51 protein-coding genes (1 of these 51 running past the window's edge) are annotated in these 57,671 nt (G+C 45.5%); 31 read left to right on the top strand and 20 right to left on the bottom strand.

All coding sequences use genetic code 11. The features are described from left to right. Positions 1 to 2,268, bottom strand: partial view of a SusC/RagA family TonB-linked outer membrane protein gene (locus tag A37S_RS0110815; RefSeq protein WP_036602258.1) — the 5' portion only. 696 nt of this gene lie to the left of the window's left edge; 2,268 of the gene's 2,964 nt are visible here — the first part of the coding sequence; its start codon is at positions 2,266 to 2,268; the stop codon falls past the left edge of the window. 585 nt (positions 2,269 to 2,853) lie between these two features. Here A37S_RS0110815 and A37S_RS0110810 point away from each other — a divergent pair. From A37S_RS0110810 to A37S_RS24410, 8 genes are all read left to right on the top strand, one after another. Beyond that, the gene (locus A37S_RS0110810; protein WP_028296994.1) at positions 2,854 to 3,039 is read left to right on the top strand and encodes a CsbD family protein; all 186 of its coding nucleotides are present in this window, start codon (positions 2,854 to 2,856) and stop codon (positions 3,037 to 3,039) included. A gap of 84 nt (positions 3,040 to 3,123) precedes the next feature. Beyond that, positions 3,124 to 3,903 carry a 5'/3'-nucleotidase SurE gene (gene surE, locus A37S_RS0110805; protein ID WP_028296993.1) on the top strand — a complete coding sequence of 260 codons (780 nt, stop codon included), beginning with the start codon at positions 3,124 to 3,126 and terminating at the stop codon, positions 3,901 to 3,903. Position 3,904: 1 nt separating this feature from the next. Beyond that, entirely contained in the window at positions 3,905 to 4,174 is a 270-nt protein-coding gene (locus tag A37S_RS0110800; protein WP_051293024.1) for a hypothetical protein, read from the top strand. 83 nt (positions 4,175 to 4,257) lie between these two features. Next, complete coding sequence (gene lpxB, locus A37S_RS0110795; RefSeq protein ID WP_028296991.1) at positions 4,258 to 5,376, top strand: lipid-A-disaccharide synthase; 1,119 nt, start codon at positions 4,258 to 4,260, stop codon at positions 5,374 to 5,376. A gap of 115 nt (positions 5,377 to 5,491) precedes the next feature. Further along, positions 5,492 to 6,292 (top strand): DUF4198 domain-containing protein, encoded by an 801-nt coding sequence (locus A37S_RS0110790; RefSeq protein ID WP_028296990.1) that lies wholly within the window; start codon positions 5,492 to 5,494, stop codon positions 6,290 to 6,292. 107 nt (positions 6,293 to 6,399) lie between these two features. Next, on the top strand, positions 6,400 to 7,128 hold the full coding sequence (locus A37S_RS0110785) for a hypothetical protein (RefSeq protein ID WP_157278574.1): 729 nt from the start codon (positions 6,400 to 6,402) through the stop codon (positions 7,126 to 7,128). A gap of 22 nt (positions 7,129 to 7,150) precedes the next feature. Beyond that, complete coding sequence (locus A37S_RS0110780) at positions 7,151 to 7,447, top strand: hypothetical protein (RefSeq protein WP_157278572.1); 297 nt, start codon at positions 7,151 to 7,153, stop codon at positions 7,445 to 7,447. A gap of 48 nt (positions 7,448 to 7,495) precedes the next feature. Continuing rightward, positions 7,496 to 9,082 carry a hypothetical protein gene (locus A37S_RS24410; RefSeq protein ID WP_036602228.1) on the top strand — a complete coding sequence of 529 codons (1,587 nt, stop codon included), beginning with the start codon at positions 7,496 to 7,498 and terminating at the stop codon, positions 9,080 to 9,082. Between the two features lie 114 nt (positions 9,083 to 9,196). On the opposite strand, the gene A37S_RS0110770 is transcribed toward A37S_RS24410, so the two are convergent. From A37S_RS0110770 to A37S_RS0110730, 10 genes are all read right to left on the bottom strand, one after another. Next, the gene (locus A37S_RS0110770) at positions 9,197 to 10,780 is read right to left on the bottom strand and encodes a M28 family peptidase (RefSeq protein ID WP_028296987.1); all 1,584 of its coding nucleotides are present in this window, start codon (positions 10,778 to 10,780) and stop codon (positions 9,197 to 9,199) included. Positions 10,781 to 10,841: 61 nt separating this feature from the next. Continuing rightward, entirely contained in the window at positions 10,842 to 11,285 is a 444-nt protein-coding gene (gene rpiB / locus A37S_RS0110765) for a ribose 5-phosphate isomerase B (RefSeq protein WP_028296986.1), read from the bottom strand. A 79-nt stretch (positions 11,286 to 11,364) separates the two neighbouring features. Continuing rightward, positions 11,365 to 12,228: a twin-arginine translocase subunit TatC gene (tatC, locus tag A37S_RS0110760; protein WP_028296985.1), complete on the bottom strand. Its 864-nt coding sequence runs from the start codon at positions 12,226 to 12,228 to the stop codon at positions 11,365 to 11,367. 102 nt (positions 12,229 to 12,330) lie between these two features. After that, a complete protein-coding gene (gene accC / locus A37S_RS0110755) occupies positions 12,331 to 13,680 on the bottom strand; it encodes an acetyl-CoA carboxylase biotin carboxylase subunit (RefSeq protein WP_028296984.1) in 1,350 nt (449 codons plus the stop codon). Between the two features lie 182 nt (positions 13,681 to 13,862). Continuing rightward, positions 13,863 to 14,330 carry an acetyl-CoA carboxylase biotin carboxyl carrier protein gene (gene accB, locus A37S_RS0110750; protein WP_028296983.1) on the bottom strand — a complete coding sequence of 156 codons (468 nt, stop codon included), beginning with the start codon at positions 14,328 to 14,330 and terminating at the stop codon, positions 13,863 to 13,865. Between the two features lie 80 nt (positions 14,331 to 14,410). After that, a complete protein-coding gene (locus tag A37S_RS0110745) occupies positions 14,411 to 15,400 on the bottom strand; it encodes a beta-ketoacyl-ACP synthase III (protein WP_028296982.1) in 990 nt (329 codons plus the stop codon). After that, positions 15,393 to 16,349: a phosphate acyltransferase PlsX gene (gene plsX, locus A37S_RS0110740; RefSeq protein WP_028296981.1), complete on the bottom strand. Its 957-nt coding sequence runs from the start codon at positions 16,347 to 16,349 to the stop codon at positions 15,393 to 15,395. Before plsX ends, A37S_RS0110745 begins: the two co-directional genes overlap by 8 nt. A 108-nt stretch (positions 16,350 to 16,457) precedes the next feature. After that, positions 16,458 to 16,649: a 50S ribosomal protein L32 gene (gene rpmF / locus A37S_RS26640; RefSeq protein ID WP_084163859.1), complete on the bottom strand. Its 192-nt coding sequence runs from the start codon at positions 16,647 to 16,649 to the stop codon at positions 16,458 to 16,460. A 17-nt stretch (positions 16,650 to 16,666) separates the two neighbouring features. Further along, positions 16,667 to 17,194 (bottom strand): YceD family protein, encoded by a 528-nt coding sequence (locus A37S_RS0110735; protein WP_245586358.1) that lies wholly within the window; start codon positions 17,192 to 17,194, stop codon positions 16,667 to 16,669. 134 nt (positions 17,195 to 17,328) lie between these two features. Beyond that, on the bottom strand, positions 17,329 to 18,186 hold the full coding sequence (locus A37S_RS0110730) for a UDP-2,3-diacylglucosamine diphosphatase (RefSeq protein ID WP_028296979.1): 858 nt from the start codon (positions 18,184 to 18,186) through the stop codon (positions 17,329 to 17,331). A 202-nt stretch (positions 18,187 to 18,388) separates the two neighbouring features. On the opposite strand from A37S_RS0110730, the gene A37S_RS24405 reads away from it, so the two are divergent. The 4 genes from A37S_RS24405 to A37S_RS24395 all read left to right on the top strand — a co-directional run bounded on the left by A37S_RS24405 (position 18,389) and on the right by A37S_RS24395 (position 22,852). Continuing rightward, positions 18,389 to 19,378 (top strand): endonuclease/exonuclease/phosphatase family protein, encoded by a 990-nt coding sequence (locus A37S_RS24405; protein ID WP_051293022.1) that lies wholly within the window; start codon positions 18,389 to 18,391, stop codon positions 19,376 to 19,378. Positions 19,379 to 19,471: 93 nt separating this feature from the next. Beyond that, positions 19,472 to 20,659, top strand: coding sequence for a glycosyltransferase family 4 protein (locus tag A37S_RS24400; protein WP_036602226.1), 1,188 nt, complete (start codon positions 19,472 to 19,474; stop codon positions 20,657 to 20,659). Then, positions 20,659 to 21,663, top strand: a complete 1,005-nt coding sequence (locus tag A37S_RS0110715; protein ID WP_028296978.1) for a lysylphosphatidylglycerol synthase domain-containing protein — start codon at positions 20,659 to 20,661, stop codon at positions 21,661 to 21,663. Before A37S_RS24400 ends, A37S_RS0110715 begins: the two co-directional genes overlap by 1 nt. Beyond that, on the top strand, positions 21,644 to 22,852 hold the full coding sequence (locus A37S_RS24395; protein ID WP_051293020.1) for a glycosyltransferase family 4 protein: 1,209 nt from the start codon (positions 21,644 to 21,646) through the stop codon (positions 22,850 to 22,852). The genes A37S_RS0110715 and A37S_RS24395 overlap by 20 nt, the downstream gene beginning before the upstream one ends. 169 nt (positions 22,853 to 23,021) lie before the next feature. Here the strand turns inward: A37S_RS24395 and A37S_RS0110705 are convergent, their stop codons facing one another. Further along, the gene (locus A37S_RS0110705; protein ID WP_028296977.1) at positions 23,022 to 24,758 is read right to left on the bottom strand and encodes a bifunctional lysophospholipid acyltransferase family protein/GNAT family N-acetyltransferase; all 1,737 of its coding nucleotides are present in this window, start codon (positions 24,756 to 24,758) and stop codon (positions 23,022 to 23,024) included. A 172-nt stretch (positions 24,759 to 24,930) separates the two neighbouring features. Here A37S_RS0110705 and A37S_RS0110700 point away from each other — a divergent pair, with 172 nt between their 5' ends. Further along, positions 24,931 to 26,127 (top strand): metallophosphoesterase family protein, encoded by a 1,197-nt coding sequence (locus A37S_RS0110700; protein WP_245586357.1) that lies wholly within the window; start codon positions 24,931 to 24,933, stop codon positions 26,125 to 26,127. Positions 26,128 to 26,206: 79 nt separating this feature from the next. On the opposite strand, the gene A37S_RS24390 is transcribed toward A37S_RS0110700, so the two are convergent. Then, positions 26,207 to 27,508: an alkaline phosphatase family protein gene (locus tag A37S_RS24390; protein ID WP_036602223.1), complete on the bottom strand. Its 1,302-nt coding sequence runs from the start codon at positions 27,506 to 27,508 to the stop codon at positions 26,207 to 26,209. 175 nt (positions 27,509 to 27,683) lie between these two features. On the opposite strand from A37S_RS24390, the gene A37S_RS0110690 reads away from it, so the two are divergent. From A37S_RS0110690 to A37S_RS0110670, 5 genes are all read left to right on the top strand, one after another. Next, the gene (locus A37S_RS0110690) at positions 27,684 to 28,268 is read left to right on the top strand and encodes an RNA polymerase sigma factor (RefSeq protein WP_028296975.1); all 585 of its coding nucleotides are present in this window, start codon (positions 27,684 to 27,686) and stop codon (positions 28,266 to 28,268) included. Positions 28,269 to 28,380: 112 nt separating this feature from the next. Further along, positions 28,381 to 29,388, top strand: coding sequence for a FecR family protein (locus A37S_RS0110685; RefSeq protein ID WP_028296974.1), 1,008 nt, complete (start codon positions 28,381 to 28,383; stop codon positions 29,386 to 29,388). 193 nt (positions 29,389 to 29,581) lie between these two features. Continuing rightward, positions 29,582 to 33,097: a SusC/RagA family TonB-linked outer membrane protein gene (locus A37S_RS0110680; protein WP_211229769.1), complete on the top strand. Its 3,516-nt coding sequence runs from the start codon at positions 29,582 to 29,584 to the stop codon at positions 33,095 to 33,097. 12 nt (positions 33,098 to 33,109) lie between these two features. Beyond that, positions 33,110 to 34,876: a RagB/SusD family nutrient uptake outer membrane protein gene (locus A37S_RS0110675; protein WP_028296972.1), complete on the top strand. Its 1,767-nt coding sequence runs from the start codon at positions 33,110 to 33,112 to the stop codon at positions 34,874 to 34,876. Between the two features lie 28 nt (positions 34,877 to 34,904). Then, positions 34,905 to 35,765, top strand: coding sequence for an endonuclease/exonuclease/phosphatase family protein (locus A37S_RS0110670; protein ID WP_051293018.1), 861 nt, complete (start codon positions 34,905 to 34,907; stop codon positions 35,763 to 35,765). A 149-nt stretch (positions 35,766 to 35,914) separates the two neighbouring features. On the opposite strand, the gene A37S_RS0110665 is transcribed toward A37S_RS0110670, so the two are convergent. The 3 genes from A37S_RS0110665 to A37S_RS0110655 all read right to left on the bottom strand — a co-directional run bounded on the left by A37S_RS0110665 (position 35,915) and on the right by A37S_RS0110655 (position 39,739). Beyond that, complete coding sequence (locus tag A37S_RS0110665) at positions 35,915 to 37,927, bottom strand: M13 family metallopeptidase (protein WP_028296970.1); 2,013 nt, start codon at positions 37,925 to 37,927, stop codon at positions 35,915 to 35,917. A 194-nt stretch (positions 37,928 to 38,121) separates the two neighbouring features. Then, complete coding sequence (locus A37S_RS0110660) at positions 38,122 to 38,676, bottom strand: hypothetical protein (RefSeq protein ID WP_028296969.1); 555 nt, start codon at positions 38,674 to 38,676, stop codon at positions 38,122 to 38,124. Between the two features lie 466 nt (positions 38,677 to 39,142). Then, complete coding sequence (locus A37S_RS0110655) at positions 39,143 to 39,739, bottom strand: hypothetical protein (RefSeq protein ID WP_157278570.1); 597 nt, start codon at positions 39,737 to 39,739, stop codon at positions 39,143 to 39,145. A 301-nt stretch (positions 39,740 to 40,040) separates the two neighbouring features. Between A37S_RS0110655 and A37S_RS0110650 the strand changes: the two genes are divergently transcribed. Next, positions 40,041 to 40,331 (top strand): hypothetical protein, encoded by a 291-nt coding sequence (locus tag A37S_RS0110650; protein ID WP_157278568.1) that lies wholly within the window; start codon positions 40,041 to 40,043, stop codon positions 40,329 to 40,331. 185 nt (positions 40,332 to 40,516) lie between these two features. Here the strand turns inward: A37S_RS0110650 and A37S_RS0110645 are convergent, their stop codons facing one another. Together A37S_RS0110645 and A37S_RS27755 are read right to left on the bottom strand one after the other, a co-directional pair. Further along, positions 40,517 to 41,083, bottom strand: coding sequence for a DUF4256 domain-containing protein (locus tag A37S_RS0110645; RefSeq protein WP_028296966.1), 567 nt, complete (start codon positions 41,081 to 41,083; stop codon positions 40,517 to 40,519). Between the two features lie 93 nt (positions 41,084 to 41,176). After that, entirely contained in the window at positions 41,177 to 41,398 is a 222-nt protein-coding gene (locus tag A37S_RS27755; RefSeq protein ID WP_211229768.1) for a hypothetical protein, read from the bottom strand. Between the two features lie 21 nt (positions 41,399 to 41,419). Between A37S_RS27755 and A37S_RS26260 the strand changes: the two genes are divergently transcribed. The 8 genes from A37S_RS26260 (at position 41,420) to A37S_RS0110605 (ending at position 49,578) form a co-directional block, all read left to right on the top strand. Further along, positions 41,420 to 41,791, top strand: coding sequence for a hypothetical protein (locus tag A37S_RS26260; RefSeq protein ID WP_169719475.1), 372 nt, complete (start codon positions 41,420 to 41,422; stop codon positions 41,789 to 41,791). Between the two features lie 136 nt (positions 41,792 to 41,927). Then, positions 41,928 to 42,305 (top strand): hypothetical protein, encoded by a 378-nt coding sequence (locus tag A37S_RS24380; RefSeq protein WP_169719474.1) that lies wholly within the window; start codon positions 41,928 to 41,930, stop codon positions 42,303 to 42,305. Positions 42,306 to 42,413: 108 nt separating this feature from the next. Further along, complete coding sequence (locus tag A37S_RS0110630) at positions 42,414 to 43,340, top strand: hypothetical protein (RefSeq protein WP_028296965.1); 927 nt, start codon at positions 42,414 to 42,416, stop codon at positions 43,338 to 43,340. A 5-nt stretch (positions 43,341 to 43,345) separates the two neighbouring features. Further along, on the top strand, positions 43,346 to 45,334 hold the full coding sequence (locus A37S_RS0110625; RefSeq protein WP_028296964.1) for a TonB-dependent receptor plug domain-containing protein: 1,989 nt from the start codon (positions 43,346 to 43,348) through the stop codon (positions 45,332 to 45,334). A 21-nt stretch (positions 45,335 to 45,355) separates the two neighbouring features. Next, a complete protein-coding gene (locus tag A37S_RS0110620) occupies positions 45,356 to 46,210 on the top strand; it encodes an MbnP family protein (RefSeq protein ID WP_028296963.1) in 855 nt (284 codons plus the stop codon). A gap of 209 nt (positions 46,211 to 46,419) precedes the next feature. Continuing rightward, positions 46,420 to 47,376, top strand: coding sequence for a cytochrome-c peroxidase (locus A37S_RS0110615; protein ID WP_245586356.1), 957 nt, complete (start codon positions 46,420 to 46,422; stop codon positions 47,374 to 47,376). 233 nt (positions 47,377 to 47,609) lie between these two features. Beyond that, positions 47,610 to 48,389 (top strand): SDR family NAD(P)-dependent oxidoreductase, encoded by a 780-nt coding sequence (locus tag A37S_RS0110610; protein ID WP_028296961.1) that lies wholly within the window; start codon positions 47,610 to 47,612, stop codon positions 48,387 to 48,389. Between the two features lie 166 nt (positions 48,390 to 48,555). Beyond that, positions 48,556 to 49,578 carry an LLM class flavin-dependent oxidoreductase gene (locus A37S_RS0110605; RefSeq protein WP_028296960.1) on the top strand — a complete coding sequence of 341 codons (1,023 nt, stop codon included), beginning with the start codon at positions 48,556 to 48,558 and terminating at the stop codon, positions 49,576 to 49,578. 41 nt (positions 49,579 to 49,619) lie between these two features. Here the strand turns inward: A37S_RS0110605 and A37S_RS0110600 are convergent, their stop codons facing one another. Together A37S_RS0110600 and A37S_RS26255 are read right to left on the bottom strand one after the other, a co-directional pair. Then, positions 49,620 to 50,243, bottom strand: a complete 624-nt coding sequence (locus A37S_RS0110600) for a response regulator (RefSeq protein ID WP_028296959.1) — start codon at positions 50,241 to 50,243, stop codon at positions 49,620 to 49,622. Next, positions 50,236 to 52,194: an ATP-binding protein gene (locus tag A37S_RS26255; RefSeq protein ID WP_051293013.1), complete on the bottom strand. Its 1,959-nt coding sequence runs from the start codon at positions 52,192 to 52,194 to the stop codon at positions 50,236 to 50,238. The genes A37S_RS0110600 and A37S_RS26255 overlap by 8 nt, the downstream gene beginning before the upstream one ends. A gap of 145 nt (positions 52,195 to 52,339) precedes the next feature. Between A37S_RS26255 and A37S_RS0110590 the strand changes: the two genes are divergently transcribed. The 4 genes from A37S_RS0110590 to A37S_RS0110575 all read left to right on the top strand — a co-directional run bounded on the left by A37S_RS0110590 (position 52,340) and on the right by A37S_RS0110575 (position 57,452). Next, complete coding sequence (locus tag A37S_RS0110590) at positions 52,340 to 53,071, top strand: hypothetical protein (RefSeq protein WP_157278564.1); 732 nt, start codon at positions 52,340 to 52,342, stop codon at positions 53,069 to 53,071. 35 nt (positions 53,072 to 53,106) lie between these two features. Next, positions 53,107 to 54,540: a hypothetical protein gene (locus A37S_RS0110585; RefSeq protein WP_028296957.1), complete on the top strand. Its 1,434-nt coding sequence runs from the start codon at positions 53,107 to 53,109 to the stop codon at positions 54,538 to 54,540. A gap of 157 nt (positions 54,541 to 54,697) precedes the next feature. Continuing rightward, entirely contained in the window at positions 54,698 to 55,915 is a 1,218-nt protein-coding gene (locus A37S_RS0110580) for a hypothetical protein (protein ID WP_028296956.1), read from the top strand. Between the two features lie 64 nt (positions 55,916 to 55,979). After that, positions 55,980 to 57,452, top strand: a complete 1,473-nt coding sequence (locus tag A37S_RS0110575; RefSeq protein WP_028296955.1) for a hypothetical protein — start codon at positions 55,980 to 55,982, stop codon at positions 57,450 to 57,452. Positions 57,453 to 57,671 lie beyond the last annotated feature (219 nt).

Here is a 57,671-nt window from a genome sequence, read left to right as displayed (position 1 = left end):
GTTCTGCAAACTTCCGGTAAGGTCAACAGTCCAAGTGAAATTTTCTTTTTTGATCGGTTCACCGGTCAGAAAAACTTCCACACCATTGTTGGCAATGCTGCCCACATTGGTATAGATGAGATCACGTACAAAACCCGGTTGTTGGGCATTGTATTCATAGAGTAGATCGTTTGTCTTTCTGTTGTACACATCTATGGCTCCGGACAGCCTATTTTCAAATATGGCAAAGTCGAGCCCGAAGTTCCATTCGGCTTTACGCTCCCATTTTAGGTCGGGATTGGCATTCCGGGAGGGGCCATATGTCTGGTAGTACACGCCCTGCTGCGGGTATACACCGCCATAGCTGAGCGTGAGCAAGGATTGATAGTTGTCTATGTCCTGGTTGCCGGTAATACCGTAGCCGGCCCTGAATTTCAGGTTGTCGAAAAAGTTGAGATCCTGGATAAAGGATTCCTCGCTCAGCGTCCATCCAATGGATGCTGCTGGGAAATTGCCCCATTTATGGTTGGCACCAAACCGTGAGGAACCTTCGCGGCGCAAGATAACTTGTGCAGAATATTTGCCTAGATAAGCATAGTTGATACGACCAAAAAAAGCGATCAGGGTATTGTCGTCCTTGAAGCTGCCCATGCCCGGTCTTGGCAATAGGGGATTGTTGATGGCGCTACCTCCGCCTAGGTCCCAATCTTCTGTCACATCGCTGGTGAAACCATTGTTGTTTACGTCAAACCGTTCAAAAGTAGAATATTGATAACTGTAACCTGCCGTTGCGTTGAAGGAGTGATCTTCCGCAAAGATGGTGGTATAGTCTATGGTCGATTCAAAAGTTTTTGTCCAGGTGAGGTAGTTGGCCTTTGATGCCCATCCCATTCCTTGGTAATCCGAATTTTCCCTTTGATCCCAATCTTGCGACGAGCGATACCGGCGGTCGTTATATTGGTTTCTTATATAGGAGCCAAAGGCAGTGGCCTTCAGACCGTCCATGATGTCCAGCGTAAATGTTGCATCGCCGCTGAGGGTGGACTGGTCGCGTTCAAAAATGCGATTGGCCAATCGAGCGACGGGGTTATAGTTGTTGAAACCTTGGGTTTCCAGAAAGCTTCCGTCCGGATTGTACAGTGGAGCCGTGGGATTCCGCTGTACAGCCTGTTCAAAGTCGGCACCATTGGTCGTCCCATCGTCATTTACCCCTCCACCCAGTAGGTCGGCCTTGCTCATATTGGCGGCTAGGTTGAATTGCATGCTTAGGCGGTCTTGCAATCCCGTTTGATTGACATTGATACGTCCGCCAAATTGTTCACGGTCATTCCGCTTGGCAATGCCATAGGCATCGTTGTAATAGAGGGAAGCACGGTAATTTGTTTTCTCGCTTCCCCCAGAGGCAGCGAAGTTGTGGTACTGGCTCAAGTTGTTCTTGTTTACAAGTTCATCATAAAGATCGGTGGAGCCGCCCAGATCCAAGTTCGGATTTATCACGCCTTGACTGATGTAGTCCCTGAATTGCGAAGCAGATAGGAACTTTGGTTTCCGGTCTACCGCTTCATGTTGGAAATAGGTGGAGTAGTCGTAACGAGGGTCTCCGGCCTTGCCTTTTTTTGTGGTGATCAGAATGACCCCCGCATTACCGCGCGTTCCGTAAATGGCCGCAGCGGAGCCATCCTTCAATACCGAAAATGATTCGATGTCGTCCTGTTGGATTAGATCCAAGTTGCCGCCAGGTATACCATCTACCACGATCAGAGGCGCGGTTCCGCCTGTCAATGAATTGATGCCACGTAATTGAATGGACGCGCCGGAGTTTGGGTTATTCCCTTGCGTACGGGTAATATTTAAACCGGCTACCTTTCCTTGTATAAGGTCTACTGGAGAGCGAGCGCCACCGGCATTGAAATCTTCTTCGGTCACATTGGCCACTGCGGAATTGATCTCGCTACGCTTTTGTGTTCCGTATCCTACGACAACCACTTCCTCCAGTTTATTGTCTTCTCCCTGAAGGGCGACGTTGATAGAAGTGCGATCACCTACTAGCTCTTCCTTGGCAGTATAGCCTATAAATCTGAAAATTATAGTCTGATTGTTTGATGCTTCAATGGTATACCTGCCATTTTCGTCCGTGGTGGTGCCATGATCGGAACCTTTTATCATAACGGATACCCCGGGCAAGGGTAAGTTGTCGGGAGAACTGGTAACTGTTCCTGAAACTTTTTTGGGCTGTTGGTTGCCAGCAGTGTTCTCTTGCAAAGCCATTACCTGCTGATAGGGCCACATGGCGCTAAGCCATAAAAAAAATAAGAGCAAAAATCTAATTGCGCTTATTCCAAAAGATTTGTTTTCTTGGTTAAGCATACTATCGTCATTCATTGGTTAGATAAAATGTGTTTGTTATCATATTGTTTGATATTGGCTAAATCGCTTTAGCAAATTAGATTCAAGGGGGGAATAGGAGCTGAAATAATAGACGTCTCATAATAGATAGTTAAATTAAAATAACATGTGCTACGGGAAGAGCACATAAAAAAAGCGAAGCTTTAAATGGAAGTAATCTTACGAGTTATCTGGCTTTTTTATGGATCCGGTAAAATGTAAAATGTAAGATTTGAAATCATATAGTTTATTTTATGTCTAATAATCGGTTAGCAATCAATGCTTGTTGCTTGTTTAATATAACTCTTAAAAGACAAAAAAATTGCCCAAGTGTTTTAACTTGGTTCAATGCAACATTAAAATGGCATACTTTTTCTGGTCGAAATAACCGTTAATTTTCCGATCGCCAAACAATTTTTTGGGGTAGCTGTTGCATAAGTAAATAAACAAAAAACATTGTTTACCTATTTTAAAGCAAAATAAATTATTATGGCAGATTTGAAGTTAAAAGGTGCTTGGAACACCGTGAAAGGAAAAGTGAAAGAGAAATATGCTGAATTGACAGATGACGACTTGTTGTATGAAGAAGGCAAGGAGGATCAGTTGATAGGCAAATTGCAACAAAAAACTGGTAAAACACGCGATCAAGTAGTAGATTGGTTAAATAGTTTGTAATAGCTAACCAATTTTGAACTGATGAGGGTGAAAGCGTTTCGATCTACTATGGTCGAAACGCTTTCTTTTTGTTATTTTCGTCCCATGACAAAAAGCAAAATGCCACATATACTGGTTGTCAACGACGATGGCGTGGATGCCCCCGGCATTCGCGTGCTGATAGAGGAAATGCAGCATCTGGGCAAGGTGACGGTGGTAGCGCCAGATAAGCCGCAGTCTGGCATGGGGCATGCCATTACCTTTGGAGAACCCTTGCGCATAGACGCCATGGATCTCTATGAGGGAGTGGAAATGTATAAATGTACCGGCACGCCCGTAGATTGCGTGAAACTGGCCGTTCATAAGATCTTTGGTGACAAGAAGCCCGACTTATGCGTTTCGGGAATCAATCATGGCATCAACAATTCCATCAACGTGCTTTATAGTGGTACCATGTCTGCTGCGGTAGAAGGTGCCATTGAGGGTATACCCAGTATCGGGTTTTCCTATGACGACTTTTCCTATGACGCCGATTTCTCTACCTGCAGAAAATGGGCCTCGTCCATTGCCAGTCAGGTCATTCGCAATGGCATACAGATGGGCACATTGCTCAATGTGAACTTTCCCCGAGGAGAGATTAAGGGAGTGAAAATCTGCCGGCAGGCAGATGCGCGCTGGGCCGAAGGCTTTGACGAAAGGATGGATCCCTATAATCGTCCCTATTATTGGATGACAGGCAAGTTTGTGCTCAATGATAGGGGAGAGGATACCGACGTGTGGGCCATCGAACGGGGCTATGCGACCATCGTGCCCACCCAGTTTGATATGACGGCTCATCATGCCATTCCGCAATTGAACAGTTGGTCATTCGATGTCAGGAAATAACATGGTATTTTTGCGTTACAATCACATCTTGTTTGGCTGCCTGCTAGGCAGCGTGGCTCCCTTGATCGCTTTTTTCTTTACGGAATACCATCTCGTGGAAACTTTGACGCAAAGAAAGCCGCTCCTAGCGTATGTGTTGTCTGCTGCGGTCAATTTAATCTTGCTTCGCTATTTATATAAAAACGAGAAGGACGGGACTGCGAGGGGAGTAATATTGGTCACTTTTGCCTGCATGTTGCTATTGTTGTATTTGAAAGGATTTAAGGTTTGAGGTATGGGGAAGGCAAAGTGATGTCTCAATTCTCATATCTCATATCTTTTTTATTTTTACTTTTTTATTTTTACTTTTTCAGCATGAAATACTACCTGGTTGCTGGCGAGAGCTCGGGAGATCTGCATGGTTCCAATCTGATTAAGGCATTGCGCGAGCGCGACAAGGGAGCCGATTTTGAGATTGTAGGTGGCGATCTAATGGCAGCGGCGAGTGGCAAGAAGCCCCTGTTGCATACGTCTGAAATGTCTTTTATGGGCTTTGTGGAGGTGGTGGCCAATCTGGGCACCGTGCTATCCAACCTCAAAAAAGTAAAAGCCGATATTTTGCAGAAGAAACCCGATGCGCTCGTGCTCATTGACTTCCCAGGTTTCAATCTCAAACTGGCGGAGTTCGCCAAAAAGCACGATATCAAGGTCTTTTATTATATCTCACCTAAGGTGTGGGCTTGGAATACGGGACGTGTAAAAAAGATAAAGAAGATAGTGGATCACCTATTTTGCATCTTGCCTTTTGAAGTGGAGTTCTACGAGCAGTGGGGCATGAAGGTCGATTATGTGGGTAATCCCTTGTTGGATGCTATTGCTAGCTACCCTTATCGTGCTGATTTCCTGATGGAAAACCATTTGCGAGCAGACAGGCCAATCATCGCCCTATTGCCAGGAAGCCGAAAAATGGAAATCTCCAGACTATTGCCCGAGATGATGAAGCTTGTGGGGCTTTTTCCCATGCACCAGTTTGTGATAGCAGGGGCACCCAATTTTGATACAGCCTATTACAAACGCTACATGGACGAAATGGAAGTGCCTATTGTGTTCGGTCAAACTTACGACCTGTTGAAACATGCCGAGGCTGCAGTAGTGGCAAGCGGTACGGCCACTTTGGAAACGGCACTCCTGCACGTACCACAGGTGGTGGTCTATAAGGCCAATCCCATCAGTATTGCCATAGCACGCAAAGTTATCAAGGTAGCCTTTATCTCCCTGGTCAATCTCATACTGGACGATGAAGTGGTGAAGGAATTGATTCAGAAAGAAGCCAATCATGATACCATTGCCGATGAACTGGATCTATTGTTGAACAATAAGGAACGGCGCAGCTATGTGCTAGCCGAATACGATCGCCTGGACGAATTGATGGGCAAGCCTGGAGCATCAGATAGGGTGGCCGAGCTAGTGGTAGGTTACCTAAAAGGCGATTAGCGCCATGAAGCGATGGCTCGATAAGCAAAGAGCAACACATAAGTGTTAAAATCCATAGCAGTTTAGGTAGAGAGAAAATTTTTGATTAGGTTTGGACGAAAAAAAGAACGTTTGCATGCTTAGATCCTATATTAGTTGTTTGCTATTTCAATTGTTTTTTTCTTTTGGCCTCTATGCCCAAGACTACTCCTTAATTGCCGATAAATATTCAAACAATAAGGGTGATTCGGTCATGTATGTGCTTTACCAGGGACGGGGATTGGACAGCACAGCCATTGCTCCTGAAACGGTTGGTAATCTGTCTGTTTTTAGTTATTTGCAAGGAGGGAAAAAGATCCCCGATTTAAAAATAGACTCAACAGCTTTTGTCCGTTTTTCGGCACAGCAGCAAAATACCGGACAAAGCTTATTGACCGTCGAATTTAGCGGAGGGAAAGCGGAGCACGATCACCTTACCGTGGAAGAATTTGCCAACGCCGAAAATCTCACCGATTTGGCTTCTGTTATAGATTCATCTGGATTTACTACGGAATATACCGCCAATACGTTCTTTACTGCCAAAGCTTTGACTATGACCGATAAAAATAGTGGTGGATTGCACAGCAAAGTAGAGGGAAAGCAATTGGAGATCATATTGCAACAAAATCCATATAAACTTCTGTATGGCGATGATATCATTGCGGTAGCCTACCTGAACGGAAAGCCACAAAAGGGGGTCAGCATTGTGATCTACACAAAAGCCATGAACGGGCAAATTTTTGCTGCCAGGTATAGATCGAACGATGACGGACAGTTTTTCTTTAAGTTGAATCGCTCTGGCTTGTGGCTTGTGCAGGCAGTATATGCCAATCCCAGTGAAGAAGAAGGCGTGAATTACAATTTCTATCAAAGCTCTTATTCTTTCCGCTTTCAATAGGTTCGGCCAACACCATGCTGCCAGATGCTTGCACTAGCGTTCTGTCAAATCCCTGAAAACCATTATTCCAACTGAGGTCGTGCTGGCGTATCTTTGTTATGATGGATGTGAAGCACGCAATAGCAGATAAAGACAGTTTTGAAGCAGTACACGCAAGACCCAATTGGGTTTTGACCTGGCTGCTTCGACTTTTGCTATTCGGCCTTATGGGATTGTTGCTACTATGTCTCTTCATGATTCCTGTGGGGTTTGCTTTGGACGATTATTATGGCGCCAGTCGCATAACAAACGTGGTGGTCATTGTATTTTCCCATTCCCTGCTTCTCGGTTTGCTGTACCTGCTCATCCGCCATATCCGCTCCTTGCGGAGAAAATCAGTGGTAGCACTTTATGTGGACCGAGAGGGGATACACTACCGCTATGCAGACGGTCATTCGGATGCCATATTGTATAAAGACCTGCAATGCTCCAACGAACATCATACGCCCGATGTCTATGCCCAGACCCAAAGGCGTGGTCCCACTTTGTTCCGTATTTTTGTAAATGGTGGGCCCAGGACGGTAACCTTCATGACCGATATTGGTCGTAGCTACTATACTGGCAATCAAAGGGAACTGATAGGGCATTTCGTGCGGGGCATCCGAAGATTTCGACCCGATCTGCATGTAGGTAAGAACGTGTTCTCGGAGTTTTACATCCATCCCGATACTTTTGCCTTCGACGGGCGGGAATGGGTGAGGACCTGGGTGGCTGTTATACTGATCTTGATACTGGTATTGTTTCTGATTGATTGTTACATGAGCTATCGCTTTGGGGCCTCGCTCATCTTTGATTGAATATTTTTATGTACGCTTTAGCATGGAAGATAAAAGAACAATAAAGGCGCTATCCCTTGCCAAATGGGCCATGGTAGGCATAGCAGTATCCGTCTTGGCGATAGTTGTGGTGTTATATAGTGCTAGTACTTATGTCAATATCGATTGGCTCATTGTGGTCAGTTTCATTTCCGCCTTGGTTGCTTTGGTACTCTCCTTGGCCAGTATATGGGAACGGCCCAGCACGAGAGGCATCTTGTCGCTCATCCTATCGGGGCTAATGCTGCTGTTTTACCTCTTGGCCATTTATGCACTCAAGGATATGTGCGTTATTTGCTGATGAATGAAGAATATTCATCCCACTAGCTGTATAAGAAGTTGACGATGTATGCATAAATATTCCGATGACCCTATGTCTGGCGACGAAATGGATAATTTTCGTAAAGAACCGTTGACGCCCGACGCGGCGAAACGTATGTTGCGTGAGCAACGAAATGATATGGGCTGTCTGCTGCACTTTGCCGTGTTCTTTGCATTTGTCTTTGTCATCGTATACGTCAGTGTTGAACTTGCTGCGACAGATCGGGTGAGCTTGGAGCTATGGTGTTTTTTGGGCATTTTCTCCCTTTGCTTTGTCGCTTTTTTTGCTGCTATTGGCTATTATGAACAAAGTAAGCTTCGCCAGACGGTGAAAGGAGCACATCTCATTACGTTGAGGGGCAAGGTGAAAAGACTTGCCCGCATAGAGAACAGCGGACCTAACATGCGAGTAGGGCCAACGACAAATATGTATTCCCTGTCGATGGATGTAGATACGGAATGCGCGCATGAAAAGCAGTTCCTGGTCACCGCGGCGGTGAAGAGGGGCCTTTCCAGGGGGCAGCCCATTGAGCTCACCTATTTGGACAGCAATAAGCAGTATATCAGCCTGCAACCCATACGTGGTGTTCGCTCCCCTTTAACTGGCGATGAGCGTATGCGATTGGAACATTTTCACCAAAATGAAATGGACAATACAGGTCTTTTGAATAAGGCCTATAACCGCTATGTCTTGCTTCCTGCCTTGTTGTGGGGAGGGATATCCCTGTATTTCGATCTATGGACACGGTACCTTATTGTAGTTTCGCTGCTGATGCTGCTTCTATATTACCTCGAACAGTTGCTGCTGAAGGGCGGATCGGTAAACTCCTTGCCTATGCAGGATAGTAAGGTGACATTTGAGGCTGCCGTGAAGACATTTCGCTTACACCCCAATGGCCTAGGGGCCACCATGCAGGTAATGGACGAGTACGGCTCGCTACAGGAAATCGAGCTCGACAGAAACCAATATGATCGTTTGAAAGGGACAAAGGCGGTCAGCATCTGCTATAGGCCCTTAGAGACTCATCAAATAGAAATTGGGAGAGAACAAGTGTTGAATATTAGCTCCACGCATACCGACCTTAGCATGAAGACAGGGAAGGCCTTTGAGCATGCCTTGCAGCAGTTGTTGCATTGGTGTGAGGAAAGCAGAGGTGAGAAGCCTATCCAGATGAATGAGGGAGCATATTTGTTTGAAAAAGACAGCAAGGGAGATAGTCCAGCCTACTTGATCAAGCAGCATTTTGTTCGTGCCGTACCAGCGGCTTTTCTGCAATTTATCGAAGTGGTAGGGCCGTGCCGCTTATTTGCAGCAGAGAACGGAAGTGAAGCAATTCGCTTCTTCAACAAGGCCGAATGGCTGGCAGCACAAGAGCAAGTTGATAGGAATGCCGAACAGGAAAGCAGGACATCACGTGGAGAGTTCCTGCCAGTAGGATGCCACGAGCGATGGGGACACTGGCTGGGTTTTGACCTGTCCAAAAAGGACGATTTCAATTTTGCCTTCTTCCCTGCAGATACTTCCGTACACACCTATAGAGATGTAGTGACAGTCTTGGAAGAATGGTACCGGTTTGACGAATGGCTCATTTACGTGGTAGGCAACGAAGGGTAATCTTTGCGTTAGTATGGGAAAGGAAGGGTATAGGGATGAAAAACGGAAAGAAAAAAAAGCCGCCGTATATGAGAGCATATTACGGCGGCTAGCGGATTCCTCCGTTACTTTTTCTTACTTCTTATTGGAGTCAACAAGGGGTCTTTGATCTCTATTGGCCACGTCCCAAGCTGTATAAAACACGAGTTGAGTTCTTCTGGCAAGCAGATTGAAATCTATCTTATCCACGGTATCGCCCACATTGTGGTAGTCCGCATGTACACCATTGAAATAGAAGATAACTGGAATACCGTTCTTGGCAAAATTATAATGATCTGAACGGTAGTAAATGCGCTCGGGATCTTCGGGATCATTGTACTTATAATCCAGTTTGAACTTGGTATAGCGGTTATTTGCTTCTTCACTTATAGCATGCAACTGTGAGCTCAATTTGTCTGAACCTACCAGGTACACGTAATTGGTATCTGCCTCATGTGGCGGATCTATGCGGCCTATCATGTCGATATTAAGATTGGTCACGGTATTGGCCAATGGGAATACAGGGTGTCTCGTATAGTAATCCGAACCTAGTAGTCCTTTTTCCTCGCCAGTGACAGTCAGAAACAGAATACTTCTACGCGGTCCCTTGCCATCCGCTTTTGCTTTTGCAAAAGCTTGTGCCATTTCGATGACTCCTGTTGTTCCGGAACCATCGTCATCTGCTCCATTGTTTATTTGTCCATCTGGATTTACACCGATATGGTCGTAATGTCCGCTGATGACTAACAGCTCATCTTTTAGGTCGGTACCTTCTAGGTAGGCCAATACGTTCTGGCTTTTTACGTCGATGGTCTCTACGGCAAAGCTGGTTTCTACACTGCTCTTTAAGGCTTGGCTTTGAGCTTTACCCGAGTCATCAATCGCCTTCTTCAGACTTTCATAGGTATGTCCAGAATTTTGGAGTATCTTATTGGCCGCTTCGGTGGTCACATAAGCTACAGTAGGCCGATTAGCGTTCGGTCCCGTTGGTTCTTTTACGTCTTCTTTGATTTGCATCCTGCCGCCGCTACCCATCATGCGTACACGTTCTAGCATGTTTGCTACCTCGGGAGAGGTAGCGAGTACTAGCGCGGGGCTTTTGCTCATGACAGTTTGTATCCTTTTATTACGGCTTGTAGCCCAGTCAGATAGGGTTTTGCTTCCAGTGATATAGCTTGTGCCGTCGGCTTTTGTAGGCTCGCCGCTATTGATAAGTAGAACTACCTTTCCCTGTAGATCCAGACCAGCAAGGTCGGAATATTTTTCATCATCTATACCGTAGCCTATGAACCAAATCTCGTTGGTGGAAATGGTGTTTTGGGCGCCACTATTGGGCATGAAAAAATCGTTTCCGCTGATAAGCTCTTGGCCATTCGCCTTGAAATACTTCACATCAAAGCGAGACTCAGCCAATTCCACAGGCTGAAAATAGGAACCATTAACGGGAGCCTTTAAACCCATCTTTTTAAACTGTTCGGCAATGTACGCCGCTGCTTTGTCGTTACCGGGTTTGCCAGTTTCTCTACCTTCCATCTCGTCAGAAGCAATGATGTGCAGGTGTTTGCTGGCATCTGCTGCGGTTATTTCATTGGCATATCGCGTGGCTATGCTTTCTTGGGCTAGGCTAGGAGCTAGGCTGCAGCTTAGCGCTAGAAAAAGTAAAGAGAAATTTTTGTTCATATTTAATGATTTACAATGCTACAGTTGCAAGGCGTTGCGAACCTAACATTAAATTAATTAATTATTTGCAGGCTATCTTATTGACTCTATTACTATGTCTGCCCCCTTCGAATGGCGTTTCGAGAAAAGTTTTCACCATTTCCTTCGCCAAATCTAGACTTACGAAACGCGCTGGTATGCAGATGATATTGGCGTCATTGTGCTGCCTGGCCAGGCTGGCTATCTCTTTTTCCCAACAGATGGCAGCACGTATCCCCTGGTGCTTATTGGCAGTGATGGCCACACCGTTCGCACTGCCACAGATTAGAACACCCAAATCGCATTTCCCATCTTCAACAGCAGTTGCCGTTGGATGTGCAAAATCGGGATAATCTACCGAATCGGCACTGTCCGTTCCAAAATTGTGTACTTCATATCCAGCATCTTTCAAGAAAGATATGAGTTCTTTCTTGTACTGAAATCCTGCATGATCGCCACCTATGGCTATTTTCTTTATCTCTTTCATATGCTTTGTTTTTTATTGCTGTGGACTATCGGCCATTGGCAATTAGCTTGTTTGTCAACACGCTTTAGTCTCTAGTCTTTTACTTCATTTCCTTTTCCCTATTCTTTTCTACTCTTGCGGCAATGACAATACTTAGTTCATACAAAATGAACAAAGGAAAACTAACCGTAAGCATGGTAATAACGTCAGCCGAGGGCGTAATGACAGCGGCAATGATCAAAATGATGACGATGGCATACCTACGCGTACTGCGCATAAAAGTAGGGGTCATGATACCCATTCTGGAAAGGATATAAATAACAATAGGCAGCTCGAAAACAATCCCCGTTCCCATGGTGAGCGTAGCTACGGACGCTAGGTAGCTGTCTATGGTGATCTGGTTGGATATGTCTTCACTTACAGTATAGTTTGCCAAGAAGTTAACTGAAAGGGCCGTGACGATATAATAACCGAAAAGCACGCCTAGGACAAACAGAAAGGAAGCATAGAATACAAAACCATTGGCAGACTTTCTCTCATTGTCGGTTAGCGCTGGTTTGATAAATTTCCATATCTCAAACAGAAGGTAAGGAAAACCCAATATAATACCGATTAGAAGCGAGGAATTTATCTGAAGGGTAAACTGTCCCGCCATATCGGTATTGATGATATTCATGTTGATCTTTTTGACACAAAAGTCCTCACCTAAATGGAATTTTTCGCTTAAGAGGCACATCATTCTATAGGTCCAAAAATCAACCTTCTTGGGCCCCATTATAATTTTATCGAAGATGAAATCATAATAGGCAAAGGCTAGTCCCATAAAGACGATGATAGCAATTGCCGAGCGGATCAAATGCCACCTCAGCACCTCCAAATGATCAAAGAAAGACATTTCTGCCTCAATGCTTTTCCCTTTATCCTTGATTGCGTCTATTAACTTCTTGCTGTTCGTATCACTCATAGCGCTTATGGTCCAAATGTGTGTTTCTCATCATGCTAAAACAAAAATACCATTCTTGTTGAAAGGAATGGTATTTTTGGCGTAATATGCCATCATCTTTGTTTAAAGTACGGTCTCCTTGATCTCAAAGGTTTCCATAAATTTCGTGGTAAAGTTACCTGCTCTGAAGTTTGGATCCCGCATCAACTGGATATGTAGTGGGATGGTTGTTTTTATTCCTTCGATGACAAATTCACTCAGTGCACGTTCCATTGTGTTGATCGCCTCTTCGCGAGTCTGTGCATAGCAAATCAGCTTGGCTATCATGGAGTCGTAATTTGGCGGAATTTGATAGCCGGCATATACGTGAGTATCTACCCTTACGCCATGTCCTCCCGGAGAATGGAAAGTAGTGATCCTACCTGGTGATGGGCGGAAATTGTTGAAGGGATCTTCTGCATTTATGCGGCATTCAATTGCGTGGCGGATGGGCTCGTAATTTTTCCCCGAAAGAGGAACACCCGAAGCCACCTTGATTTGCTCTTTAATGAGATCAAAGTTGATGACCTCTTCCGTTACAGGGTGCTCCACCTGTATACGGGTGTTCATTTCCATGAAATAAAAATTGCGATACTTGTCCACTAGAAACTCAATGGTTCCAGCACCTTCATAATTTACCGCTTTCGCTCCTTCAATAGCTGCAGCTCCCATTTTCTGCCGCAGTTCGGGCGTCATGAAAGGAGAAGGGCACTCTTCCAGCAGTTTTTGATGCCGTCTTTGAATTGAGCAATCGCGCTCTGACAGGTGGCATACGGTGCCGTATTGATCGCCTATTACTTGAATCTCGATATGGCGTGGGTCTTCCACGAACTTCTCCAGATAGATGCCATCATTGCCAAAAGCGGCCCCAGCTTCTTGACGAGCCGAGTCCCAGGCAGGTTCAAACTCCCCGTCATTCCATACCACGCGCATGCCGCGGCCACCGCCACCTGCAGTAGCTTTCAGTATAACGGGATAGCCTATTTCATTTGCCAAGGCAATGCCTTGTTTGACGCTGGACAACAGTCCCTCTGAGCCTGGAATGGTGGGTACACCCGCCTTTTTCATTGTAGCCTTTGCCGAAGACTTGTCTCCCATGTCGCGGATCTGTTCAGGGGTGGCACCGATAAACTTGATGCCATAGTCGCGACAGATAGCAGAAAACTTCTCGTTTTCCGACAGAAAACCGTACCCTGGATGTATGGCATCGGCATTGGTGAGCTCCGCTGCGGATATAATGTTCGGTATATTCAGGTATGAGTCTTTACTGGGAGGAGGACCGATGCATACAGCTTCATCGGCAAAACGTACATGCAGGCTTTCACGGTCTGCGGTCGAGTATACGGCTACACTTTTTATACCCATTTCCTTACAGGTACGGATAATGCGGAGCGCTATCTCCCCTCGATTTGCAATAAGGATTTTTTTAAACATAATGCTTGTTTGATTCGCGACTTTATTATGTTGCTGAGCCAATATATATAAGCTCAGAAATCGTTGTCTTGCCACCATATCTCAATTAAATTGAAATATGTTAGGTGAAAATAATTGTATCTCAAAAAATAGCCCGGATTTTGGTCCAGGCTATACGTAGCTAATTTTGCAAAAAGCTGTTACTAACTTGGATCAATCAAAAACAACGGTTGATCATATTCCACCGGTTGGGCATTTTCAACCAATATCTTTACGATTTTACCGGATACTTCCGATTCTATTTCGTTAAATAGTTTCATCGCTTCCAAAATGCACACTATTTGGCCAGCCTGTATCTCGTCACCTACATTTACGTAAGATGGTTTTTCCGGACTTGCCGAACGGTAGAACGTACCTATCATTGGCGATTTTATGGTGATATATTTTGAATTATCACTCGCTTCCTTGGCCGGTGTTGCCACTTCAGCAGCCTGTATAGGCGCCGCCGCAGCTGCTTGTACTGGTGCCGGAAGAGTAGCCGTAACATAGGTTGGTTCTTGGTTGGTTTTTATAGTGATTTTGAAATCTTTCTCTTCGATAGAAACTTCATTGACACCTGATTTCGCAACGAATTTTATCAGGTCTTGGATCTGTTTAATATCCATGCTCATTTTGCTCGTTTTTTGTTGTTTTGCTTCCAAAAGTATAATCTTAGGCCTTAATTAGCAATTATTGTTTATAAATTTATTTATCAGTATGCCCATTTAAGGTAGGTGGCTCCCCAAGTGAAACCGCCTCCAAAAGCAGCTAGGATCAGCTTGTCCCCCTTTTTTAGTTGACTTTCCCACTCCCAAAGGCATAGCGGAATGGTGCCACTAGTGGTGTTGCCGTATCTTTGTATATTGACCATCACCTTCTCGTCTGCCAATCCCATGCGATGTGCCGTAGCATCTATGATGCGTTTATTTGCTTGATGCGGTACCAGCCAGGCTATATCATCGGCCGTAAGCTCATTGCGCTGCATAATTTCGGCAGCAACATCTGCCATATTGGATACGGCAAACTTGAATACCGTTTTGCCCTCCTGATAGGCGTAATGCAAGCGATTGTCGACAGTTTGGTGGCTGGCCGGCATTAAGGAGCCTCCAGCTTTCATGTGCAAGTGTTCGCGACCGGAACCATCGCTATGTAATACGCTGTCTATTATTCCAAAACCCTCGGTGTTGGGCTCGAGCAATACTGCGCCGCAGCCATCGCCAAAAATGATGCAAGTGGCGCGGTCTTGGTAGTCGATGATGGAAGACATCTTGTCTCCTCCTACCACCAATACTTTTTTGTGCCTGCCGCTTTCAATAAACTGGGCACCAGTGGTCAGTCCGTAAAGGAATCCAGAGCAGGCAGCCTGTAGATCGAAGCCCCAAGCGTTTACCGCTCCAATTTTGTCGCTCAGTATATTTGCCGTAGCAGGAAAAGGCATGTCGGGCGTGGTAGTACAAAAAATGACAAGTTCAATTTCCTCGGCGCCTATTCCTCTTTTTTCCAACAAGCCTTTTACCGCTGGAACGGCCATGTCCGAGGTAGCTAGCCCTTCGCCCTTTAGGATATGCCTCTCTTTGATTCCGGTACGAGAAACGATCCATTCGTCATTTGTGTCCACCATTTGCTCCAGCTCTTTGTTGGTGAGCACGTATTCAGGGACATATCCATTAACAGCCGTAATGGCAGCGTGAATTTTAGACATTTGTTTTTTCTTGATTAAAAGCAGCCTTAACTTTATCTATGAATTTGGATTCTTTCATGGTACGCGATAGCAATACCATGTTCTTGATTGCTTTCGGGTTGGATATGCCGTGGCCTATGACAACAGGTGCGTTGATGCCCAATATGGGGCTGCCACCGTAGTTCTCATAGTTAAACCGCTCGAAGAAATCGTCCGTCATTTTCTTTTTATGCGTTATCGTATAGAACGATTCGGCCAGTTTCAGTACCACATTGCCCGTGAATCCATCGCATACCACTACATCCACGTCGTCATTGAAGATATCCCTGCCCTCTATGTTCCCCTTGAAATGGATAAGTTTGTTATCTCTTAATAGTTGGTGAGCAGCAATGGTGAGCATATTGCCTTTTTCTTTCTCTTCACCTATGTTGAGTAAGCAAACATTTGGAGACTCGGTGCCAAAAATATGCTCTAGATACAGACTTCCCAAGATACCGAACTGCAATAAATGGTCTGGTTTGCAATCAGCGTTGGCGCCCACATCGAGCATGATACCATAACCTGCCTTCAGGTGAGGCACGTAGGTAGCAATAGCAGGTCTACTCACTCCTTGTATTGGCTTCACGCTGAACATGGCTCCCACCAGCATGGCTCCAGTATTGCCAGCAGACGAGAATGCGTCGATTTGCCCTTCTTTTAGGAGCTGAAATCCGACGCTGATACTAGAATTTGGTTTTTGAGTAATAGCTTTAGTGGGATGTTCTCCCATGCTTATTACTTCCGTTGTGTGCACGTATTCGAATAGGGAATTGTCAAAATTGGCTTCGGCAAGTAGCGTTTTTGCTTCCGTTTCGTCGCCTATTAATACCAGTTTGTCTTCCGAATCCAATTCACTATGAGCTTCGATGGCTCCTAAAACAGCTGCCTTAGGAGCATAGTCGCCACCCATAATATCTAAGCCTATCTTCATTCTTGTTAAAGCCTTTTGTTTCTACCGTTAACTAAAAAACATCCCAAAGTACCGCATTTAATTGAATAAATGCGAACATTGGGATGTTTTTAATAAACACTCAAGGTGTTAAGCAATCGTAGTGTTTTCAATAAGCAATTTGCCATTGTAATATAGATTGCCGTCAACATTGTAGGCTCTATGTGGCAAATGGATGGCGCCAGTAGTTGCGCAAGTAGTCAAAGTAGGCAACTCAGCCTTGTAATGTGTTCTTCTTTTATCCCTTCTAGATTTAGAGGTTTTACGTTTTGGATGTGCCATCTCTTTATTTAATTAATTTAATTGTTTTTTATGTTCTTTAATATATCCCAACGGGGATCTGTTTTTGTTTGTTCCGATTCTTCTTTTTCGCTCGAAAGGCTCCTTAGCTTTTCAATCATGTTGCTGTCGCAGCTGATGCCTTCGCCTTGTATGTCGCATTTTGCATAATGGGGTACCGAAAGATTGATGTATTCGTAAATCGTATCTGCCAGTTTCAGCTCGTGTTCATTTCGTGGCAATACCATGATTTCCTCCGTGCTTTCACCCATCTCCTCATCGCCAAAACGGACAATTAGCTGCTCCCTAATCTCTATCTTGCCCATGAAATCTGCCAAGCAAACGTCGCAAGTGAGTGCAATGCTGCCATATATATGGAATGATAGCTGCAATATGCTCTCTTGCTTATCTAGCAAAACATGTGCTTTTAGACTCCCGTCCTTCACAATAGAGTATTCAAACGCATCGAAAAAGTCCTTGTCGATGTCGAACTCAAACTCATGTTTTCCCGTCTTCAGCCCCACAAATGGGATGCGATATTGTTGCATAGTTTTCAAGGCACGGCAATTAAGCCTGCAAATTTATGGAAATAATTACAACAATGGAAAGATTTTGGACAATAGTTTTTACGAGATATTTTTTATACCTCGTTAACGCGCTAATAAATGGGGTTTTAACGCAATTATTGACCTACTATTACCTCAGCTTTCATTTGCGCCAGTAGGATTTTGACGTCCAGTCTGAGGCTCAAATCTTCCGCATCAAGCAAGTCGATTTCTTTTGATGTCAGGTCATCGTAATGTGAGGCAGAATAGGTATAGACATCCCATTGCCCTTTGTTGTATTCCAGTGCGGTCATGTTCTCCACCCAATCGCCGGAGTTGAGGTATAATACTTCTCCTTTTCCTGTGCTGATGTTCCGCTTTTCGGGTTGGTGAATGTGCCCGCATACTACATAATCATACCCCTTCTCGACAGCCAATTCGGCAGCCGTATATTCAAAGTCATTGATGAATTTGACGGCGTTTTTGAATTTGGACTTCACTTTTTTGGAAAAACTCATTTTTTCCCTGCCCATAAAAGTAAGACAGCGGTTTACAAAACTGTTGAGCAGGATCAAGGAATCGTACCCTATGGCACCCAATTTGGTCAACCACTTGCTATGCTGCATGGTCACGTCGAATATGTCGCCATGAAAGAACCAAGCCTTGGCATTTCCCAAAGTCAGCACCAGCTTGTCGGACAATTGGAAGTTGCCTAGTTGGAGATCACTAAACTTTCGTAGCGTTTCATCGTGATTGCCGGTCAGGTAATGGACGGAGACACCTTCGGTGACAAATTTCATAATCCTACGCAAGACCTTGGTATGCGACTCCGGCCAGTAGGATTTGCTGAACTGCCAGATGTCTATGATATCTCCATTAAGGATGATTCGCTTGGGGCGAATGCTCTTGAGATATTGTAGCAATTCGTTGGCGCGGCAACCATAAGTTCCCAGGTGAATATCCGAAATTACTACCAAATCGACTTCCCTTTTCATTCGAAATCAAATTTAAATCATTATTGCCCGAAGGTAAGTGTCCATTATGAAGTGTGTATTAACAAAGTATTAATTGTCTGTTTTATAATGTTTTGTTTGTTTTTTTTGAACGGGAAATGTTTAAAGAAAATTTAATATGAAGTAAGCGTTCTGCTTATTTACGTAAAATAATTTTGGGCTGTGAAACCAAGATGACACGATCATGACGTATACCATGCTCCCTAAATTGCCCAATAGAAGAAAGCGGTTTTTCGTCTTTCCGATATTGATTCTACTTTTTGGCTTATTGTCTTTCCGTCCCTGGGAACATCGCCCTTTGTTGAGGAGGAGCAAAGTGGTCACTTTGCCAGAGGAGCCAGCGCCTTTGCCCCTTGCAAGCGCGGGAGAATTTTCGGTCATTACCTACAATATCGCAGGACTACCGGAACCTATATCCAGTGCAAAGACAAGCCGTGCAAGCAGCATTGCCCGTATAGGCAACCTGTTGAACGGATACGATATAGCGAATGTACAGGAGGATTTCAATTACAACGACGAGCTGTACCATGGAGGCAACGGCCATCCCTATCGAACCACGACCAAAGGAAGCGTTTTGTTCGGAGATGGACTGAATACCCTATCTAAATTCCCCATTCACGATGTTCGAAGGGTTGCATGGAAAGACTGTACGGGTCCAGATTGTCTCACCCCGAAAGGATTCAGTTATAGCCGCATTCAACTTGCCCAAGACGTATGGATAGACTGTTATAATGTGCATGCCAATGCCGAGAACCACTTGAAGGCCGCTGCTGCTAGGAGAAACAATATGGAGCAGCTGTCCAATTATATCAAGGAACATTCCAAAGGAAAAGCAGTCATCGTGATGGGCGATTTCAATGCCTATTACGGTGCACAATGGGACAATATGCATCAATTCATTATGGAAAATGGGCTGAAAGATGGATGGACAACGCTCAGGCAGGACGATGTACATCCCGTTCCGAGCTCAAGTTTTAAAGTAATGGATAATTTGCTGGTGACGGATAGCTGCGAATCCATTGATAAGGTGCTTTTTCGCAACAGCAAGGATTTGCTGCTCGAGCCTGACGATTACTGGGTAGAAAATAAATTGTTCGTAGACGATCGGGGCAATCCCCTTTCCGATCATTGTGCGGTCAGCCTACGCTTTCGCTGGCAGCTTACAAAACCTTAATATACAGTGCTTAGGTATTAACAGTTAAATAATGTTCTGTTAGCGATAAAATCATACTTGATTGCCATTTTTGAATTATTACATGATGAGACTATGGATAAAGTGAAGATCGCTTTTTTTGCCGAAGTATTGATAGCCGATTTTGATGGTGCTGCCCGCACCATGTTTCAATTGATCGAACGCATTGATTCCACCCATTTTGAATTTCTGTTTATTTGTGCCAATGGGCCAGAACGCTTGCTGGGATTTGAATGCGTTAAGGTGCCTTCGTTCAATATTCCCCTGAACAAAAGGTATCCCTTGGCCATACCTTACCTAGCACAGAAACAGTTGAAATGTCGTTTGGATAGCTATACGCCAGATGTTATACATATTGCTACGCCCTCTCTGTTAGGTCATTTCGGATTGCATTACGCAAAGAGTAAGCATATCCCCGTCATCAGTATTTATCATACGCATTTTATCAGTTATCTGGCCTATTATTTCAGCAAGTTGCCGTTTTTGATCGGTCTTGCTACCAAAAAGATGATCCACCAACAGAATGATTTCTATAATAATTGCGATTTGATCTACGTTCCTTCGGAAAGCATTGCCTTGGAATTGCAGTCCAAAGGAATGGAGAATAACCGTATTCGCCTCTGGAAAAGGGGGATTGATCTCAACCTTTTCAATCCGATGAAGAAAGATAAGCGATTGACGGAACGCATAACCGGTAATAAAAGGCCCTGTATTCTCTTTGCTAGCCGTTTGGTATGGGAAAAGAATCTGAAAACGCTTATTGCCGTTTATGAACTGGCACAGCAGCGAGAACTTTCGTACAATTTTATCATAGTAGGAGATGGGGCAGCTATGAAGCAATGTAGACTACGTATGCCGCATGCTTTTTTTATGGGGCAGTTGAGCCACGAACAGCTGGCACCATTGTATGCTTCTGCAACGGTATTTCTTTTTCCGTCAATCACGGAGACGTTTGGAAATGTGGTGCTTGAAGCGATGGCCTCGGGCTTGCCTTGTGTCATTGCCGATGGGGGCGGCAGCAAGGATTTTATAACAGATGGAGAGAACGGTTATAAATGCGATGCAAGCGATGTAAGCAGTTTTTTAGATCGGATTGAACAGATTGCCACCGATCATAAATTGGCTCGTCAACTAGCGGCAAGTGCCCTGTCAGTTTGTCAAAATTATGATTGGCCAATGTTGGCCGATACTTATTTCAATGATCTTAACAAACTTGCCAAAAAAGAAACCAATCCTGTAGCGTTAAAGAAATTGGCCTCTTAGTGAAATACATCAAGGTTTTGCTTGTTCTTGCAGTGGCATGTTGCCTGTTCTTTTTCATCAGAGCAACAGACTTCCGCCAGACATGGGAGGTGCTTAGAAACGTGGGGGCGAGGTTTATATGGGTCATGGTGAGTACTGCTGTGGCCTATTTCTTGGGTACTTTAGGTTGGTATTATTGCTTTACGGAAAAGGGGAGATCTTCCCTGAACCTTTTCAGGCTATTTATGGTTAGGCAAATTGGCGAGACGGTAGGCCAATTGAACCCTACAGGTGTACTGGCTGGTGAATGGTCGAAGGTACAACTACTCAAAGCTCGGGGTATTGACCAGCAAGAACTCCATAACTCCGTCTACCTTTCGCGCATTATCATGATCTTTAGCCAGCTTAGCCTCTTGTTGCTGGCCATGGTATGGCTCGTCTTTTTCTCGGCTATGCAATTGACCCTCATTGCTAGGCTAACCTTATTGCTGATTCCTTTGTTTATTTTGTTGATTATCATTTCATTAGTTTTTTGTGATAGTAAAAATACACCATTCAATAAGCCACCTGTCAAAACCGAGGGTCTTTTGGGAAAACTGCTGGCGGAGTTACGAAAGGTAAGGGAGGCTATATATCATTACAGGACGCGACACCTACGATCGTTTCTTTGTTCCACATGCTTTTTTTCCCTGCACTGGCTGGTCGGTTCGTTGGAACTGGTACTCCTCCTATATTTCCTAGACCAACCGATCTTGTTAATACAAGGACTCTTAATGGATATGGGCATTGTTTTTGTCAAATCAACAGCTTCTTTCATTCCTGGACAGCTGGGTATCGAAGAGCTAGGCAATAAAATGGCATTGGATCTCGTGGGGATAAATTCTGCCGCTATTTGGCTGGCCGTTTCCATCCTCAGAAGAGCTAGGCAATTGTGTTGGATGGGCATCGTTGCCCTTTTCTATGCTGTTTTGCATATGTCAAAAAATACTTACCCGTCTATAAAAAATGGAAATTCTATTTGTTAGTCACAAGTATCCGCCAGCTATCGGCGGCATAGAAAAGTATAGTTTTGAGCTGATAAACGGTATGCGCAAATATGCCAAGGTGCATGCCATTGTATATGAGGGTAAGGAAAGCCTGCCCGTCTTTTTCCTCAAACTAAGGAAAAGAATACTGAAATGTATTGCGGAGAATCCCGCGATAGGCCTTGTCCATTTCGGCGATGGCCTGATGGCTTCCGTCTGCTCCTTTCACCGTGGCTATAAGCATCTTAGACGAACGGCCACCTTACACGGATTGGACGTGGTCTTCCCCAGTAAACTATATCACAGGTATATACTGCCACGCTTCAATTGCTACGACCATCTTTTTGCCGTGAGTGCCGCAACAGCAGAAAAGGCGGTCGCTTTTGGTCTGGATCGATCAAGAGTGTCGGTGATAGCCAATGGCGTTGACCGGAATATGGCCTTCCATACGCGCGCCTCCAGAAAGGAGGTAGAGCAGTGGTTAGCTCAGAAAGAGGACGGTATTCGGGTAGGCAACAGACGTATTTTTGTGCTGATGGGTCGCCCAGTGCTTCGCAAAGGTTTTTCATGGCTTATCCGTCATGTAGGTCCGCATTTGGGGGAAGATGCCATACTGCTCATTGTCGGACCGTTCAGCAAACGGAAAACCTTGCTCGAAAAGGTTTTGTATGCTATTCCAAAAAAATGGAGGCATAAACTGGTGCTGTTCTTGGGCTTTCCGTCCGATAGTCAGCATATCAGGGAGATATTGGCAGACAGTTCATTGGGTGCTCAGGTAAGGCATGTGGGGAAATTGCCGCAGGACAGAATACAACAGTTGCTGGCAGTTTCCGATGCGTTTCTGATGCCCAATATTGCTATAGAAGGGGATATGGAAGGTTTTGGATTGGTTTGCTTGGAAGCATCCGTCATGGGGACGGTTGTGCTCGCAGCCGATATAGATGGTATACCCGATGCTATTCGGCATGGCAGGAATGGTTTCCTATTGCCATCGGGCGATGCAGCGGCTTGGGTCGAACAGGTCAATCATATCATAGCGGATACGTCATTATATGACCCTTATAGAAAGAGTTTTCAGCGATATACGTTAAACCACTGCGGTTGGGATCTCATGGTTAAGGCCTATCATAAGGTATTTCGGGCATTGGTGGAAAACAATTGCCGTACTGCATACGGCGAAAAATCTTAACAGAAATAAAACAGTCCTTTAACTAGTGCATAATATGAATGATGCATCTTTGCATCAAGAAATCATACGAGATTTCATGTTAGGTTTGGATTGATTAAATTGAGGGATAGGGCCCGCTGTGAAGCGAGTCCTATTTTTTTGTCTATTGCAAGGAGATCTGATTGCCTTTTTATCTGTTGAAAGCATGCAAGGGAAGGTTCTTCAACTGGAGCACCATCAGTCCGTCCAAGCAGTCCTCAAACTTGGGGTCTATGTTGAAGCCAACGATGGTTGCATTCAGTTCCAGGTATCGCTTTAGCAAAACCGGAAACCGCAGGCCCCCACTTTCATTGAGCGCGATCAGCTTATCCAAAAATCGGATAGAGGCCGTTTTGTCCAATAGGGCATGTCCCCCGATTTCGGTAAGCTTGGGCTTGAATTTTTTCTTTGCCTTGACACTTTTTGCCAATTCTTCATCAAAATGATGTAAGCGGATATAGTCGACGATGAGACATCTCGAAAATTCCGAATATTGCTTACTGATACTGACCGGACCGATCAAAAATTCGTACTCTGGGTGCTGTTTAAGATGTTGTAATATGCCTTTCCATAACAGGTATAGGGGAAGGGCCTGCCGTTGGTATTCTTTTCGTACCCAGCTCCGTCCAAGCTCTAGGCCGTGCTGCAGTATGGGCATGAACCCCTTGCCTAACTTGAAAAGCTGTGAGATATAGAAGCCACGTTTGCCCAATATATGGAACAGTTCCTTACCTTTTCCCATGCGGTACGCCCCTACGATGCATCGTGCCTCCTTGTCCCAGAGAAAAAGGTGGAGGTAGTACACATCAAATAGGTCCGTATCGGTCGCTTTGTTTGTGCCCTCGCCCACATCTCTGTAGGTTATTTCCCGCAGTCGGCCTATTTCTTGCATGATTTGTGGAAGTACTTGCGCAGGCGCCAGGTATAGCTCGTATTTACCGCTTTTCAGTAGTTGAAATTCGCTTATTTTGGATATGTTTTCTTCCAACGCCATCTGTGGCACGGGAGGCGCGATGGCTTGCTGTTCTTTTCTGAAGTAAGGGATTGGGATTAATTTCTTCTTGTCGTATCCAAGTCCCATGGCCAGAGAGTAGGTATAGGCCCTCAGGTAAATTAGCATTTTCTCAGGATTGCCGTGGAATGGGATATCTTCATAGGGTTGAAGATGGCCGATATGGATAGGTACGCGATGACCCGACTTGTTGAACAGTTCTGCGGGGAGTCTTGCTGTCCGTAGCATGGGGTGGACCATGCCCATCAAGTTGAACAATAGGCTGTTATTTCCTTGAAAGTACACGGGCAGGATAGGTACTTTTACTTTGGCAATGAGCTTGCCGACTACGGGGTGCCACGGCCCGTCAGTGATGCGTTTCTTGGATAGGTGAAACGCGGAAACTTCTCCCGCGGGAAAGATGATGACAGGGTGCCCACATTGGAGGCTGTTTACTACCTGTTTTATACCCAAGATGTTCTTACTGCTTCCTTTGGTTTCAAAAGGATCTACTGCTATGAGGCAATCGTCCAATTGGCTGATGTTTTTCAGCAGGAAATTGGCCATAAGCTTTACATCTGGTCTGATCGCGCTGATCAGTCTAAGCAAGATAAGACCGTCTATGCCGCCATATGGATGATTGGCAAGGACGATAAACGCACCTTCTTTCGGTATGTTGTGTAGCATGGTTTCATCAACATCAACATCAACTTTCAACAAGCGCAGCACTCCGTCCATGAATGCCGTGCCCTGCATGTGCTGCACCTTTTTAAATTCCCGGTTTAGCTTGTGCAGTTTCATAATATGCATCAACAGGTTATTGATGCCGGCCATGTGTCGGCCACGGGTTCCTATGGCTTGTGAGAATTTCCTCTGATTGATGATTTCTTGATCCATCGCTTTGGTGCAGGGGTGATGAAGTACTCCCTATACAAAAATATAGTTTGTTTATTACCAGAAAGTTAAGTTATTGTGTGGCAATCGTTATGCTATTTGTTGCTACTATTTGGACCCGAATATCACCTTATCGTCATGAACTATAACATAAGGACAATTTAACATCAAGTTAATGATGGTACCTTACCTTTATGCCAAGAATGCACAAAAGCATTCCTGCTTCGTTATGGGAAATAAATATAGAAAGCCTATTTTCTTGAACCAAAAGATAGACGATTCGCATCGTTTGCAATTTGAGCCACAGCCTGTTGGTAACTGGCCATACCACCTGCCCATCGAACGTATATTGCCACGTGCTGGGATTGATATGGCCGAGCGGATGGTTTTTCACGTTATTGGCGATACGGGAAGTCTTAGGCCGTCCCGTTTTCAGTCTATTGTGTCGCGCGAGATATCCAAACAGGTTCAGGCTGACCAGAGCGCATTTCTATACCACTTGGGCGACATCGTGTACGACCATGGAGAAGCGAGCGAATATGCTAGGCAGTTTTTTCGGCCCTATGAGCATTATCCGGGCGCTATTTTCGCCCTTGCGGGTAATCACGATGCAGATATCAACCCCGATAGCGATGTTATGTACCAGAGTTTGGATGCTTTTATGGATGTTTTTTGCGATTCCGAAAGGCGTGATATCTCCTTTTCGGGCGGAAGCAGGCGCAAGAGCATGATCCAGCCGAATGTCTATTGGACATTGGAGACACCATTGGCGAATTTCATTGGGCTTTACCCCAATGTTACCAAATATGGTTGGATATCTAAAGAACAGGAGGAGTGGTTCGAGCAGGAACTGCTGTGGTGCCAGGCCGAGCGGGAGAGCAAGGCACTGATCGTGTGCCTGCACCATGCACCGTATTCGGCCGATACCAATCACGGATCAAGTGCAGAGATGATCGTGATGCTGGAGCGGGCCTTTGAGCGTACCGGGGTGAAGCCTGACTTGGTGCTTAGCGGCCATGTACACAATTACCAACGATTTTCCAAAAGATATGAGGATGGAACAGTGGTGCCCTATATCGTAGCTGGTGCCGGGGGCTATGATGGCTTGCATTCGGTAGCTATGCAGGACGATCCTGCCGTGTCGAGCCATTGGCCTGTTCTCGAGACGGTGCATCTCGAGAATTACTGTGACGATCGCTATGGCTTTATGAACCTGACACTAGAAAAAGGTAAGAATGGCTTGTTCCTGACTGGTGCCTATTATACCATAGCGCCAGAAGCTGCAGAGGACGATACGGTATCGGCCACTCTGTTCGAACGGTTTGTGATGCCTTTGCGAATGGGCCAACCACGCATGTTGAAGTTCTATTAAGTAAGAAAACTTCACCACTGCGCCGCTGCCTGGCGTGCGACTTTGGTGAAGTTCTTAATCAAAAAGAAGGTGATGGAAGCTATTCAAAATATTTCTTGGACGACCTGCCTTTGGCTGATGGTAGATGGAGGTCCAGGTATTCTTTTACAAACACGGTCACATCTCTCAAGTCCATATCCCTAATCTCCACACCTTTCTTTATATTGGGAGCGACGGCCAGAAAACCAGTCTGTATGTTGCGTGTATCGGGGAAATAGCCGTGGGTGCCCCCCTTGCCTTCGCGAATGGCATCGCCCGTGGAGGCATTGCCAAAGGCCGCACCTTCCAGTCCCGAAAGACCAAAGGCCGCATGGGGATTGGCTCCGATTTTCTTCATTTGCTTTTCGTCTATGATCCTGAAATAGCCTTTCTCTTCATTAGGAAGGGATTTCAAGAGGTTTAATACTTGTTGTTTGGTCTTTTTGTCCTGCTCGTCGCGTAGAAAGAGGAAGGCCGAGCCGCCTACTGGAAAAAAGCGTGCTTTCCAGTCGTCCTGTTTCTCTGGGTTGAGCAATCCAGCCTTTGCCAGCCATACATTGGGATTCACCTGATGGGTAACGTCGTAGAAACCGTGATCGCCCGTGACGATGAGCAGGGTGTTGTCTGCCATGCCTGCCTCCCTGATTGCCTCGCGAATCAATCCTATACCCTTGTCGGCTTCATGTATCGCGTCGGCTACCATCTGACCTTCACGCCCCACGGTATGTTCTGCATGGTCTACCGAAATGAGGTGTATGGTCATGAGCTGGGGTTTGTACTGACGTATTACCCAGGCAGAGGCGGGGGCATTATACTCGTCTTCTCCCCATTTGACCTTATCATTTGGAAAAAGCAATCCTTTGATGCTATCGGTAATTCCCTGAGGTGTGGCATATTTGTCACGCACTGCCTCGCCCATGCTTCCGATATCCGAAATGTTGATATCTATTGCTGGCGCTTCAGCCGACACTGGCCATAACATGGAGGCTACCGTCATGCCCTTTTCCTTTGCCGCTCCCCAAATGGTGGGTGAGGTGATCTCGTTGAAATTCCAGTATATCTTTCCCGTACTACTATCGGGTTCAAAGACGGCATTGGAGGTGATACCATGCTCGGCAGGCTGCACGCCGGTGACTATCGTGGTGTGTGATGGATAGGTTACCGAAGGAAATACGCTGTTGACCCCATATGCATGGACGCCTTCTTTGAGTATTTCTTTTAGGTGGGGCGTATTCCATTTGTCTTCCAGGTAAAAATCCGGGCGAAAACCATCAATGGTCACTAGGATGACATGTTTCTGTTCCTGCGCGTTTACATTAAATATCCACAGGCACAATAAGAGTAAGGACGCAATTTTTTTCATGTTGAATTTAGTTTATACTACTAATCTCTGCAAAGTTAGCTTTGCGCTGTTAACCCTATGTTAAATCTGACTTTATGTAACCAGATTGATATGAATATGGACGCAGCCATTTTTCATTCGTAACATTGAGGTAATATTGACTTCGTAGATTTGTGCGGAGCAATAGCAAGGCCTTATGTATGTCGTAACGGGGAGAAGTCATTCGGATAAATTATTGTTGACGAAATTAGCCGCTGGCGATGTCCGAGCGCTTGAGGAGTTGATGGAGAAATACGAAGCGAAGGTATATCACTTCATTCTTCGGTGGGTGAAAAATGAACAGCTGGCGGAGGAGATAACGCAAGACATATTCGTCAAGATATGGGAGCAAAAGGAAAAGATGCAAGACGTTGAGTCTATGTCGGCATGGTTATACACCACCAGCAAGAACAGAGCGTTGAACAGTTTGCAGGAATCCTTGGCTCGTCAAATCCGGGAGGCGCACTACGCGCAAGAACATGAGTGGCATGAAGATGGCGATGAGGTGATTATGCAGAAGGACTTGCAGCGACTGGTGGGCGTTTACGTGGAACACTTGCCCCCACGTTGCAAGGAGGTTTTTCTACTAAAGAAAGAACAGGGGCTCACCAATGATGAAATAGGGGCTTCGCTGAACATTTCGACCCATACCGTGAAGAACCAGCTAAAGAAATCTTACGCCATGCTGAGGAAAATGCTTTCCGAACATGCCTACGCCTTCATTATCATGCTATTTTTGTAATACACAGCTCCATTAACCCTATTTGGCGCTTAACCTTTTCTTAACCCAATATTAACCTAATGTTCATTCGATCGGATAGCCCGTGGGCGAGACCTGCTCGGTCATATAGGTGATGAAAACATCAAGACTGAGCGAACTCGTTGGAAAGTACCTGGAAGGAAATCTGAGCGATGCCGAAAAGAAAGAGCTCCATTTGCTTATGGATAGTCCAGATAACCGTACGGAACTGGAGAAACGGTTTTTGCAAGAATGGGAAAATACCGAATATGATAAAGGTAAATCCAGTGACGAGCAAAGCAGGCTTCGTATCGAAAGGGTACTGGAAAAGGTGCACCCCAAACCGAAGCGCAATACCTATACATGGCCTTGGCTATCTGTTGCCTGCTTCCTGCTGCTATGTCTCCTCATCCCTTTTTTTTGGCAACAAGGATCAAAGGAAGTACCGGAAGTTGCAAACGTGCCTGCGCGCCATGAGGTTCATACGGCCTATGGACAGAAGAAAACACTCCGCATGGCCGATGGTACTATCATATTCCTCAATGCGGGGAGCACACTGGAATATACCGATGATTTCAGTCGCAAGAATCGGAAAGTAAAGCTGACAGGCGAGGCCTATTTTGAGGTGTCAACCGATAAGAACCTGCCTTTTATAGTAGAAGGGCAGGGGATATACGCACACGTATTGGGTACCTCGTTTAATTTCAGGGCATTTGAAGAGGACAGTGAGGTGGCAGTGGCATTGGAGTCGGGAGCTTTAAGGGTGGGAAAGCTCGATGAATCGGTAAGTGATGAGTCGCTATTTGCTACTTTGAAGCCAGGGCAGAAAATGATATACCACAAAGCAGCAGGCAAAATAGCTGTCCGCACCATTGGAAAGTTGGATGCTTGGGGTATTTGGCGCAATGAAGTATTGGCCTTTGACTCCAAGTCGTTTGGTCAAGTGGCCCTTATCTTGGAGCGGTGGTACGATGTGAAGGTGCATTTTTCTGACAGCAAGACAAAAAGCTTTCGGTTTACTGGCTCTTTTGATAATCTATCCGTCAATAGGGTGCTGGATTTGCTCAAAAAAGGCCATCATTTTTCATATCGCATAGAAGGAAAGAATATTTATATAGAATAGTTTATTCAAAATAGGGGTAAAAAAATAAAGCATATCAAAATGAAGAAAACATAGCGTCAATAATCAGCGAAAAGGGCCTTCGGCATAGTGCCAAAAGCCCCCAAAAGTTTTGATGCCACGCGGTCTGGACAACTTAGTAGGCATCATGGTTTTAACAAGTGATTGTTCAACTCATCAAAAACGTTCAAAAATAATGAAAAAGAATGTACCGTTTCTTTACAACTACATTTTTATGACCATGAAATACAGTTCGCTCATCCTAGGGTGTATAATGCTCGGCTTCACCATTATTCAAGCCCATTCCTTGGAAGCACAGTCACTTCATGCAACGACTATCAAGGTAAACATCCAAGATAAGACACTGAAACAGGTGTTTAAGGATATCGAAGGAAAATGCGATTACCGTTTTGTATACAGTGACAATACCATACCCGAAAACCAACGGATATCAGTCCGAATGGAGGGAAGTTTATACGACATATTGAAGAAAATAGCTCAAAACACATTTACAACTTACGAGCAGGAGGGAAAAAACATTATTGTGACCTATCACCCACCGCAGCAATCGGGGCGTCTGGAAGGAACTGTTACCGACGAAAAGGGAGCCCCTTTGATAGGTGCCAGCGTAAAGGTGGTGGAGCTCAATCGCACGACAAGTACGGATCAGGATGGAGCATATAGCTTGTCGCTTCCCAAAGGGATATATACCATAGAAGTAAGCTATGTTTCTTTCGAGATGCAACGCAAATCAAACGTTTCGGTCGAGGAGGCGCAAAGCACTACGGTTCATATTGCGCTGAAAGAAGCTTTGGGCACATTGAGTGAGGTGGTCGTCGTGGGATACGGCACACAGAAGAAGGTCAACTTGACTGGAGCGGTAGACCAAGTGGGGCCCGAGGTGTTTGAAGGGCGTGTGGCTGCTAATGCCACGCAGATGCTCGCTGGCGTAGTACCCAACCTGAATATCGACCTTGCCGATGGCAAGCCTACGCGCAACCCGAGCTATAATGTTCGCGGAACTACTTCCATCGGTCAGGGAGGCAGTGCCCTGGTTTTGATAGATGGGGTGGAGGGCGATCCGGGAGCGCTCAATCCAAGTGATATTGAATCGGTCTCCGTGCTGAAAGATGCATCTTCGGCTGCCGTATATGGTTCCAGGGGAACTTTCGGTGTGATATTGATTACCACCAAGAAAGCGGCACAGGGGAAAACCTCTTTTACCTACTCTGGTAATACTTCCTTGCAGAAACAGAGTACAAGACCCGATTTTGTAACGGATGGTTACACGTATGCTGAACGTTTTTATGAAGCCTATAATGCTTGGAATAACTATTCTTCCGTTCCTGCTAGGTTAAACAAGACCCAAATGTTTACCCTGGATTGGCTGGAAGAATTCAGAAGGCGCAAAGAACAGGGTATAACCGAGGAAATTACGGTAAATGAAAATGGGGAATATGTGTACTATGGCAACGAAGACTACTATAAGGTATTGCTGAAAGACCAGGCATGGGCACAGGATCACAACCTTTCCGTAAGTGGTACCACGGATAAGGCGGATTTTTATCTTTCGGGCCGCCTTTACGACTATGGAGGTATTTACCGCTACAATACAGATCAATACAAGAGCTATAATATGCGCGCCAAGGGTGGCTTGCAGGTCACGGATTGGCTTACCCTAAACAATAACATGGATTATTCGTCCATCAAATACCACGATCCGCAGACAGCTGGCGAAGGAGGAAATATCTGGCGGAATATAGCCGATGAAGGACACCCTTCCTCACCGATATTTAATCCAGATGGCTCTTTCTCTTATTCAGCAGCTTATACCGTAGGCGATTTCATCTATGGCAAGAATGGGGTTGACTCCGAAAATGCCAACTTGAGGAATACCTCTTCATTTGAAACCAGGTTTTTCGACAATGCCTTTCATGTGCGTGGCGATTTGACCTTTAGGAATCGCGATTTCTCCTCTACAAGGATAAGGGTCCCCGTACCGTATAGCATCAACGAAGGTGAAATCCTTATGTTGGAGACATCCTTGAACGACAACATCTACGAAGTGTCTCAAAAATATAGGTATCTCTTTGCCAATCTGTATGCCGACTACGAAAAGACCTTTAAGGAGGATCATTATTTTAAAGGTTTGATAGGGTACAATTACGAGCAAAGGACTTATAACTCCACCTATATTACAAAGAACGGATTGCTTACGGAAAATACCGAAAATATCAACTTGGCATTGGGTGAATCTGTCACCGCTACAGCGGGATACAACAAGTACCGAATTGCGGGTGTGTTTTTCCGCGCAAATTACATCTATAAAGATCGTTATTTGTTTGAGCTGAACGGACGTTACGATGGCTCTTCCAAGTTTCCTACCAACGAGCAGTGGGCATTTTTTCCTTCGGCCTCTTTGGGGTGGCGTATCTCGCAGGAGTCTTTCTGGAACGTCAGTCCGAATGCCATTTCCGATTTGAAAATAAGGGCATCTTACGGATCACTCGGTAACGGAAATATAGATCCTTACACCTTCCTGGATACCTATTCCATTTCCACTTCCGGGCGGGTTCTAAATGGACAGCGAAATCCCTTGACCAGCGCCCCGGCCGTTATTCCGGACAATCTTACCTGGGAAACAGCACGTACGGCCAACATCGGTTTGGATATCTCGGCTTTGAATAACAAGCTGACCTTCACTGGTGATTTGTACACGCGTAAGACGTTGGATATGTACACCGTGGGGCAAACGCTTCCGGATGTCTTCGGCGCAGCTTCTCCCAAAGGAAACTACGCCGATATGACTACCAAAGGCTTTGAAATTTCGCTTTCGTACAATGATCGTTTTGATTTGAACGGCAAGCCCTTTGGTTTTGGCGTGAAGGTAGGCTTGGCCGATTACCGTTCTACCATAGACAAATATAATAACAGTACGGGCGTTCTGACAGACTACTACGCTGGCCAACGCGTGGGCGAGATATGGGGCTATGTGACGCAAGGGCTGTTCCAGTCTCAGGAAGAAATCGATGGTGCACCGTCACAAACATTGATCAAATCATCCAACTCCGGGCAAGTATATCCGGGAGATATTCGGTTTGCCGATCTGGATGGCAACGGCGTGATAGATTATGGGGCTAATACCCTGTCCGATCATGGCGATAAAACCATCATTGGCAATTCAGACCCTCGCTACATCTATAACTTCAATTTGAATGCCAGCTACAGTGGATTTTTCCTAAGCGCGTTTTTTCAAGGTGTAGGCAAGCAGGACTGGTACCCTGGCAATGAAGCTATTTTCTGGGGACAATATAACCGTCCATATAATAATTTGCCTACTTGGCATTTGGATAATTACTGGACAGAAGACAATCGGGATGCCTATCTTCCAAGATACGCGGGGTACAACACCTCCTTTAAGGAAACCGTACAGACACGTTATTTGCAAAACGTGGCCTATATCCGGTTGAGGAACCTTCAAGTTGGTTATAACCTGCCGCAGCGATTTGTCTCCAAGTTCGGTATGCAGAACATCAGGGTGGGGCTTACGGGCGAAAATCTCTGGACCTGGTCGCCCTTGTACAAGCATACGCGAGACATCGATGTAGCCAATATCGGTTCTTCGGATCCTGATATAGGTACTGGTTCGGGGCAAGGTTTCAATTATCCTACCATGCGAAGTGTCAGTTTCAATCTTATGTTAAACTTTTAAATGCAACAATAAATGAAAAAGATAGGGTATTTTATGGCGTTACTTGTGTTTTCGTTATCTTCATGCGAACTCAATGAGCTGCCAAAGGCCACTGCTACGCCAGAGGATATTTTCGGTACGGAGAGTGGATTACGCACATATAGCTATTCCTTTTACAATGCGTTGCCTTCCGTGAGCAACGCCTACCAACTGGATGCCATGGCTGATTATGGTGCTGTCAACAGTTTAAACACCTTTATACGCGATGGCGCTTTTACCGCAGAGACCAGTAGCGGATGGGACTGGTCCCAGTTGCGTAATATCAACCATTTTATAGAAAATTGCGCTAACTCACAGGTAAGTGAAACAACAAGAAACAACTTCTTGGGCATAGCTCGTTTTTTCAGGGCCTATTTTTATTACGAAAAGATTGTACGCTTTGGCGATGTGCCCTGGGTGGATCAGGCCTTGGGCATAGAGGATACGGATGTTTTGTTTGCCGGTCGCGACTCGCGCACAGTGATTATGGACCGCGTCATGGAGGACCTAGACTTTGCCTACGCCAATATTACCGACAACGGCACGGATGGTACACTCATTAACAAGTGGACTGCCCTCGGTCTGAAAACGCGTGTGGCACTTTTTGAGGCATCGTTTAGGAAGTACCACGATGAACTGGGACTACAGGGCACGGCCAATACCTTTTACCAGCACGTAGTGGACGCTGCTACCGAGCTGATGGCGAATGGCCCGTATTCCCTGTATACCGGTCAAGGGGTTGAATTGTCACAAAGGCAGCTCTTTGTGAGCGATGCTCCCGTCACCACGGAAGTGATGCTGGCCGTGGCGGCCAGCAAGGACCTGGCGGTTTTGGGCGACGCCAATTGGTGGTGGACATCGGCCACTTATGGCCCCCGCTACAGCTTGGTAAGGCCTTTTATCAATACCATCCTCAATATCGATGGCACGCCTTATACCGATAGGTCGAGCTATAACACGGAAACATTTTACGAAGAATGCCAGGCACGCGATCATCGCTTGGCCCAGTTGATACGTACACCTGGATACCAGCGAAATGGCGTGACTACGGTGCCCAACTTCGCCAGCCATACCTATACGGGCTATCAGCCCATTAAATATGCTTTGGATGATCCCCAGTATGACAATTCTGGCCTCAATACCAATGCCCTGCCTTTGATGCGCTATGCCGAGGTATTGCTCAATTTTGCCGAAGCCAAGGCCGAACTGGGAACTTTGACGGATGCCGATTGGAGTGCTTCCATAGGTGCTCTAAGGGCTAGATCGGGTATAACGGGTGGTCTTAATAATCTGCCTACAACAGCAGATACCTATTTGCAACAAACATTCTTCCCTAATGTATCAGACCCCGTACTATTGGAGATCAGAAGAGAAAGACAAGTGGAGCTGGCCTTGGAAGGTTTTCGCTTCAACGATTTGAAGCGTTGGAAATTGGGCGAATTGATGGCCGAGTTGCCTTGGACGGGTATCTACGTGCCAGCGTTGAACCAATTGGTGGACTTGGACAACAATGGCACGACCGACGTGGTTTTCTATGACGGAAGCACCAGCGGACCTACCATTACCGTTCCATCTGGCACAGCCCGCGTGCCTATTGGCGGCCCCAGCACCAATTTCCAAACGCTTACGGCCGACAAGCACTTGGAATGGTTCAAGGCGCAGCCTAGGACATGGTATACCGATGGCCGTCAGTATTACTATCCTATACCGGCCACCGCTATCACTAAAAATAATAACTTAGAGCAAAACCCTGGATGGTAGTAAATTGCTTTAATAATAAAGTAGAAGAATGAGAAAAATAGAAATCCAAGCAAAAGCAGGTCTGATCCTGCTTTTGCTTTCCATTATGAATTTAGTAGGATATGCCCAAGGCCTACGTGTGGCATCTTTTAATTTGCGATACGCCAATACGACCGATACGGGCAACCTTTGGAAAGACAGGGCATTGCCGGTGAGCGAATTGATCCGTTTTCATGATTTTGATGTGTTTGGTACCCAAGAGGCATTGAAAAACCAATTGGATGATATATCCGCTTATCTACCTACTTATGACCGTTATGGACTAGGTAGGGATGACGGGAAATCAGCAGGTGAACATTCTGCCATCTTTTTCAAGAAAGAACGCTTTTCTTTGCTTGATAAGGGAGATTTCTGGCTTTCCGAAACACCCGAAAAACCTGGCTTGGGTTGGGACGCTACTTGCTGCAACCGTATCTGCTCCTGGGTAAAACTGGAAGATAAGCTGACTAAAAAGCAATTTTACTTTTTCAATGTACACTATGACCATCAAGGTGTAATAGCCAGGCAGGAGAGCAGCAAGCTCATACTTCAGAAGGTGAAGGAAATTGCCAAGGGCAATCCGACCCTTCTTACCGGCGATTTCAATGGCTCGGAAGAAACGGCATGGTACCAAGCCATCGCACAGTCCGGTTTGCTGTTCGATACGCAAAAATTGGCAAAACACCCGTACAAGCCAAATGCCTCCTTCAACGGCTTTGGCAATGCGCGTTCCCTGGCCAGCGATGATATCATAGACCATGTCTTTGTAACCAAGGACTTTCAAGTAACAAAATGGGGAGTGCTCACCGATACTTATCACGGCAAGTTCCCTTCAGACCACTTTCCGGTCATGGCCGATCTGATATATTGATCGTGTACCGTCATCACAATATGGATATCTTCACAGGTCATGGCTGATCGATCTCTGAGGAATATACCTAGCTATGTATGTGTGAAGGAAAGCGAAAAGCCTCATGGACTAAAACTCCATGGGGCTTTCTCGTTTCATTCCATTGTAGGCTACCACACGGTGATCCGTTCATCTTCGGGCTTATACATCTTATCACCAGGCTGTACATTGAACGCTTCGTAGAATGGCGTAAAGTTCATCAATGGCCCGTTCACGCGCCACTTGGCCGGTGAGTGGGGGTTGGTGTTGACGTACATCCGCAAGAACTCGTCCGTTGTTTTTACGCGCCATATCCTTGCCATGGAGATAAAGAAACGCTGATCTGGCGTAAAACCATCGATCTTCGTCGTGTCCTGTCCCTGCTTGGTGAGTTTAAATGCGTCATAGGCAATGGCTATCCCAGCTAAGTCGGCCGTGTTTTCACCTACCGTTAGAGCACCCTTTACGTGTACCGAGTCGAGCACGGTAAACAAGTCGTACTGATCAATCACCTGTTGGGTCTTTGCCTTGAACTTCTTAAAGTCATCCGCTGTCCACCAGTTTTTCACGTTACCGTCCTTATCATACTGTGCGCCTTGGTCATCGAAGGAGTGGGTTATCTCATGACCGATTACCATTCCAATACCACCATAGTTCAGTGCGTCGTCGGCACTTAAATCAAAATAAGGCGATTGCAAAATGCCAGCGGGAAAGACAATTTCGTTCAGTGGCGGATTGTTGTAGGCCGTCACCGTGGGCGGTGTGGTGTGCCATTCCGTTCGGTCGACTGGTTGGCCCACTTTCTCTATGTTGTAGAGGTAATCGTTCTTGTTTGCAGACAAGCGATTCTCAAAATAGGTGCCTCGGTTTACCTCCACCTTGGAGTAATCCCGCCATTTATCGGGGTAACCGATTTTTTCCGTAAAGGCCTGCAACTTTTCCTTGGCTTTTGTTTTGGTAGAGTCGCTCATCCAGTCGAGCTTATCCATCCTGCCTTCAAGGGCTATTTTCAGGTTGTCGACCAATATCCGCATACGCTTCTTGGCTTCCTCCGGAAAGTATTTTTTTACATAAATCTGTGCTAAGGCATGGCCCAGGGATCGGTCAACGGCTTCGGTAATTTCCTCTCCACGGGGTTTTCGTACGGCCTGCCCGGTCAATATTTTGGAATATTCAAAAGAGGCGTCCGCAAAGGGTTTGCTCAGGTAATTGGCAAAGGCGTTGATGGATTTTGCTTTCAGGTAAGCTTTCCAATCGTCGACGGAAACAGATTTCAGTAGTGTATTCAGCTTGTCGTAGTAAGCTGGTTGCTGCATGTTTACGGAGTCTGCCTGCACGCCTAGATCACCGAATAAGGTGGGCCAGCCAATGTTGGGCTGTTTTTTGGCAATGTCGGAAAGGGCCAATTTGTGGTAGTTGGCTTGCACATCCCGCCGTTCGATATTGGTCTTGTGCGAGGTGGCCAGCTGTTTCTCAATCTCATAAGCAGCCGAGGCGTTTTTTGCTGCTGTGGCTGCATCGCTGCCCGTCAGCTCAAGAAGGGTGGCAACATATGCTTTATAGGCCTGCTGGATGGCCCGTGTCGACGAGTCTGTCCTGAAATAATAATCCCTTTCGGGTAAGCCTATCCCTGTTTGTGATAACAGTACGATATTTACCGAGCTGTTCTTGATATCGGGGCCCACGCGAAGGCCGATAATGGATCCGTTACTTACCTGTAGCTCCTCGGCCACGAATTTCATTAGCGACGGCACGTCGGAAATGGCGTCGATACGCGCCAGTATAGGTTTGACAGGCTCATAGCCCCGCTTGTCTATGGTGAGGGTGTCCATTCCAGATGCATAGAAATCGCCCACCTTTTGTTCCATGCTGCCAGCAGGATTGTCGGTGCTCGAAATGCTATCCAAAATCCCTTGCAGGCGTATGCGCTGCGGGAAGTTCAAAAACGAGTACGAGCCCACACCCGTTTGGGAAGCCGGTATCTGAACGGTATCGCACCAAATGCCATTGGCATACATAAAGAAATCGTCACCTGGCTTTTTAGTGGTGTCTATTCCTGTTATGGCCACATGTTTGGTTTCGGAAGCCTGCTTACAGGCCGCTGCAGACAACAAAACCAGGGAAAAGTAAAAGAGTTTTTTCATGTTTTAGGGTTTTTATAGCAAATAGCTTCTAAAAATAGGGAATCAAACTGAATTTGGGTCGAATACTTCCTTATGTAATGAGAAAAATACGCTTTGTTTGTTGATTTTACTTTATATTCTAGAAGCTTGGAAGGAGAAGCAACGCAGAGGACAGCCTGCAGAGGCCAATAAACTTGCCTTTTCTGATATAAGTCTTACCACCATTTAGCAACTGGCAAGGCATAATAAGCGGTGTCCTTCACTTCCTGCCACGGGGCTTGGTGAAACTGCCAGCTTTCCTTTATCCCATCGAAATCCCTGCTTATGGATTGACTTCCCCATTGATAGCCCAATTTGTAGACTTTGCCACCATCCTTTATAACGCCAAACAACATGGGTGATGAAAAGCCCGAAACACCATTGGTATACTGAACAGCTTTTTCGAATGTTAACTCGGTGCCCTTGGGAAAGGTTTTTATTCGCACCAAATCTGGTTCCGGATGGGATAACTGGCTTTCTGCATACCGCCATCTTGGGTGCAAGCTGTCCAATAGTAGGAACGGATAGCAACTATTTAATGTCAGATTTTCTTTGAACAAAGTCGTCTCGCGGTTTAGCCTCACCGTTTTACCTACCCATGCTTTGTAGGGTTGGTATTTGTCAATGGGGGTGGATTTTGTCTTTATTGTAGCGTAAAGCACGAGAACAAATATGGGAATCGCCAAAACTGCAAGCCAAATGAATACTTTTATTAGTTTTTTTACGCGCATTATTTATTGAATTGCATAAGGTTATCAAAAATTCGCTGGATTTGTTCTGCCATTTAACAAAATCTGGTAAGGCGTCATAAATAACAGCAGAATGGTCACTGCATGATCAGCAAAGGTATTGCCATGCTTTTAATAGTCTTTCCTCAATTTCTTTTGGCTATGTGTTCGTTATAAAGCTGGATTTTCTATCTCTATTTTACTTTTCGTGTATGGCTTTAAAATTAAAAAATATCCAATTAATATGGAGCGATATTGTCTGTCATTTTTGTTGGTCGCGACCAGCGATGGATGGGCAAGAGTTATGAAAGCAGTACCTAGACCTTTTGTTTACGCCCAACAGCCTTGTCTGCTCTTGGCGAATCAGAAAGATGGGAAGACGGTTTGTCGGCTCAAAAAAAAAGCCGGCCGCTGTTAAGCGGCCGGCCGGTAGTGTAATTATATGATAAAGGGGAGAGTTCTTAGCTGTTTACAGCGCGGCAATGGCGATGTTGTCCGCAGTATGGTCAAGCTTGGCCACCAGGTCGTTTGAGCGGGCGAAGCTGTTCTCCACTTCCAGCAGCAGGGGCAGTGTCTGCGTGTTTATCAAGTGGCTGTACTCTTTCTTCAGGGACTTGAAGCTGTCCTTTTCCTGTGCCAGCTCTACCTTGAGCTGTGCCTGCAGTTTGGCGATGGCCTTGGCCTCGTAGGCATCCCTGTCGGCATGTTTCTTGGCGTAGATGGCCTCTATCTCGGCGATGGCCTTCCTGCTGTCCTCCACGCGGAGGCCCTTGTCGATGTCGTCCTGGTAGACACCCACGAAGTAGGCCTTGTCGGCATCCAGCTCTTTGTGGCTGCCCTTGCTGTTGCGTACGCGCTCTGTTGCCAGTTCATACTGTTCCCAAAGGACTTCCACGTTTCGCTGGTGGAAGGCGATTCCGTCCCTGAAGTGGTTGATGGTGCCTTGCTCGTAGGAGAGGGCGTGTCTGTTCCTTTCGTTGCCCCTGTTGATGTTCGAGTTCGTGTTTGCAAAGCCGCCTGCTACGGTGGCTGCACAGATCATTGCGGTTAATGCGATAGTTTTCATGATTTCTATATTTTAAATTTTTATACCTTATTTTTAGAGAGCGTCAAATTTATTGCTCTTTTGTATATAAGACGTTGCGAAATCGAAAAAGTTGCATGGTGTTTGGGCACTTCTAGACGAACGGGCAGAAGTACTCGACGAACGCCCCACCCACTAGACATAAGGGCTGTTTTGGTAGACGAAAATTTGGTTGTGAGACATCGGATATGAGATGTGAGATATGAGATTAGGCCATCATGCTGCGCTAGAAAATCTCTCCTTAGGGTAGCAGTATTCATAGTAGTAGGGATAGGGTTACACGTTGCGATGCAGGCCCTGCCCATTCCACAGCAATGGAAACAGGGCAAAGGGCTGCTCTACCGATCATGCAAGCAGTGCCGAGCCTCCTTTTTGCGGTGGTGTTGCGGGAAAGGTCTGTGCGGAGCAAAAAAACAGCGACTCTCCTTTGCCCTGCACGGGTGGGCCGTGGGAGAGATTGCCTTGGAATGGGCTAGCGCTTTGGTTACTTTGGGGCAATGCCAAAGTAACGGAAAAAAAAGTAAAAGCCCTGGCCCGGCATGAGCGACGGAAAGGAAAGAGCGCAGGGAAATGAGACACTGGATATGAGACGTGCGATTAAACCATCATGCTGCGCCAGAAAATCTCTACTTAGGGTAGCAGCATTCATATTAGTAGGGATAGGAATACATTGCTATGCAGAGCGGCCTTGGAAGATTTGCGTCTCGGGCCACTAAAGCCCGGCAAATTTTCCACAGCCTGAAACGGTTTGACAAGTGTTTACACTCTCAGCGAGCCGCGGAACCCCCTGACGCCATAATAGGAATCGGCACCATTGTGATACATGAAGACCTTATCATAACGGCGATCACAAAAGATCGCTCCGCCAAGTTTCCTGATATCGGCAGGCGTTTTGACCCAGCTTGAAGTTTTTGTGTCAAATTTGCCAAGTTGCTGCAGCGCGCGATATTCTGTTTCTGTCAGCAACTCTATGCCCATGGAAATTGCCATGTCGATTGCCGCGTTTTCCGGCTTATGTGCCTTTCTTGACTCCAACGCTTCGTGGTCGTAGCAAATGCTTCTACGGCCCTTTGGACTTTCTGCCGAGCAGTCATAGAAGATGTATTCACCTGTCTTGCTGTCATGACTAATTACATCTGGTTCGCCACCGCTTTCTTCCATTGCATGGAGCGACCACAATTTTTCGGTATTGGCTTCCAGCCTCACCCGTATTTCTTTCCATACCATGCCTTTATGTCGGTTCATATTGTCGTCAAAACGCGTCTCTAGCGTGTCAAGTAAAGCTTCTATTTGTGTTGCGGTTAATTTTTTTTTGCTGTTGTTCATGCTGTTCGTCTATTGAAAAAAAACTATGCTCCGTGTCTAGAATACGAAGGTACAACAATTGAGGTATAGTAAAATATGAGAATGTATCGAGCTTTAGTGCTTAGTATAATACTGACAGGTACGGTGCTTGAGAATTTTCCCTAGGCTGAAAAAACTGTCGTAATAAGGTGCTGGGTGGTGGCGAGCAATGGAAGGAAAAGCGGATCGCATAACAAACTGAATAGCAGTTTGCGGAGCCAAGAGATGAAATAAGATATCAGAAATGAGATATAGGGCATGAAAGATCGTGCTTTTCGGCTTGACGGCTGTTTCCATAATCATTACCTTCGTAGCCGTATGAGACGCTTGGTTTGGATATTAATGGTTCCCCTATTGCTGGCCCATGCCCTTTCGGGCTTGCTGGTCATGGCGGCCTTTTATACACACCAGGAGGACATAGCCCAGCAATACTGCGCAAGGCGTTTTGATGCTGTAAGTTCCTGTGCCGGGAGCTGTGTGCTGCAAAAGCGTTTGGACAAAAACAGGGAACAGGAACAAAGCCAGATGAACCAAAAAACACAGGAAGTTTATGTGGTGGAGCAGGCATCGCATTTATTGCCCTCACCAGCCGTTGTTGCCTGTGCTATCAAAGAGTATTACAACCTCTATCGTCACCCATTTTATACCCATGGGCAAAACACGTCGCTATTGAGGCCCCCCATTTCCTAGATTTGATTCCTTATTGCAAAGCATCTCTTTGCTTTGTAAGTAGTAAGTAATAATCCTCTTTTGGACTATTTAAAACTTATAACGTACAACGTATCTTCCCCTGATTTTTTGGCTGTTCATTTAAATGAAATTGGCTTTGCGTAAATTTATCAGTTTTTTGTTGTTGGCATCCTTGCTGTCTCAATGTTTGGGGAGCTTGGGCGTGTTGGCCTGGTTTGATACCAATAGGGATTACATTGCCCAAAACCTGTGCGAGAACAAGGAACGTCCCTGGATGCACTGCGGGGGGCAGTGCGTGCTCATGAAGAAAATGCGCAAGTTCGAAGAACAGCAACAGCAACAATCGGATAATAGTAAAATGAGAGTCAATAAAGTCGAGTGGCTGGGCATACTGCCCACATCGATAGCCTTTCCAGTTGTGTCAACTCTCCAGCTCACCAACCGCTACTTCACTTGGTATCGGGCAATTTTGCCCGATGGATATGTGGGCCTTCCTTTGCAACCACCAAGGTAGGATTATCGGTCAAATCTCATGTATTGGATGAATTTCGGGGTGCTCAAAAGCGCTCTATGGGTATTTCTATGGGCTTAAACCCCGCCCGAAATGGTGAAAGGAATGAATATGAAAACATTGAAGTTTTATACTATTGTACTGTCTTTGGCAGTAGCGTCCTGTACGAAGGACAAAACGGATTACGAAGCGGAAATAGACACCGTAGTTACCGAATATGATGAGTTTAAAGAAGCTGTTGCCATCCGTAGCGAAGGCTATGACGTCAGCATTGAAGCACTGAATGGAGCTTTCTATAAAGGCTACAACGAAATCCGTTTGAAGATTACGAATAGCCAGACCAACGAAAAAGCAGATGCTTCTGCCGTAACCTTTCTGCCTATCAAGACTGATGCGGAGGGGAGCAAGTTTTCCTGTCCTCATCTGTACGATTTGGTTTCTAGGCCGGACGATAGCTATTTTTCGGGATATTCGGTATTCACGGATGAAAGCAGTACAAATGGAAGCTGGGAGCTTTACATCAGTTTCACCATTGCCGGTAGAACCTATGCTGTAAAGCAAAATGTCTCCGTTCAGGAACAGGCCAACAAAAACCTGAATATGACAACATTTACGGGGAAAGATGATGAACAGTATTTCATCGCATTGGTATCCCCGCAAAGGCCGAAAGTTGGTGAAAACGAATTGGTTGCCGGTATTTATAAGTTCAACAAACCAATCAATCCCCCATCCGGAGATTTTCCCGATCTCTCGCAGTTTTCATACACCGAAGTAAGCGGTTATACCCTGCAGTTAGACCCACGAATGCCCGAGCCGTCTATGGGAAATCATTCTTCCCCCAATAATAAAGATCTGACACAGCAGGGCGATGGTCTGTACCATGGCCTTGTCAATTACACCATGACGGGAAATTGGACATTGAACTTCATCATGCTGAATCAAAAAGGGCAAATATTAAAAGGTACGGTAGTGCCGGATGATTTTACGCCGGGCGTTGAGGGGGTGAAAAGTGAACTGCATATCGATATTCTATTCTAAGACTTATGAAGAAGCTATGCATTACTTTTTTTGTTCTTGTTCTTGGAATGAATGCCCATGCCCAACATACGCACGAGCAAAGCGACAGTACCAAACGCCTTGAAGAGGTGAAAATCACGGCCATTGCCAAACGGAAAATAGAGACCGAACTAAAAATGGCCGTTTCGGTGGATGAGTTTTTAGCTTCTTCCGACAATATCAGCTTCATCAAACGGGGTGCTTACGCATGGGAACCTTTGCTCAATAATATGAGTACGGAGCGCTCCACCATCACCATTGACGGGATGCACATCTTTGGTGCGTGTACGGATAAAATGGACCCGGTCACCTCCTATGTGGAAAGCAACAACCTTTCTGCCATCGATATCACATCCGGCCAGGCCGGTAGCCTGCATGGGGCAACTGTGGCGGGAAGCATCGACCTGAAAAGGAAAAGTACGCCATTCGGTCTTGAAAAAAACTGGAGCGGGGCTTACCAGACAGGATTTGAGTTCAACAACAATCAGTTTTTCAACCTGGGCAACCTGTCTTATTCAAGCGATAGGTTTGTGGCGGACGGAAGCATGGCGCTCCGGAAAGCGGGCAATTATTACGATGGAAATAACGATGAAGTAAACCATTCGCAATACAATAAATTCAATACTTCATTGGGCCTGGCGTATAAAACAAGTCCGCTTTCCTCGGTAAGGGTTGATGCCATCTATGACAGGGCAAAAGATGTCGGCTTCCCTGCGCTTCCTATGGATTTATGGCTTTCCCGTGCGATTATCACATCGGCTTCTTACAAGCAATTATTTGAAGACGGCATGTGGAGGGTTTGGGATACCAAACTTTATTTCAATGCAGTAGAACATTATATGGATGATACCAAGCGTCCCGAAAACCTGGTTCACATGGATATGCCGGGTTGGAGCACCACTTATGGATTGGTCTCCCGAGCCAATTTGAAGCGTGGTGATTACAGTGCCGAAATCCAGTTGAACGCATACGATAACCTATCCATTGCGGAAATGACGATGTATCCGCAAGACCGGAGCAATAAAACGATGTTTGCGTACAGCTGGCCTTGGGTTACTACCCGCTTTGCAGGCCTTTCGGTGAACAATTCCTGGGATTTTTCAGCAGTAAGCCGGTTGAATTTCGGAGGTTCCTTGGGTTGGAATTACAATTATTCCAAATATGTGGAGTTCAACCGGATTTTCCACCCCGGCACACCACGGGAAAAAAGCAGGCTATTGCCGGGCTTGCACGCCAGTTATCAACTTAACGTCCATCAATTTGATTTTTCTGTCGGAACAGGCTACGGACATAGGGCGCCATCTGTTTCGGAGGGGTACGGATATTACATCTACAACAGTTTTGACCGTTACGATTACATTGGAAACCCCGACCTCAAAAACGAGATTTCCTATGAGGCCAATGCGAGTGCAGGCTTTAGAAACGAAAGGATGGGCATAGAAGCCAAAGTAAACTATTTCCATATTCAAAACTATATCGTCGGCAGGATTTTGAGTTTGGGAAGCCCGATGAATTATCAATCGGTCGGTGTAAAAGGGTATACCTCATTGAACCATGCCAGACTTTTCAACGTGGCATTGAATGCCAATTACGATATGCTGCAACACCTGCATTGGAAAGGAACGCTCACGTATGCCCGGGCAACGGACGACAAAAACGGGAATTTGCCGTTCATTCGCCCTTTGAGCTACCAGACATCGCTTCATTTTATGTATGGGAAATTTGGCATTCAGACTTCGCTGAACGGTGATTTTGCACAGGAAAATTATAGTCCTGAATATGGTGAAGACCCGACCCCGGCCTATATGGTCTGGAACATCTCGGCAGACTACACGTTCAACTTCACAAATTTTAAAGCCGTCTTGCAGGTGGGAGCGGAGAACCTGTTCAACGAATATTATAGCACCTATGCAGATTGGGGCAATATCCCAAGAATGGGACGCAATATGTTCACTTCCTTAAAAATCAATTTTTAGAAATAATAAATAATTAAAAGCATGAAAACATCAAAAAACTATCTTCCATTATCGTTCTTTTTATTGGTAATAGCGTCCTGTGGCAAAGACAATCCTGTTGCCAATAATATCACCTTGCATTTCGACAACACGTTCAGCAGCACGACTATCGTGCTTGGAGACGCTACCTCTTCCACGGCAACGGTGAACACTTCTGCCGACGGACAGCTCCATCACTTTTCAGAATTGAAATATGTGATAAGCAATATCCGCCTGATAAAAGCGGACGGTAGTGAAATCCCCTATAATATCAATGATTTGGATAATGGGGCTACGGTCGTAGACCATTCAAAACCGCAGACCTTGGATTACATCCTAAGCAATATTCCAGCGGGCGAATACAGGCAGCTGAAATTCGGGTTGGGTGTCAGGCCGGAGCTGAACACGTTAGACGAGGCAAGATTTCCCGATTTTTATGCCAAAGCAGGGGCCAACGATACCCAAATGCATTGGGAATGGGGAACCGGTTATCGCTTTACTAAAATCGAAGGTTTTTATGATACCGATAATAAGCAATTATCCATTCATACCGGAAGCACCGTGGAGGGCACTAATGGAGAGCCTGATACCTACACGCAGGGAGTGGACGCATACCGGGATATAACCTTGACACTTCCCGATAATGCTGTTGTCGGCAGCAATGCTCCCAAAATCACTATCAAGGCAGATTTTGACAAACTGTTGAGCGGAAAGACCAATACGATTACCTTGGGGGAAGGCAATGCGACACCTAGTACCCATGCGGCAGTTAATATGGTGTTGTTTGTCGATAACTTGGGCGGCGATGGTTCAAGCGACATTTCGGGCATGTTTTCCACCGGCAGCGTAGAGAATTAAAATTAGTGTCGTGTCACGCATAAAATGTCCTTTTTTTCTCTTCCGCCAGCCGGTGGACTAAGACGCAAAAGGCATTTCTTTGCGCCCCCGAGCAATCGGGGGCAGGTGCTGCGGCTTTGCGAGATAAGTTTTAAGAAGCAACCATGAAAAGGGTACTCACAATTTTATCCGTCATATTGCTGTTGCTATCTTGTAACAGAGCGGATATTATGGAGCAAATAGCTTACGACAATCCCGAAATACCTTTGAATGTCCCTCAGGGTTTTCCGTCGTTGAACACTTCGGTAGACAAAAATAAGCCCACGAAATATGGGGTAGAATTAGGCGAAAGGTTATTCCACGAGAAAAAATTCAGTGGCAATAACACGATTTCATGCGCCAGTTGCCACAACCAATCGAGTGCTTTTGCGGATAATAATGTTCAAGCCGTGGGGATTTATGGCAGGGTAGGGCTTCGGAATACGCCACCCATTCAAAATTTGGCGTTTATGAAATTTTATAATTGGGATGGTAACAAGCTTACGTTAGAAAACCAACCACTGGTTCCCATTATTACGCATGAAGAGATGAATTCTTCTATTTTGGAAGTCATCGGAAAAATCAGTGCTGAACCCGAATATAAAGATTTGTTCAGAAAAGCATTTGGTGACGAAAACATTAGCGCTGACAGGATTTACCGAAGTATTGCACAGTATGAATATACGCTCTTCTCCGTCAACAGTAAGTATGATAAAGTAAAACGAAATGAGGGAGAAACATTTACGGAAAGCGAAGCAAGGGGATACCAAATTTTCCAGCAGAAATGTGCGGGTTGCCACAGTACAGAATTGTTTACCGACCAGAGTTTCAGAAACGTAGGTTTTCCTTTGAACCCAAGTACAGAAGAGGCTGGGCGTGCCAGAGTGACAGGAATACCTGCTGATTTTATGCGTTTTCGGGTTCCCTCTCTACGAAATGCCGAATACACCGCACCTTATGGCAGTTTTGGCCAGTTTCCGACTTTAAGGGCGGTTTTGGATTATTTCGACGATGGCGTTTTGGAGGCCGATAATCTCGACCCTATTTTAAAAGAGAATGGCAATAGGATACCGATGACGGAACAGGAAAAGGACGCTATTATTGCCTTTATCAAGACCTTGAGCGATCATCACTTTGTAGGCAGGTGAATTTGATATAATGAGTACAGCTTATTTCTTGATGTAGGATATCCATTGCTTTTTGATGAAGTATTCATCATTTCAATTTCATATTGTTGAAAGTATGATCTATATCATTTCGGGCTAGTTGATATTTTCTATATTTGGCTGAATTAGATAAAATGTTGTTTTTTCTTGTTTAATTAATACACGAATTGCAATCAATTTTTATCGTTTATTGTTATTAATAAAAATAAAATATCATGACAGATTTAAAAGGAAAAGTTGTATTGGTCACTGGCGCAGGTGGCGGTATCGGTAAAGCGGTTGCTATAGCTTTTGCAAAGGAAGGCGCAAACGTAGCAGTAGCAGATATCAAGGAAGAGTTTTTGGCTGGCACTGTACAGGCTATAGAGGCTGAAGGCGTAAAGGCGTTGGGCGTAGCTGCAAACGTGACAGACTACGACTCGGTAAAAGCCCTCGTTTCCAAGGTGGTTGATACATTCGGCTCGCTAGATGTAGCGGTCAATAATGCTGGAGTGGTAGGCATCGGTAGCATAGAGGAGATAGATACGAAAGAATGGGATCGTGTACTTGGCGTCAATGCAAAAGGCGTTTTTGTATGCACCAAGGCAGAGCTGGAAGTGATGAAACCAAAAAAATCTGGTGCGATCATTAATACGGCTTCTATCGCAGGTAAGATGGGAATGGCCCATTTGTCCCACTATGTGGCTTCCAAGTTTGCCGTCATCGGTTTTACCAACAGTATCGCAAAGGAAGTAGCAGCGGAAGGGATCACTGTCAACGCTATTTGCCCGGGCATCATCGGTACCGGCATGTGGCGCGGCGAGGGCGGTATAGCCGACCGTTGGAAACGTGAAGGCGAAACCGAAGAGCAATCCTGGGAACGTAACAAGAAAGACTTGATCCCTCAAGGCGTGGATCAAAGCCCTGAGGATATTGCCGAGGCAGTGGTATTTATAGCGAAGGCAAAACACATCACTGGTCAGGCTATAGCCGTAGACGGTGGCATGACTATGTAATTTGACAGAAAGCGTAAAAAAGAAAGGCGCAAACCCATTGGGTTGCGCTTTTTCTTTTTGTCATACGGTAATAAGTACAGACTGTCCAGGGTGGCATTGGAAACAATTAGGGATATTTATGTAAGTTTGTGAGCGCTATATTAACCCACATAGCCATAATGGAATTATGAAGAAAATAGGATTTTTATCGTTTGGACATTGGTCCGATCATCCAGCGTATAAAACCCGTACTGCTAGCGACACCTTACTTCAGTCTATTGATTTGGCTGTTGCTGCCGAAGAAATCGGTTTAGATGGGGCGTATTTTCGGGTACATCATTTTGCGGCCCAGCTGGCATCTCCGTTTCCCTTGCTATCGGCCATCGGTGCCAAGACGAGCAAAATAGAAATTGGCACGGGAGTGATTGACATGCGATATGAAAACCCCTTATATATGGTAGAAGATGCTGGCGCTGCCGATTTGATTTCGGGCGGTCGGTTGCAACTGGGAATCAGTAGGGGTTCACCAGAACAGGTGATTGACGGTTGGCGTTATTTTGGTTATGAATTGGCCGAAGGAGAGACCGATGCAGACATGGGGCGCCGCAAGGCCCTGGAATTCTTGGATAAGCTGAAAGGTGTGGGCTTTGCCCAACCTAATCCCTATCCGATGTTCCCGAATCCACCTGGCTTGTTGCGTTTGGAACCATACTCGGAAGGATTGCGGGAGCGGATCTGGTGGGGCGCTGCATCTAATGCAACGGCGGTTTGGGCTGCGGAGAACGGCATGTACCTCCAGAGCTCTACTCTAAAATATGACGAAAGCGGCAAGCCATTCCATGTGCAGCAGGCCGAGCAGATCAGGTTGTACAAGGAAGCCTGGAAAGAAGCTGGACATCAGCGTGAGCCACGTGTTTCTGTAAGCCGCTCCATTTTTGCGTTGGTAAACGACCAAGACCATTATTACTTTGGGCACGAGGCCGATCGGAACGACAAAATCGGCATGATCGAGCAGGACAAACGAGCTATCTTCGGAAGGAGCTACGCGGCAGAGCCAGATCAGCTCATCAAGGAACTGGCGCGAGATGAAGCCATCCAGGAAGCGGATACACTCCTTTTAACTATTCCCAATACGTTGGGCGTGGATTACAATGTACACGTGCTGTCCGCTATATTGGAGCATGTGGCACCTGGTTTGGGGTGGCGTTGACAACGGCTAACGGTATCCGTAAAGCAGGGTTCGTAAGCATTTTACACCAATCCGTACTTTGCTGCCAATTTTATCAGTCCTGCGGTGTTGTTTACATCAAATTTGGTAAGCAGGTTTTTGCGGTGGCTGTCAACCGTGTAGGGACTTACAAATAATTTTTCAGCGATCTGTGAATTGGTGAAACCTTCGGCTATAAGGGATAGCACTTCTTTTTCACGGCTCGTCAGTACTGGTAACTTGCTCATTTCATCCTGTTCCTTGTTGCTTAGTTCGAGATCTAAGCTCATATACAGTTTGTTTCTGCTTACGGTGGATATCGCTTCTTCAATCTGCTCCCGGGAAGCGCTTTTGAGCAGGTAACCCGATGCGCCTTGCTGTACCATTTGTGAAATGAGGCTCCGTTCGTTAAAGGTGCTCATGGCAATCACTTTGACAGAGGGATATTCCTTTTTTATTTTTGCCGTAAGCTCTACGCCGCTGATCTCTGGCATGTTAATATCGGTAATCACAATATCCGGTATAGCTGTTTTTATGTCTTCCATAGCCAGGTAGGCATTTCTTGCAAGACCTGTAATCTGCACAAAGTCGATCTGGGAAAGCATGGCCTGCATCCCCTCCAAGACCATGGGGTGATCGTCTACCACCAACACTTTTATTTTATCCATTATCTTCTATTGTACATTCTATATATACCGAAGTGCCTTTGCCTGGCTGCGATTTAACGTCCATATGACCACGTAAATAGTTGACCCTTGAACGGATATTCTGCAGGCCCGTAGTATCCTTTTGCTCCCATGATGTGGTATCGAAACCTTTGCCGTTATCTTCTACCGTAATCGTGAGTGACTTGTCGTGTCGCACAACCTGAACGAGTACCTGCTCTGCACCTGAATGTTTTATGGCGTTATTGACCAATTCCTGAACGATGCGGTAAATGGTTACTTCCGTTGTGGCATCCAGTCTTTGTTCAAGGCCGTGAAGTTCGGTGTCGATAACAAAAGCACCAGAAGCGCCAATGTTTTTGCAATAATCCTGCAACGCCTGCTCCAAGCCAAGACGGATCAAGGCTTCGGGCATCATGTTGTGCGCTACCCGGCGCATCTCGGAGATGGACTCGTCGAGTTTGTTCAGCGCACTGTTGAACAACATGCCATTTTCTTCAGTTAATATAAGGTTTCCTTTCATAGCCCCTAATTGTAGTTTTACGCCGCTCAGCATGCCGCCTAACCCGTCGTGCAGATCTTTGGCCAAGCGACTGCGTTCATCCGCCTGTCCTTTCAGCAGGGATTGGGTGGCTAATAATTGTTTTTCGGTTTCTAATTCTGCAATTTTTACTTTTTGCAGCTTTTGCTTATGCTGATAATTGCGATAGCCCAGCAGCAGGATAAGCGCCAACGCGGCTGCGCTTCCGAAAAGGATATAATTGAGCGTGTTTTTTTGTTGGATAGTTGCCTGTTGCAATTCAATCTGTGCTTCTTTCTGAGCCGTCTGATATTGAATGGTCAGGAAATTGGCATTGATTTTTGATTTATCGTTAGAAATGCTATCAGATAAATTCAACTGTAGTGTTAAATATTCCGCTGCCGATTTATAATTTCCAAGTTTGCCCTCTATTTCCGCCAGGGCACTTGCAGCATACATGACATACTCTTTTGAACCTGCTTCTTCTGCAATGGTATAAGTACTATCCATGTAGGATTTGCTTTTTGAAAAATCGTTATCTACAAAATGAATGTACCCCAAAAGATAATAGGTGGCCAGTCGATCAAAAGGCGATAAGTTTGCCTTTGCAATTTCAATTGCCTGCAATGCGTTTTGTATAGCCTCTTTGTATTGCTCGTCCTCCATCAGCCGATGTGCTGTATTATTATAAAATAGCCACGACATGTAGGGGCTTTGCAAGCGGGGCAGCAATTGCTCAAAGTCTTTGAAATACCTGGTAGCGGTCGTTTTATCGCCCGCATTTAGGTAAGCAGAACCTAAATTATTGTAGGCTTTTGCAAGAATTAGCGTATCAACCGGGGATCTGCCAGCAAAAGCCAGGAACGCTTTGTTGTTATCAATCTCATGTTCGAATTGACGTAGATAATCATAAGCTTTGCCAACTCCACTGTAGCAAATGGCAGTCAGGTATTTAAAATCTGTTTTTTTTGACAGCTCAAGTGCCTTTAAAAAACTGGCTAAGGTTTCTTCTTTAAAAGACCCCTGCGGCAGCAGTATCATGCCCCTTGTAAAATAGTAAATAGATAGCGACTCCGTATTTTTTGAGGTGTCGGTTTGATTTAAAATATCCTTTGCTCTATTCGTAGTATATAGTGCGGTGTCATATTTTCCGTTTTTCGTCATTGCCAGCGCCTTATTCAGCAATGCAAAAGCTGTTTGTGCTTTACTGTTGCTTCGCTGGCTCACTTGCAATGCTTTTTCCACCATTGTGTCAGTGCTGGGAACGCCATAATCTTCACCCATCAAGACCAAGCGGTTATAAGCCAATGCGCTTGCACTATCTTGTTTATTCTGTTGAATGAGGGCTTTCAATTGACGCACATATCCCGTTTGGGCAAAACCAACGGCAGTATGCAAACAACAACAAACAAAAATCAGCAAGCATTTTCCCATATTGCAAATTAAGATTAATTAACCTCATTTCTCAATCCCCTTTTCAGGGGATTTTTTCCTCCTTAAAATTCAACTTTTTTCGGGATTGTAGCAAACGACAAAGTGTTTCAATTTTACACTGCAAAGCAATTTAAATTTTATGATTATGAAAAAGCACTTTTTATACTTAATAGTTATATCGTTTACTGCGATACCATCGTGTGCAAAAAATGAAATTAAACCAGATGATGACAATAAGAATGGCAGTAACCCTCCCTTTGAAATATGGATGGGCTTAAGGACCGGCTCAACTGGTAACTGGGCTAATCTAGACTGGAAGATTGTCCTGCCCAACGGTGATTATTTCAACCAACTTCCGACAGAAGGATTTTTGGATTTCTCCAGGAATCAGACTGGAGGTACTTGGGGCACTTTCACCATGAATGGCAGCACAGGAACCTTTACCAATCCCTATGAAACTATCCAGGTAAAAAAGATAAGTGAAACGGAATTGGAAAAAGTTGGCTACACTAACCGCTTATATAAGCTCACCTCAGTGGATGATGTAAAACTTTCTGGAAAATACAATACCATACCCAACTGGTCAACGATACCCAACTACCCATATAATGCTACTGAACCGCAGCCTATGATTGAATTTACTTCAAATGGAACATTCAATGACATGGGGGCATTCGTCAGCAATTTCAATATACCCAACCAATATCCGGAAAGGGCTCCCGGAAATGGCACTTACGAAATAAAAAACTTCACGTTGATACTCCATTATGCTGACGGTAGAAAAATCACCAAATCATTTAGCGGCGTATTTAATAATAAGGTTACGGCTACCAGCGAGCTTGTCTTTATTGGCGGAAACCCCTTTTACAATAAGTAAGGAACGGAAAGATTTTACGACTAAAACAAAAAATCATGAACACATCAAAACCTATACTATATGGTGGATTGTTGGCCATATCATTGGCATGTTTGCTGCTATCGTGCAAAAAAGACAATCAGAGCTCTGGCGAAGAAATCGACTTCTCGAATCTGACACCTGCTGTTACCTCAAAAGGAACATCCACTGGCAGCGTTTATACCCAGCAGGTAGGTGCAGGTGGCGGGCGCGTACAGTCGCCCGATGGGCAGATTATCCTTGATATTCCGGCAGGTGCGCTCGGTACCAATACCACCATCGGCATACAAGCCATTACCAACGAGGCGCCGCTGGGTGCCGGCAATGGTTACCGCCTTACGCCCGAAGACGTAAATTTTGCCAAGCCCATTACCATTACCATGAAATATGGGGCAGACCTACAGCCTGGCCTTTGCTGGATAGCCACACAAAAAAGCGACGGCACCTGGCTGGGCTACCGCAATACCATAACGGATGAAACGGCCAAAACACTATCTGTGCAAACCGACCATTTCAGCGATTGGGTTACGGGCAAGCTGATAGACTTTCGGCTGGCGCCCCAGAATGCCCTCGTAAAAACAAAAGGACAGGTACAACTGTACGTAAACGGTTTTGCCAAAACCAAGGGTACAGCGAAGGAAGAACTGGAGGATTTGGTCCCGCTTACCCCGATATATCCAAAAGATGCCGATGATGAGGATCTGGCGCCTCTGCCGAAAATAGTCGACCTGAGCACCAGCTTGGAGCAATTGAAGGCTTACAGGCTGGATTTTAAAGCATGGCGGCTCTCGCCGGCAAGGGGCAAACTACAGTCTTCCGGCTCTAAAGCCACCTATACGGCACCAGACCAGGTTCCTACACCAAACACGGTATCCGTATCTGTGGATATAGAAGCTACACAGGCCAACAAGACCACTAAGCTCATCCTGTTGAGCAATATAACCATTGTGGATAAGTATTACGCCAAATTTACCGTCAATGGTGTTGAGTCCGTTTTTTCAGAACGGGATATTGTCAGGCTCGACGGAGGTTTTCAGCCCACCGGCAATATGGCAGTATTATATGTGAGCGATAACGGCGAGCTTGGCATTACATTTACACATACCGACCAAAAAACGGTAACAATAGCTGCCGAGCGTCCGCAAATCGGCAACTTACCCTTTTTAACAAGCGCTGCTCCCGCAGGTACTGTAGCCATTATTTATCAGAAAGGACAAAGCACCGATGGGTACACCAGTGTTAACGATGAGTTGCTGAAAGATGGCAATGGCTGTAAAAGCGGGAAACCCTCTGCCGGGTCGCTCACATTGACGGAATATAAGAATGAAAACGGAGCCATCGTATCCGGAAGTTTCAGCGGCATTATTTGGAATATGGGTGATGTAATGGCTTGCAAAAATGAATCGGTAGAGATATCAGGTGAGTTTATCATGCCTGTGAATAAACAATAATAATCGATCATTTGATAGAAAAAAAGCAAAAAATGAAATCTCATTTTGTTCCGATTTAGCCGTATTAGGCTATGTGTCGAGTTAAGCAGGTAGTAGGCTGATATATCCCCCTCTCGAGGGGGAGGAAAAAATTGATAAAACAAAAATTAAAGCAGAAATGAAAACGATGCAATCACTTTTTGCGGTACTGCTGTTCGTGGTGGGCAGCAGCCAGGCACAATCGACACGGAAGGCTTACGCCGATATCGATATCGGCTGGCTGAGGAAAATCGAGTTCAAAGAACCGCCCAAAGCGATAATCAACCAAGACCGGAACTATACGGCAAAACAGGCAGGATATGCCCAGGCCATGCTCACCTGGATACAGCAGACCTATTCGCCGAAAGGAATGCTCGGTGATATGAAATGGTACACCTTTGTGCCTGACAAATCCGAACCGGTAACGAGCAAGGATTATGACTACAACGAAGCGGAGAAAAACAACCGGAATGCCTGGCCGAATTATTATGGAGCTTATGCCAAATTATCGCTCTTCCTGAAAAAAGATGCCAGCGGGAAATTTGTGCCGGAAACCGGCCACCATATCAGGTGGCTGATCGAGGCGAACGGCGTGGAGACCATCTCGAAGCAACTAGTTTCGCTGTCCACACCCGAGGAATATTATTTTTTAATGCCACGCTATGAGGTCGGCTTGAAAGGGTCGCTCGACAAAACTTGGTATGCCGAGGCAGCGAAATTCCGGAATTTCACCAACCACCCAAACCTGAAAAATTACGTACACTATTACATCCCGAACGGTCAGGTTACCGATGGTAAAGATGATTTTTATGTGGTCATTATGACGAAAAACCGCCAACCGCTGCCCTTTGAGCAGGTTACCGTCGGGGAGTTCATCAGGCAAGTGGAAAAGCAGCTTCCGCTGATGTACCAGATGGCCATCAATGGGGGCAGCAAAGACATTAACCTGAAAGCGAGGGCAAACGGCGGGTTTCAGATTTTCAAAAAGCGGTTCGCTGCAAAGGCGAACGAAAACGTGTATTTGTCGGAAAACAACCAGCTTGGTCTTTTTGATTTCGCCAATGCGGACGAAAACTCCACGTTTCCATGGTTTCAGACGTCATCCGGTACCTTTCAAAATAGTGATGGCTACCCCACTTTTTTCCCCTTGCTGAAGCTTAAAAAAGGCGTGAAAGAGGCGAGCGTTTCCGGCGACCCGCAATGGCTCGTCGTCCGGTGGGCTCCTCCGCTGAGCAAAAATCTTGCGGGCGACATTCATTATATGGATACCATCCTCAACCGCTTTAATTATGAATATGTCTATAACTACTTTTTTGGTGATAAGAGGCCAACAGAATCTTATAAACCTTTGGATTAAGCCACACAGCTTATGATAAAAAAATATGTTCTGTTTTAGTGTTTGATAAAAAAATGAGAATAAAATGAAAACTATAAAAGCGCTTTTTGCAATATTGCTGTTCATGCTATGCGGCAGTAGTAGCCAGGCACAGTTGCTCAAAAAACTGGAGAAAAAGGTAACGCAGGCGGCGCAAAAATCGGCGGATAAAGCCGCCGATAAAGCGGTGGATAAAACGGTGAGCAAACCGATTGATAAAGCGGCAGACAAAGTACTGGACGCGGATGTGAAAAAGAAACCTGCATCCGGTGCAAATCCGCAACAACATCCTGATTCCGCCATTCCGCCACAAACCGACGAAAAGGAAGGACTTGCAGCAACTGAAGAACCTTTTGTGCTTACCAGCGGAGCGCCGCCTAAAATAGGGGACCCCTGTACCTCAAAGGAGGAACTGGCAAGAATGCCGGGAAAATATTTTACGGCTGAAGAATATCCCTGGCCGGCGGCAAGGGCAGAATACTTCAAGAAGCTGACGACCGCACAGGAAAAAACAAGCGCCAAACAGGTGCTTGGCACCATAGAAAAGCTCGAACAGCAAAGCCGTGCCGACTTTGCACTTGCCGGTGGCACTTGGGAGGCCCACTATTCTTCTGAGGGCTATCATTACTTCGAAAATAGAAAACTAGCTGATTATCGTTTCCAGACGGCCTTTTATGAGTATCTCTGTATCAAAAACAAAGTTGACCGAAACGACGAATATAGCACCGTGCTCCGGGTATTCGTCAATAGCCTAGCTATTAATGTCTTGCAGAAACACCTGTCCAACGCATTTTCTGATAACCTGAGCAACTATGCCTACAAAGACTGGAAAAATTATAAGTCTGGTGCGGAAGCACCAAAAATAGCGCTCATGAATTATCTAGCCGGTAAGAACCCGGACCTGATAGCCGCCGTCAACTCAGGCACAGGTTACTGGCAGGATGTACCGGAAAACGAAATCAGCAAAGATACCTACGATCCTATTTGTCGCTATTGGCTCGTAAAAAAAGCCGATGTGCCGTTGTTGGTGCCAGTCAGCAGAAAAGAATATTTAGAAAGTCTGTTGGAATATTACGAGAGGGAGGCACTGTATATACCCAAAAGCAACAATTACGGATTTAGTTCGGCAGAGCAAAGGCAAAGGTATTTCGGCGATTTATCGGCTGTGTTGACCAACAAAAAAGCGCTTGTAAACAAGGTGCTGAAAGAAAACTCCGCCGAATGGCTTTCCAAACAGGCAGTGGTTAATCCGGTTGAAGACACTTATCTGAACCAAAAACAAAATCTGCCAGAGTATAGCTCCGATCTTACTTTCTATAAATTTTATGATAACGAAAAAGAAGCCAGCCCTTTGTACAAATACAACCCCGACTATTTTTCAGACAATGTGGAGAATGCTGCAAAACCTCAGTTCATGACCATTGCCTTCCGGTATGTATCAAAGCCTGCCCCTCTACGATTGATTAAAAACTTTACGGATAATTTTGATCAGGAAGCATGGACAGGACTTCTCCATTGATGCAATCAGCCCACAAGGAGAAATTTTGTGCTAGAAAAAAAGCAGAATGGAAAATACTTAGTAAACCAAAAATGGTTGTCCCTAAGGGGCAACCATTTTTAGCTTATATATCCAATATATAAATAGAGAATCACTACCAAACGGATAAACTTAAAAACAGGCAATAAACTCACTTAACTTACTGATTATCAGTAAATATTTTCATTAGATAAAAAAGCC

This window comes from Olivibacter sitiensis DSM 17696 (genome assembly GCF_000427965.1).
Classification (GTDB): Bacteria; Bacteroidota; Bacteroidia; order Sphingobacteriales; family Sphingobacteriaceae; genus Olivibacter; species Olivibacter sitiensis.
This window is presented reverse-complemented; position numbering and strand designations above follow the sequence as displayed.

What these genes read in the sequence shown, in the direction of transcription:
- A37S_RS0110615 (WP_245586356.1), top strand. Translation starts at nt 46,420, where the DNA reads ATGGAGCAAATAGCTTACGACAATCCCGAAATACCTTTGAATGTCCCT.
- A37S_RS0110630 (WP_028296965.1), top strand. Translation starts at nt 42,414, where the DNA reads ATGAAAACATTGAAGTTTTATACTATTGTACTGTCTTTGGCAGTAGCG.
- A37S_RS0110625 (WP_028296964.1), top strand. Translation starts at nt 43,346, where the DNA reads ATGAAGAAGCTATGCATTACTTTTTTTGTTCTTGTTCTTGGAATGAAT.
- A37S_RS24400 (WP_036602226.1), top strand. Translation starts at nt 19,472, where the DNA reads ATGGATAAAGTGAAGATCGCTTTTTTTGCCGAAGTATTGATAGCCGAT.
- A37S_RS0110780 (WP_157278572.1), top strand. Translation starts at nt 7,151, where the DNA reads ATGGAAGATAAAAGAACAATAAAGGCGCTATCCCTTGCCAAATGGGCC.
- accB (WP_028296983.1), bottom strand. Translation starts at nt 14,330, where the DNA reads ATGAGCATGGATATTAAACAGATCCAAGACCTGATAAAATTCGTTGCG.
- A37S_RS0110585 (WP_028296957.1), top strand. Translation starts at nt 53,107, where the DNA reads ATGAACACATCAAAACCTATACTATATGGTGGATTGTTGGCCATATCA.
- A37S_RS0110800 (WP_051293024.1), top strand. Translation starts at nt 3,905, where the DNA reads ATGGTATTTTTGCGTTACAATCACATCTTGTTTGGCTGCCTGCTAGGC.
- A37S_RS0110770 (WP_028296987.1), bottom strand. Translation starts at nt 10,780, where the DNA reads ATGAACAAAAATTTCTCTTTACTTTTTCTAGCGCTAAGCTGCAGCCTA.
- A37S_RS0110675 (WP_028296972.1), top strand. Translation starts at nt 33,110, where the DNA reads ATGAAAAAGATAGGGTATTTTATGGCGTTACTTGTGTTTTCGTTATCT.
- A37S_RS0110730 (WP_028296979.1), bottom strand. Translation starts at nt 18,186, where the DNA reads ATGAAAAGGGAAGTCGATTTGGTAGTAATTTCGGATATTCACCTGGGA.
- A37S_RS0110645 (WP_028296966.1), bottom strand. Translation starts at nt 41,083, where the DNA reads ATGAACAACAGCAAAAAAAAATTAACCGCAACACAAATAGAAGCTTTA.
- A37S_RS0110605 (WP_028296960.1), top strand. Translation starts at nt 48,556, where the DNA reads ATGAAGAAAATAGGATTTTTATCGTTTGGACATTGGTCCGATCATCCA.
- A37S_RS0110670 (WP_051293018.1), top strand. Translation starts at nt 34,905, where the DNA reads ATGAGAAAAATAGAAATCCAAGCAAAAGCAGGTCTGATCCTGCTTTTG.
- A37S_RS0110735 (WP_245586358.1), bottom strand. Translation starts at nt 17,194, where the DNA reads ATGCAACAATATCGCATCCCATTTGTGGGGCTGAAGACGGGAAAACAT.
- accC (WP_028296984.1), bottom strand. Translation starts at nt 13,680, where the DNA reads ATGTTTAAAAAAATCCTTATTGCAAATCGAGGGGAGATAGCGCTCCGC.
- A37S_RS27755 (WP_211229768.1), bottom strand. Translation starts at nt 41,398, where the DNA reads ATGGAAACAGCCGTCAAGCCGAAAAGCACGATCTTTCATGCCCTATAT.
- tatC (WP_028296985.1), bottom strand. Translation starts at nt 12,228, where the DNA reads ATGAGTGATACGAACAGCAAGAAGTTAATAGACGCAATCAAGGATAAA.
- A37S_RS0110590 (WP_157278564.1), top strand. Translation starts at nt 52,340, where the DNA reads ATGAAAAAGCACTTTTTATACTTAATAGTTATATCGTTTACTGCGATA.
- A37S_RS0110705 (WP_028296977.1), bottom strand. Translation starts at nt 24,758, where the DNA reads ATGGATCAAGAAATCATCAATCAGAGGAAATTCTCACAAGCCATAGGA.
- A37S_RS0110685 (WP_028296974.1), top strand. Translation starts at nt 28,381, where the DNA reads ATGAAAACATCAAGACTGAGCGAACTCGTTGGAAAGTACCTGGAAGGA.
- A37S_RS0110665 (WP_028296970.1), bottom strand. Translation starts at nt 37,927, where the DNA reads ATGAAAAAACTCTTTTACTTTTCCCTGGTTTTGTTGTCTGCAGCGGCC.
- A37S_RS0110655 (WP_157278570.1), bottom strand. Translation starts at nt 39,739, where the DNA reads ATGAAAACTATCGCATTAACCGCAATGATCTGTGCAGCCACCGTAGCA.
- surE (WP_028296993.1), top strand. Translation starts at nt 3,124, where the DNA reads ATGACAAAAAGCAAAATGCCACATATACTGGTTGTCAACGACGATGGC.
- A37S_RS0110580 (WP_028296956.1), top strand. Translation starts at nt 54,698, where the DNA reads ATGAAAACGATGCAATCACTTTTTGCGGTACTGCTGTTCGTGGTGGGC.
- A37S_RS0110680 (WP_211229769.1), top strand. Translation starts at nt 29,582, where the DNA reads ATGAAAAAGAATGTACCGTTTCTTTACAACTACATTTTTATGACCATG.
- A37S_RS0110610 (WP_028296961.1), top strand. Translation starts at nt 47,610, where the DNA reads ATGACAGATTTAAAAGGAAAAGTTGTATTGGTCACTGGCGCAGGTGGC.
- A37S_RS0110790 (WP_028296990.1), top strand. Translation starts at nt 5,492, where the DNA reads ATGCTTAGATCCTATATTAGTTGTTTGCTATTTCAATTGTTTTTTTCT.
- A37S_RS0110745 (WP_028296982.1), bottom strand. Translation starts at nt 15,400, where the DNA reads ATGTCTAAAATTCACGCTGCCATTACGGCTGTTAATGGATATGTCCCT.
- plsX (WP_028296981.1), bottom strand. Translation starts at nt 16,349, where the DNA reads ATGAAGATAGGCTTAGATATTATGGGTGGCGACTATGCTCCTAAGGCA.
- A37S_RS0110690 (WP_028296975.1), top strand. Translation starts at nt 27,684, where the DNA reads ATGTATGTCGTAACGGGGAGAAGTCATTCGGATAAATTATTGTTGACG.
- rpmF (WP_084163859.1), bottom strand. Translation starts at nt 16,649, where the DNA reads ATGGCACATCCAAAACGTAAAACCTCTAAATCTAGAAGGGATAAAAGA.
- A37S_RS24405 (WP_051293022.1), top strand. Translation starts at nt 18,389, where the DNA reads ATGACGTATACCATGCTCCCTAAATTGCCCAATAGAAGAAAGCGGTTT.
- A37S_RS0110575 (WP_028296955.1), top strand. Translation starts at nt 55,980, where the DNA reads ATGAAAACTATAAAAGCGCTTTTTGCAATATTGCTGTTCATGCTATGC.
- A37S_RS0110620 (WP_028296963.1), top strand. Translation starts at nt 45,356, where the DNA reads ATGAAAACATCAAAAAACTATCTTCCATTATCGTTCTTTTTATTGGTA.
- A37S_RS0110810 (WP_028296994.1), top strand. Translation starts at nt 2,854, where the DNA reads ATGGCAGATTTGAAGTTAAAAGGTGCTTGGAACACCGTGAAAGGAAAA.
- rpiB (WP_028296986.1), bottom strand. Translation starts at nt 11,285, where the DNA reads ATGAAAGAGATAAAGAAAATAGCCATAGGTGGCGATCATGCAGGATTT.
- A37S_RS24395 (WP_051293020.1), top strand. Translation starts at nt 21,644, where the DNA reads ATGGAAATTCTATTTGTTAGTCACAAGTATCCGCCAGCTATCGGCGGC.
- A37S_RS26260 (WP_169719475.1), top strand. Translation starts at nt 41,420, where the DNA reads ATGAGACGCTTGGTTTGGATATTAATGGTTCCCCTATTGCTGGCCCAT.
- A37S_RS24410 (WP_036602228.1), top strand. Translation starts at nt 7,496, where the DNA reads ATGCATAAATATTCCGATGACCCTATGTCTGGCGACGAAATGGATAAT.
- A37S_RS0110700 (WP_245586357.1), top strand. Translation starts at nt 24,931, where the DNA reads ATGATGGTACCTTACCTTTATGCCAAGAATGCACAAAAGCATTCCTGC.
- A37S_RS0110600 (WP_028296959.1), bottom strand. Translation starts at nt 50,243, where the DNA reads ATGGATAAAATAAAAGTGTTGGTGGTAGACGATCACCCCATGGTCTTG.
- lpxB (WP_028296991.1), top strand. Translation starts at nt 4,258, where the DNA reads ATGAAATACTACCTGGTTGCTGGCGAGAGCTCGGGAGATCTGCATGGT.
- A37S_RS24390 (WP_036602223.1), bottom strand. Translation starts at nt 27,508, where the DNA reads ATGAAAAAAATTGCGTCCTTACTCTTATTGTGCCTGTGGATATTTAAT.
- A37S_RS0110660 (WP_028296969.1), bottom strand. Translation starts at nt 38,676, where the DNA reads ATGCGCGTAAAAAAACTAATAAAAGTATTCATTTGGCTTGCAGTTTTG.
- A37S_RS26255 (WP_051293013.1), bottom strand. Translation starts at nt 52,194, where the DNA reads ATGGGAAAATGCTTGCTGATTTTTGTTTGTTGTTGTTTGCATACTGCC.